We start from the raw sequence: 54112 nt of genomic DNA on the forward strand, positions 1-54112 counted from the left end.
ATTGAAATTACCCAGCCACTCCGTGACGAAGCGCCAGCGCATTTACGGGACCGTCTTTGGGTGTATCGAACAACAAGGGGCGCCGACCGCGGAAGCGTGAGCGCTCTAACTCCGCAGCGCTTAGGCGAGGCTGCGGCGCTTCTTGCTGAGCGTTTCGACCTGAGAGACGCCCATGGCCAACGGCTGCGGGTGACCGTGAGCATGCTACGTCAGACGTTTGTAAATCGCATCAACGAAATCTTGGATGACGACCTCACGGCGACGGCTGCCGCGGCCGGAAACTCTGTCGCAGTGACGGGCATCAACTACTTGAAACCTGGCGAGGCGGCGGAGAAGAACTGGCGGTTTATGGGTCGTGCTCTCACGAATGAGCTTTTGACCAGCACGCTGGGAGCAACCGAGAAGACTCCAGTTGGAGGCTGTTCTGACGTGACCTTCGGGCAATTCGCGCCGAAAGTCGCCGGAGCCTACTGCATGAGCTTCTTGGACTGCCTGCGGTGTCGAAACTATGTCGTCACTGGCGACGATCTGCATCGATTGTTCTCGTTCTACTGGCGGGTCTACCGGGAGCGAAGCCGAATCAACGTCGTTCGGTGGCGCCGGCGCTACGCACATGTCATCCGCCTAATTGATCGAGACGTAATTGCGGCGGGTCTGGCAAGGCGGATTTTCAAACCCATGCAGATCGACCAAGCACGCGAACGTGCACGCCTTGATCCGCATCCTTACTGGCGGGACCTTGAATCTTTTGAGGTGTTTGAGTGATGGAAGCATCGCCGCTCGTAATCGAATCCCAGCCGCGGGACGCTCGCGGCCTATCGCGACAAGACAGCGACGCACTGATAGTGTCGATAGGGAAAGTAGGCAAAAAATGGTTGATCATCAGCCGGTATGGCGACGATTGCTGGTCGTTCAGGGCGAAGCCCACCAACGCGGTTCAATCTAACTGCATTCTGCGCTTCGACCTTGTTCCTGCGCCGTTTCGCGACGTAATGAGAGCCGTGATGTACCGGTATCTCAGGCGTGGTCGCAGTCGCGGCGTGCGGCCTGGCGTTTTGACCATGCGTTTGCTCTTGGAGCGATGCGCACAATTCCTGCGCTTTCTAGAGAAATTGAAGATAGCTCGACTACGTAGGGCGACGCCCGCTGTCTGCAAAATGTACGTCGACATTGCCAAGGCCGAGCTTGACTCTCGAGGAAAGCGGCGTGCCGCGGGAACGCTGGAGGGCCTGTTTCGTGCGGTCGAAGCATTGCATGAACTCAGCCAATACACCGACGACCCGATGCCGAATCATCCGTGGCCCGAGACGTCAGCGGCGCGGCTCGCGGGTCTGCAAACCTCGGCAACCAAGAGCCGCGTTGGTAAGACCCCGCTCATTCCGGATGAGATCTTCGTTGCTCTCTTCCAAGCCTCATGGATGCTGCTTGATCAAGCCGAATATATGTTGGACCTCCGCGATGCGATCGCGCTGCTCGAACAGGAAAAAGAGGGGCTCGCCGAGTCGGCAATGTTCGCTGCAAAGCGAGAGCGATTAGAGGAGCTTGGCTGGACGGAGGGAGTTGCAGCTCTGCGCTCGTTCATGACCGATCTGAGAACCGCTTGCTACGTCGTGATCGCGAGTCTTTCCGGCTGTCGAAACCATGAACTCGCCTTCTTGCAAACTGGCGCCTGCTATCGAACCGAGGATGATGAGGGGACGATCTACTGGTGGATGCGGTCGACGTCAACGAAAACCGGCGAAGGCGCTACAGAGTGGATGATTCCAGATGCGGCGGTTCGAGCGATCTCCATTATGGAGCGATGGGCCTATCCCTATCAGCAAGAAGTTGCCGACGAGATTCAGCATCGAAGAATGAAGAACCCGATGGACCCTGAGATTGCGGAAGCGGAGCGTCACTTACAAGCGCTTTTTTTAGGTTCCGCACTTCATAAGGGTCAAGTGAGAACACTGTCCAACCAGAGCTGGAATTACCTGCTCAGGAAGTTCGCCGTGGACCGCGGGATCGCTTGGAAGCTAACGTCACACCAATTTCGTCGCACATTCGCCAACTATGCCGCGCGAAGCCGATTCGGAGATCTACGATATCTAAAAGAGCACTTTAAGCATTGGTCGATGGATATGACCCTCGGATATGCGCTCAACGACTCGCAGGAGCTAGCATTGTTCTGTGAGATCTATGACGAACTCGACGATATTAAGGTGAATGTGGTTGAAAGTTGGCTGCAGCCAGATCAGCCGCTCGCGGGCGGGTACGGAGCTCGTTTAGCACGCTGGCGTGGAAGCGGGGCGATTACCCTGTTCAGGGATCGTTCAGCGATGATTCGAGCTATCTCAGATAGCACTGCGATCCGGGCCAATGGACATGCATGGTGCACAGCCGATGATGACCTGTGTCCCGGCAACGGAGGGCTTGACAAAGGGAAGTGCGCAGATTGCAGCAGTGCAGTCATCGGACGACAGCACGGGCAGGTCTACCAGCAAATGTATGAACAGCTTGCAGAACTGCGCTCCTGCAACGACATAGGCCCCGGCGGCCGATCACGTGTCGAGCGCGACCAAAACCGCTGCCGAAGTGTCCTCAAATCGCTTGGATACTCACCCGTGGAGGTGTCGTGAGTTCAGTGACTGACGCGCGCCGAAGTCAGCTCCGACTGGCAGTTCGGCAGATTCGAGCCGGCCGGGGCAGGCACAAGGGATTGAAACTGACTTTTGCAGCAGTTGCTCGTGAAGCGGGGGTAAGCACGGCTTTGATCCATAACTGCTACCCAGAAATTGCCGAACTTATTCGAGAACAGCAGGGCCGATCGAGTAGAGCGCAACGCGATGCAAAGAGAGAGCAGCTGAGAGCCGAGCAGGACAAGACTCGCGAACTGCGCAAGCAGCTCAAAGAACTGGAACGCCAGATCGCATCGTTGGCTAGTATCAATGAAGTGCTGCTCATTGAAAACCGAGAGCTAAAGGCCGAGCTAGGCGCTCGGAATGTCGTGCGGCTGACGCGCTGATCCTCCCAGGCTACCATTGTTCCGCTGGGCAGCTCAGACTTCGGCTCGAACATCGAATCCAAGCAGCGGCGCGACCACCCGGCAGTGCCGCGCGGTTCAGTTCGGCCTGAAGGGCTGTTAAATGCAGCGATACGCCCGGCGACGGCTGCCCTTACAGCGACGCACAGAAGTGCATCGTTCGCATGCTCGGAAAAGAAATCCAGTACATCTGCGACACGAACATAGCGAGGCTGAGTCAAGCCGGCGGCGTCATCGCGAATCTCCAGTCGCTCCTAGGCAAAGAACCCGATTCAAGGACCGTCTTCGAGGTGCCATATTGCAGGTGCCTGGCCGGGCATTCCTTTTTAAGGATAGTGAAGATGGAATCGGCTTGTTGGCGCGGCGTTCAGCGCCAGATGATCCTCCAGGCTCCTTCCGATGCCAAAGACGTGATGCTGAAGGCGATCGAAGACTTTGATCGCGAACGGTACGGCCCAACGGACGGGGTACCAACTGCCCTTGTAATCAAAGCCTTGGAACTTCAGCCCGTGCGGCAACTCGTCCTCGACGAAGCTGACCGATATGCTAGGTTCAACCACGCTCCGGTGCTTTGAGACGTTCACTAGTGCTGCGAGGTGCTTCAGCTCGGGGTCGTCCAAAAGTTTCAGACATAGATCCTTCAACGGCCCAGCCGGCAGAAGCGGGTGAACCGAGTGAAACGCAACTTGTGACGGCTTCAGATCGTCAAACTTCATGGCGAAGTAGATGACATGACCCAGTGTGTCCAGGATGGCATGGCCACTCTGCATTAAGGCAATGAGGTGAGCTTCGGCGTGGAACCGACGTTCATCGAACTGTTCCGACTCAAGGTCCGAGTTGGGAAGGATGAACTTCATCAGGACATCATTCGATGACGCCTCTTTCAGGCTTGAATTCACCAGCCGATCCGCCTCTTGGTAGTGATACTTCATGTACCCCAGTCTTTTCACGATCGACTGGCAGCACTTCGACGTGAGATTGGCCTGATCGCCACCGTGGAGCCGCTCCACGTTGTCTCGCAGTGCCTTCAAGTTCCAGCCCTGGTGATTCCTATCTCCGGCGTTCTCTTTCTCCGCATCCTCATTCATAGGGGCGCCTCTTTAGTTTCGCCCCTCATCCTAACTGCCGAGAGCCGGTCGCCGAGAACTAAAGTCACCGAATGAATTTTGTGCGCTGCCTCGCGCGAACCTCCATTCTGGCCAGCCTGTGCAGTTCGTGGAATTCCGCGACGGTCAGATGCGCCGCGACAAGATCGCCATGAGGGACACGCAGGCGACGGTGCTGGGAGAAGGCACCAAGCGCACATGGAAGATTCCCTGCTTAGCAATGCAGGGCTTTGACGGTACGAAATGCTCTACGAGCCGATACCGGAACCGGTCAGCGCGGCAGAGCGAGAGCTAAAACGAAGGCAATTGGGTCGTCAGGTCTTCGTCTGGCGCGTCTGGGTGTACAACCCCGGGTGCGTCGAGAATCAGCAGCGAGATGGACATGTCGTATCGGTCTGAGAGCACGACCATCTCGCGTACGGGCAACTTCATACTCCACACATCTTCGGGGTGCTCTACGCCCATTCGATAGTCTGCGCTTGAAAGCGCTTGATCCGGGTTGACAGCAACCGAGCCCGGAGGCAATTCCATGCCCTCCTGCAGCGTTCCGAATGCGTACTTCTTCGCGCTGCCACTGGCCTTCCACCAATGCAACATCCCTTCCCGTCCCATGACGGCGACGGCTGGCTGCTCGGTGAACTCCAACCATTTGAGCATCGCAGCCGTAAGAGAGACGCCGTAGCGCTGGGCACACTCCCCCAGGAGATCGAGAGTGATCCGCCGCCCACGCACCTGTTGTGTGTAGTCGTCAATAGGCATGAGCAGGTACGAAGCGAACTGGTCTGCCTCTCGCTCGATCCTGGCACCGGTGATGCCCAATGTCGCGCTCTGAGAGCATTGAAACGCCTCTTTCAGCGTGCGATGCAGGACGTAGTGCCCGAACTCATGCGCAACGGTAAAGTTGGACCGTCCCGGTAAGTCGGGATGCGGGTGATACAGCAACGCCCAGACCTTTCTCTCCTTCAGCCAGAACAACCCGCCCTCGAAGCCGTTCAGCTCTCGGGCTTGCAATTCCGCAATGGGTGCCTCGGGCGCGACGTTCCTAGACCATTCCTGCGCCAACGCTCCCGCGTTGATCGGGAAGGTGAGGCCGTGGACGGCGCGCCATAGCTGCGTTAGCTTGATCGCCTCGCGCGCTGGAGAAAGCGCTTGAATCAAGGCCCCGCCTTCTTGTCTAGGACGTTGAGGATCTCCTGCAACTGCTGCTTCACCCCATTGTCCAGCGACTGGTACTTGCGGAAGAAGGCTTCGTCGGCCACATCGATCGAGGGCTCGGCGACATCGTCATTCATCAGGAATTCGGGTGTCACGCCGAGGACCTTCGCAACCTCATTAATCCGATCGGCGGACGGGCGGGCCTTTTCCTTGTTCTCCAGTTCCCATACGGATGACTTGGACGCACCGATCTGCTCGGCGAACTGTTCCAGTGTCAAGCCTGCTTTCTTCCGCAATGTGCGGACCTTCTCGCCCAGTGTTGGCATGCTTGTTCGGATTTCCGATAAAAAAAGTACTTGACTCCGGAAGTTCGGGAGTCCACAATTTTTATTGTGATAGTTCCGAACTTTCTGCGCAACCCCGATTTGGTAACACAGCCACAGGGGAAGAGGGAAGTCGGGATTTCGCAATCCGCCAACTGATCCAGAAAGGGGACGACCATGAGCAAGACGTTGAAGCCCGGTACGCCGGCACCGAAGTCCGGCGAGTACCAGAACCCGGGCACCGGCAACGAAGTGACCGGCGTCAAGGGCGAGCCGCTGCCGCCGACGCCGCGGCCCGGCCAGGGCCACAAGCTGGTGGACCCCGCCAAGCACCAACGCTGAGCTTGGGCGAGTTCCAGGTGAAGCCGGCAATCATCAACAAGAATTTCAAGGAAACCCTGTGATCCGCGAATCTGTGACTTTCCCTCGGCGCTCCCGCATCTCCATGCGCTCGTCAGCGCGCTTCTTCCACCTGGTGGATGTCATCGCCCGTGCCCACGAGCCCACAGCAACCCAGTTGACAGCGCTGGAGCGCTCCTACAACAGCACCGGTGAGTTCCTCTCGGCATGTCCGGAGTTCCAGGGCGACCTCATTCAGATCCACGCCCACGGTTCCCGGCAGTTGGGCACCATCGTGCGGCCGCGTGATGACTCCCGGGAGGGCTTCGACATCGATCTGATCGCGCGCCTGGCGTCAGGGGCGCGTCGCAAATACGAGGGCGAGCACGGGCCGGCCCTGCTGCTCGACCGCCTGCATCGCGCCTTGTCCCGCTACGCCGATGCGCATGGGCTTCGGCTGCACCGCTGGGAGCGTTGTGCGACGTTGGAGTATGCCGAAGGCATGTGCGCCGACATCGCGCCGGTCATTGACTCTCCGCTGCTGGCAGCGCCGTTCGGCGAGACGCACGGTCTCATCCCTGATCGCGAGCTGCGGCTTTTCGACTCCACGAACCCGCGCGGGTACGCGAAGCACTTCGATCTCGCCGCCACGATCTTGCCGAATTTCACGGCCGTGATGAGCTTTTCGGAGGCGATGGATTCAGTGACGCGCGCGGAAGTGGCGCCGTTGCCTGATGCGCAAGAGGTGTTCGACCGGCTGCTGTGCCGGCTGGTGCAACTGCTGAAGCTGCATCGCAATGTGGCCTTCGGCATTGCGCAGGGGAGTCAGGACCTGGCACCTTCCTCTGTTTTCCTGACGACGCTGGCCGCGATGGCGTATGCGGTGGAGGCGCCGCAGCCGCACGAGAGTCCCCTGGAATTGCTGCTCGATATCGTTGAGCGAATGCCGCTGCACTTCGGGCGGCTCCCCGGCCCGACGGTTCCGAAGAATGGGTCTTGCCCAATCCGTCCGCCCCGCGGGACAACCTGGCCGGCGGCATGAATTCTCCGGCTCGACAGGAGGCATTTTTCTCGTGGCATCAACGCCTGATCGGTGATCTGAAGCGCATCCTGCACGCGATCGAGGACCATGAGGGCCTGGATGTCCTGATCAAGGCGCTGGAGGGCGCATTTGGCCCCCGCTGCGCGGGCGCCATCCAGCAGGACCAGACTCAGCGTCGGCAAAGCAACCGCGTCGCGGGCCGGGTGACGTTGATCTCGTCGGTGGCAGCCGCGCCGGTCAGCGTCGCAGCGCGGCCCCATACCTACTTCGGCCGCTGATGACACCGTACCCGGCTCCGCCCGTACCGACCTTGGCCCAACGAGCCATGGAACTGCGTGCCCTGCCTCTCGACGGCGCCCGGCTGATGTTTCTGTCGGGCCGTGCCTTGCGCTATCGATTCCATCTGGTGCCGAGCGACTTCGGTCGCGTCTACGAGTGTGAACTTCGGCTGACACCCGATTCGCGCCCACCGGAAATGTTCGTTCTGAGTCCTGACCTGACCACCCTGGCGGACGAAGCCGCGCTGCCGCACATCTACCCCAACAACGGTCCCGGCACCAAGCTGTGTCTATGGTGGCCGAAGCAGCGCGAGTGGCTGCCGCAGATGAAGCTGGTCGATACCTACATCGCCTGGACTGCGGAGTGGCTGTGGCATTTCGAGGACTGGTTGATCACAGGGGTGTGGGCCGGCGGCGGCGAACATCCGGAGCAACGCAGGAAGCGTTGGGCTTGAGCCAGCGGCGACCTAGACCGCAAGACAACAGCAATGATGTAAGGAGCAGAGAAACGCATGAATGAAATCGACAAGAAGCAGGTGGAGCCGCAAATGCTCAATTTGCTGCGTGCCAGGACATTGATCTACCGGCGAGCCAAGAATGTCCAAGCGGCGGGCCTCGTGATCTCACTCGTTTTCCCGATCGTCGGCCTGATCGTGTCAGCGCTGCTCCTCTCGTCGAAGCCGTTCATCGCGTTCGCCGCCCTGATGTTCAGTTTCTTGGAGGTTCTGCTTCTTGATCGCTGGCACCGTGCGCAGCTCAAGAACGCGGCCAAGCTGCAGGAGGATTTCGACTGCACGGTATTGCAGATGGACTGGAACGCCTTTCTGGTTGGCAATCGGATCGACCCCGAAGACGTTTTTGCCGACGCATGCAAGAAGCTCAGTGACAAGGACGAGCAACGGTTGATCAACTGGTATCCGCTCGCCGTCAAGGAATTGCCACTCCATTTGGCGAGGCTGGTGTGCCAACGCACCAATCTCTGGTACGACAGCGCTTTGCGCAAGCGCTACAGGTTCGTCCTTTTGACGGGCTGCGTGGTGTTGATCGCGGCGACTGGATTCGCCTCGCTGGCGATCGATAACACGATGGCGACCTTTGTGCTCTCGACGTTGGCTCCGATGACGCCGGTGATGATCTGGGCACTCAGAGAATGCAACCGGCAAGCCGCCACCTGCGAGTTGCTGGATCGCCTGAACGATGAAGTCAAGAAGCTCTGGGACCGCTCCCGCAGCGGCGCAACGGAGCAGGAGATCAGCATGCGGTCGCGCGAACTGCAAGACGCCATCTTCAACCACCGCGCTTCCAGTCCGTTGATCTTCGACTGGGTCTACAACCTGCTGCGCAGAAAAATGGAAGAGAGAATGAATGCGGGCGCCGAGCACTGGGTGAGCGAACTGCGCACGGCTGGCAATGCGCGCTGAAGGAGGAGAAAAAAATGAAACTGATCCAAGACTTCAACGCCTTCCTGAGCGACACCGTCAATCTCAACAGCACGCGCTTCGATCAACTCGAAAGCAGCATCGAGGCGATCAAGACGGCGGTGCGAGGGCTGGACTGGAAGCCTTCCATCGTCGGCTTCGCCGCGCAAGGGTCGTGGGCTCACAAGACCATCATCAGGCCTCTGCCTGGAGATCCGTTCGATGCAGACCTGCTGGTTTATGTGAAGCCGGTCGCGGGCTGGGAAGCGAAGGACTACATCAACGGGCTGTATGAGGAGATGGGGAAGCTCGGTCTGTACAAGGACAAGATCAGGCGCTACTCACATTGCATCACCATCGAGTATGCGGGCGAGCGCAAGATCGACGTGGCACCTTGCGTGAAAGAGCGTCTACACACGGGTGTCTGGGAGGTTTGCAATCGTGATACCAATCTCTTCGAAACGTCCAACCCGCTCGACTACACGGATTGGCTGATCGAGCGCAACAGCATCTGCGGGAACAACAACTTCCGCAAGGCCACCCGGTTGCTGAAGTACCTCAGGGACATCAAGACGAACTTCACCTGTCCCTCGTTCCTCCTGACGACCTTGCTTGGCAAGCATGTCTATGCCTCCGACAAGGGAGCTGTCGGGTTCGTGGATGTCCCCACGACGCTCAAGACGCTGGTTGACCGGCTCGATGACTGGCTGCAGGCCAATCCAAGCAAGCCTACGGTGCGAAATCCCGTGCTGTCCGAGGAAATCCAAAGCACTGCTTGGGACGACACCAAGTACTCGAACTTCCGCTCGAAGATCAATCTTTACCGCGGCTGGATCGATGACGCCTACGATGAGCCAGACAAAGAGGAAAGCATCGGAAAGTGGCAGCGTGTGTTCGGCGAGGACTTTGCCATTCGGGAGGCTGCCGAGAAGGCAGGGAAGGTCAGTGAAGCGGCGCTGTCCGTCGTCCGGGGAGCCCGGTGTCGGCTGGCGTGGCCGATCTGGTGGCCTTGGTGAAGAGGATCGGCCGTGCGGCTCTGCCAAGTGGCTTTGATCGTCTGCCGCACATGCGCCGTCCGCGATGGCGCGCAGCTGCAGGTTCGCGGCTGACCGTGAATGTTGGTGCGCAACTGTGGACATCCCGCTATGGGCAGAACGTTCGCTCGCTTGCCTCGCTCGCGCCCACGCAGCCCGGATACTGGGTCCGCTTCAACGCCAGCAACAATCTCGGTCTTCCTTTCCCGCAGACCTACAAAATCGAATGGCGCGTGACGAACACGGATGAAGTCGCGCGGCGTGCCAACGCGCTTCGTGGTGACTACTACCGCTCCGATGAGCCAGGTGTTCGCTGGGAGCAGCTATCCTATCGAGGTGTCCACATGGTTGAGGCTTTCCTCATCCGCAAAGCCGACGACACGCTTTTGGGGAAGAGTGATCCGTTCTACGTGGTCATTGAATGAGAGTGAAGAAGTGCGGTCGATCTCGATGAGTGTCGAAAAATTTGATGAGGTGCAAGTGGGCTCACAGCCGGCGAGCTACCGAGTGGAGGTTTGCGCTCCCGCCGACGCGCCGGCGCTGCTTCGCGAGCAGTTCATGGCACTGGTGCTGAAGGGCGGAGAGGTTCAAAAGAGCACCTTACCCGCCATTGTCAGTGACGCCCTTGTCATTGCATTCGTCTGGCAGGAACAGACGCTGGCTGCGGTGGGGGCGTTAAGCGACCGAACGCTGGCTACCGCGCCGGAGTGTTCGATAAGGCCGGCCTTTCCGACGCGGCACACTACCCGTACGAGCTGGGCTGGATCTTCGTCGAAGAACGCTTCCGCAGAATGGGAATGGCTGGTGCCCTTACGACCTGCTTGGTTCACGGTCTCGAGGAGTGGCCCGTTTACGCCTCCTCCCGCACAAACAACAAGGGAATGCACAAGGCGCTCGTCAATGCAGGATTCCGGCAGGTCGGACAGCATTACCCAGGTCGGCGAACGGGCGAAGAGTTTCAGGTCTTCTTGAAGCCCGCAGGTTGATTTCGATTGCCTGTCCATGAGGTCCGCAAAGAGATTACACGCCGAGCGACTGGATCAACTTCGGTTGCAGATCGCGTTGGGCATTGGGGTCAAGAAGTCCTATGAGGTACCTGCCTTTTGCGTCAAGTTGCGGCTGCAAGAGACAGCCACGCCGGAAGACGAGGCAAGCGCCTTCCGCAGCAAGAAGGCCTATGTCCTGCCAATGCTCCAAGACAAGGGCGAGCCGGAACTCCTGGACCTGACTCAGCGTGTGCTCAATGAGGTCGACTACGAGCCGCTGGACATGCTGTTCGAGGAAATGACTCAACACAGCCAATATCGGGTCAGCAAATTGGTGCGCAAGGACGTTCTTCAGGCGTTAAACGCCGTGGAGTCTCTGTTCGGCGATCAGCCCCTTCTCGAAACGCTGGAACGCGTCCTGGGTGCGCAGGTAATCGCCGGCGAGCGATTCGGTCAGCTACTCGGCGCCCGATCTGCCGGGCCGATCACCCAGCATTACCTGCTCAATAACGCCTGGTCGCACCAGCAGATGCTGGAGCATTGCGGCGTTCTGGATTGTTCTCAGACCACGTTCTTTCGACTGATCGACGCGGTCCTCGATCCGCTGGCCCGTCGTGACCAGGAGCAGGCTGAACTGGTCGAGGCCATTTCGCGCCACCTCCAACGCGACGGCTTCGCCGTAAGGGCGATTTCGTCCCAATCAGGCTATCCAATCTATGGGGTGGTACGTGCGGCGCCGGGTGTGGAAGGCGCCATGAAGAACTTGATCTTCGCGTCGATCGGGCCGAAGCCAGAGCTCATCATCCGCGATGCCGTCAGCAACGATGTGGAGATCGTGAAGAATGCGGACAAGGTCTTGGTTTTCGACCAGGCGCTTCCGTCCGGCCTGCTGTCTTGGGCTCAACTGCAGACCTGGTGGGCGGGCCGCACCAAAACTCCCGACGAACTCGCCGCCAAACGCACGTTGTTCATGCGGCTCCAGGAGTCCGTGAAACAAACTGGCTCGCCAGGTGAACTAATGCTCTTCAGGACCTACTACGAGCACTTTGGGAGGTTGGACCCGGGTCAATGCCCAGCCCTTCTTCCGCAGGTTTACCTCCACTACGATCCCTATACGAAGCGGGAAAGGGGGCAGGAAAAGGTTCTAGAGCGGCAGCGCATGGACTTTCTCATGCTGCTCGCTACCGGCGTCCGGGTCGTGCTGGAGGTAGATGGTCAGCACCACTACGGGGACGTGGAGCCAAGTGGACGCTACCGCGCGAATGCTTCAAAGTATGCGGACATGGCCGCGGAGGATCGGAGACTGCGACTCTCCGGCTATGAGGTCTATCGCTTCGGCGCGCGAGAATTTTTCTCAGAAGAGCCAGCGAATGCGCAGAAGGCTACAGCGATGATCATCGAGTTCTTCAATGGCTTGCTCCAGCGACATGGGCTCGTACGGCTCCATTGATGCGGCCGCGTCAAGTATCTCTACGAAAGCGTGTTGTTGGTTGCTATCAGAGTTGACCCTCTCAGCTCACAACTCGATGATGGCTGGTAGCCGCGACCCAGGAACAAGGATTGACGAATGCGCAAAAGGAACTCCGACGATCTGCCGATCGAAGCGACCACTCGACTATTCGAAGTGCGTGGTCTTAATCCGTGGGAAAACAGGAAGGCCGTGTACGAGGTAGTGCTCAGGTCGGGGAGGAGTGTCTATATGCGGATGGACAGCACGAACTACAGCAATACAGGCCGAATGGTCGTTCTTGTCGATTCGCAGCGCTTCCTACTGCATTGGCGGGCCGATCGCGCGGGTCTGCATGCACACGAGGCCAATGGCGACCCGACCACTTGGATCCATGACTACAAGTTCGGTCTCGCGGCCAAAGGATTTGCATTGGGCGTCGAAAACCCGGTACCCCTCGCCACCGTTGGATGCCGGTTCAACACCAACGAGCATTTTTTGGCAGATCTGCTTTCGAGGATCGATCCCCGGCGGCAGCCTGCATCGCCCGTCGTGACCTTTACCAACGGCATTACGCGTACTTTGTGGCTGCTGACAAACGGCGCATCCAGCTTCCCAGTTGAATGCTCGCGCGACGATTCACAGTTGCTTGCGAACTGTTGTGGTTTACCTGGTGCGCCCCCCAAAGCGCCTTTGAGATCACCCACGGCGGGGACAAATCGAACTGACGACGAGCTTGAATCCTTATGGCCTTGGCGCGGGAGCGACATGTCCCAGTCGCATAGCTACAGCACGCTGAGCGGGACTGAGGGCTGGCCAGATAAGGTGAACCTTCGACGTTTCCATTGTTGCTAGGTCCGCCTTGTGACGGTCTTTCTGTAGGCTTACCTTGAAAAAGCCCGGGTTGTGGTCTATGCGGTGTGCCTGCAGTCGCCAGAGGACCACAAAGGCAAATTTTGGTGTCAAGCTCTTGTTTGTACGGAAGTAGGTCAGAGCGTTCGAGAGAATCGGGTTGCTCTCAGACACGGTGAGCCGCTCAAGCGCTTTGATGCACGACTCCAAGTGCATCTGCTGCATGAGCCGGCTGAGCTTCTTCTTTGCATCCGCGGCAGAAAGCCTCATGCCTTGCTCAAAGACAGACACATCGAATCTCAAGATGCACTGCGAACCGACCCAAAGTCGATGGGCCGTCAATTGGTTCTGAATGCGGAAGTGATACCGGAGTTCTTCTTGCTCGCACAGCTCGCAGGTCTCGGTAGCGTGGCCGTGATCAACAGTTTCTTCTGTAAAGCTCCATTCTTCAAATGCTTCCGGCAGTGTGGCGCCGATTGACAAAGGAAGAATGTTGTCGCGAATTCGTTGCGGATAGGTTGACATGGCCGAGGGACAAGCGTCACACGTGCATTCCACGTACAGAAACCTTAGCCTCTTCCGCAGGCAGGCGAAAGGAGGAAAACCAAGGGAGTAGAGCTATCAGATCTGGCCAACCGGCACTGCTAACCCTGGTCGGGCGACAGATGCTATGAACAGCTTCTTGGGTTGGTCAAGGTCCCAATCTCGAGAACCATCCAGCGTCGAAGTTGCTGTTCTCGAACTCTCCCGCCGATTGTCCATGTACCCTTCGGGTTCCACATCAACCACCTTGTAGTCGAAGCTGTCATGTATGCCCATGCACTCACAGCTCGAACACTTGGAAGAACTCTGGCGGCATAGCTGACGAAGCGCCTTCGGGCACTGTAAGGACTTGGCGGGACCTCCTCAGCGTCTTGACGCCCGCCGCGTACCAACATACCAAATCATTGGAATGCGGTGGCGTGAAGCGTTTCCATGGGGCTGTTTTGCACTCACGAGGGTAGCCATCATTCTTTTCGCTCTTGCACCCTCCTGAGAACGGGCACTCAATCGCTCTGCGGCTTAGGTCTTCCGTATGCGTCCAGCCAAGTCATCTTGACCGGTTGCACCCAAGCTAAATGGCCTGCTCCTGGAGCCATCGTTGAAGATGCTCGCTCGCGAGCACTCTGGCATCCTCGACCAACTCGAAGTCTCTTGGTTCAGGTGCAGGCCCATAACCGCGGAAGTAAGCGAGCAGCTTCAGGTGCAAGTGCCACTCAGCCTCACGAGTGAGGCTCTCCATCTGTTCCCACAACTGCAGCGATGGCGGTGTGAGAGGCACAGCGCGACTCCGCGTGAAGCCCGGCAATCAGCCCGCTTCCCCGCCGTCCCCTCGCGAACCCGCTTTCGGCAGTTCGATAGTGAACCGCACCCGCCCCGCCGCGCAGGTGCCAACCGTCTCCCCGCCGTGCGCCCTGGCGATCTGCCTGGCGATGAACAGCCCCAGACCCAGGTGCGTTCGTTCGGCCGCCGCGGAGGGCATGTCGCGCTGGCGCAGCGGCTCGAACAACATCTCGATGTCTTCCGAGGGGATCTCGCCCGCGTTCTCCACCGAGATGCGAACGGAGGAGTCGCCTCCTTCGATCCTCACCATGGCCTGCCCCGAAGGTTCCCCATGCTTGACCGCGTTCGACACGAGGTTCCCGAGCGCTTCGCGCACGCGGGACGCGTCGAAGGCCCCTTCGGTGTCCCCATGCACCTCGAAGGCGATCTCGGCCCCGGGGTGGCCAACCCGGAGCAGTTCCAGTTCTTCGGCACAGGCCGCGGCGAGGTCGACCGGAGCCCGCCGCAGCACCATGCCGGCGCCGAAGCTGGCCCGGCTGTACTCCAGCAGCGAGTCCAGCAGGGATGCAAGGCGCTTCACGCCGCGAGAGAGCAGCGCCGTCTGCGCCGCGGGCGCGACCGCTTCCGCGCGCATCAACTCGACCGTCAGCGCGACCGAATTGAGCGGACCGCGAAGGTCGTGCCCGAGGATCCCGAGGAAGATCTGCCGCCAGCGCTCGCGCTCCTGCGCATAGAACTGCACCGACTCGGCCACGGCCTGGTCGATCGCTTCGTTGAAGCGGTTGGTCTCATCAATGGCACCGGGCCCGGGCGGGTGTGCGTCGCCCCAGAGGCGAAGGATCGAGGAGCGCAGCGCCCGGAACTCAGCCACAAGCTGCTCAATCGAGATGCCCCTGCGCGCGCGCAACAGCCCATGCGTCTGGGCCGAGGTCTGCGACGACGGCGTTGGTGCTTCGCCATGGGACCTCGCAATCGACTCCGTCCTACTTTGGGGATCCCGCAAGTCCGCTGAAATCGCCTCCAGCAGTTGCGGCAGGTGATCCCTCAGCGCCGGCTCGTCCATCTCGCGCAGCGCCGGAATGGTGCGGGCGAAGGCGATGGCCGCCTCGAGGATGGGTTCTCTGGCGGACTCAAGGAACGTGGCAAGTTGCATGTCGGTGGGTGAAGGAAGGCGAATGGAAACCTTACAGCAAAGTCATCAGGAAGCAAGAGTCCTATGACACAGCCGGTGATCTTGATCGCCGACGACGAAGCCGAGGCCGCGGACCTGCTGGGCTTGCTGCTCGGGCTTCATCTTCCCCAGGCCGCGGTGCGCGTGGCCCATGGGGGTCAGGCCGGGCTCGATCTGGCGATCCGGGAGCGGCCGGACGCGGCCGTTCTCGACCTGGAAATGCCGGGCCTGGACGGCGAAGCGCTCGCGTTCGCTCTGCGCGCGGCCTATCCTGAGGCTGCGCCGCTGCTGATCGCGTTGTCGGGCAACGTGGTGCGGCTCGCCCAGATCGAAGGCAACGGCGCGTTCGACCACCACTTCGGCAAACCTGCCGACCTGGACGGCCTTGTCGGCTTGCTGAAGGCGCTTTCCTGAGCAGGGGGCCATCGACCGCACGGCCGCGATTCAGTTTGCAGCCAATGGCTGCCAGCGATGAGGCAATAGTTCTGCGACGCGACTGGCCGGCTGCGTGGGTAGCCGCTCGATAACGTCCTTGAAGTACGCGTGCGGCTCGTGACCATTGAGCCGCGCGGAGTGCACCAGGCTCATGACGGCTGCGGCCCGCTGGCCGGCGCGTAGCGATCCGGCGAAGAGCCAGTTTGATCGACCCAGCGCGATCGGTCGGATCTGGTTCTCCACCCGATTGTTGTCGGCGGGCAGATCGCCGTCGTCGATGTAGCGCGTCAGCGCCACCCAGCGCTTCAGGCTGTAGTCGATGGCTTTGGCTGTGGCCGAGCCCTCTGGCACCCGCTGTCGCTGCGAAGTGAGCCATTGATGCAGTGCATCGGCTACCTTACGCGATCGCTCCTGGCGGACGCGCTTGCGGTCCGCGGTTGCCAGTTCGGCGACGGCTCGCTCGATGTCGTAGAGCTCACCGAAGAACTTCAGCGCCTGCTCGCCAACCTGGCTGGCGTGGGCGATCCACAGCTCATGGAACTTGCGCCGTGCGTGCGCCAGGCAGCCGGCTTCGGTGACGCCCAGCTCGAAACAGGCTTTGTAGCCCGAGAAGTCGTCGCACACCAGCGTGCCGCGCCAGCCGTGCTCACCCGTGAGCCCGAGGAAGGCGCGGGCATGCTGCCCGCCCCGGCTGTCGGCAAAGTCGAACACCACAGCGCGAAGCGTGTCGTAGGCAGTCGTGCAATAGCTCCAGAGGTACGCCCGATGCGTCTTGCCGTTGCCGGGTTTGAGCATTGCCACCGGCGTCTCGTCCGCATGCAGTACGCGGCTTTGAAGCATCTCACGCTTGAGCGCATCGACCAGCGGCTGCAGCTGCAGGCCGCACTGTCCGACCCAGCTGGCCAGTGTCGAGCGCGGGATGGCGAGGCCCGCGCGACCGAAGATGGCTTCCTGCCTGTACAGCGGCAAGTGGTCCAGATACTTGCCCACCAGCACCTGCGAGAGCAGCCCAGCCGTCGGGATGCCCTTGTCGATGATGTGCGGGGCGACAGGCGCCTGCACCAGCGTCTCGCACTTCGTGCAGACCCACTTGCCGCGCACGTGGCGCTCGACGCTGAACACCCCAGGGCGGTAGTCGAGCTTCTCGGCCACGTCCTCGCCGATGCGTTGGAGGGTGCAGCCGCAGGCACAGGTGGTGCTCTCCGGCTCGTGGCGGATCTCCCGGCGCGGCAAGTGCGCGGGCAGTGCCTGGCGCTTGGGCTGTTGCTTCTCACGCTGCGCAGACGGCGCGGTCGCGAGTTCCTCCAGCTCACGCTCCATTGCCGCCAAGTCGGCGTCGATGGTCTCTTCCAGCAGGCTCTTCTGCTCGGCGTTGAAGGCTTCCGACTTGGCGGCGAACTTCAACCGCTTGAGCACGGCCATCTCGTGCGTGAGCTTGTCGATGGCGGCCTGCTTGAACGCGATCTCGTGTTCGCGACGTGCGATCTCAAGCTTGTCGGCTGCAGCCCCTCTCCTCAGGGAGAGGACCATCTCGCGCAGCTGCTGCGCGTCCAGGTGGTCAAGGTCGGCCGTGTCGATCACGGAAGGTGATGGTGCCCCAGCGTGCGCGCCCACGCATCAGCACATTCGGCAATTGCACTACAGCACGCAGATCACTCCAGCTTCGCCGATACGCTGCCACGGCAGTCCGAGCACCAGCGCATCGAACTGGGGAGGGGTCAGGCTGAGCGTGGTGCCGCTGTCCTTGGGCCAGACGAACTTGCCCTGGTGCAGGCGTCGTGCCGACAGCCAGATGCCGATGCCATCGTGCACCAGGACCTTCATGCGATTCGCACGCCGGTTGGCGAACAGGTAGGCGTGGTGCGGGCGCGCGGCGCCGAAGACACGCACCACGCGCGCCAGCGCCGCTTCGGTGCCTGCACGCATGTCCAACGGCTCGATGGCCAGCCACAGCGCGTCGACGCGGATCACCTGAGGATCTCGCGCAGCCAGGCGGCGCATTGGCTTGATGCGCTCAGCGGCCATGTCACGTTCACCGCGATTGCGCCCCGGCGAAGCTCAAGGTGGATGTCACCTACGACTGCAGGGCCTGGCGCCAGCGTGAGCGAGACGAACTCGGCTTGCGGGTCACCGGCCTTCGAGGCGGTGCCTCTCGCGTCAACCATGCGGCGCCACTTGTGAACGAGGTTGGCGTTGAGGCCATGGGCTAGCGCCACTTGCGCCACAGACGCCCCGGGCTCTGCGCACGCCGCCAACACTTGCCGCTTCAGATCGGCCGCGTGGCGCCGCCGGCTCACGCGCTTGGAGTCTTCCATAGGTGTCCACCTAAATCCTTGGTGGACACCATCGTCATAGACACTGGGGCCAAGCTCAAGACGGGATCACCGCGCGCTTACGGTCTTCCGTCGCATACGCACCTCCACCAGATTTAAGATGAAGCTGGCTGAAGTGAAGTAAGCGCGCGGTGATCCCGTGTTGACGACGGTCCTTTGATCAGCGACCTGCTGGTCGCTGCCAGTGATGCGGCAACAGCTCCGTGACGCGACTGGCCGGCTGCGTGGGCAGCCGCTCGAGGACGTCGCTGAGGTACGCGTGCGGCTCATGTCCATTGAGCTTCGCTGACTGGATCAAGCTCATGATGGCCGCGGCGCGCTGGCCTGCCCGTAGCGATCCCGCGAACAGCCAATTCGATCGCCCGATGGCGATCGGGCGGATATGGTTCTCCACCCAGTTGTTGTCCGCCGGCAGATCGCCGTCGTCGATGTAGCGCGTGAGCGCCTGCCAGCGCTTGAGGCTGTAGTCGATGGCCCTGGCCGTGGCCGAACCATCCGGCACCCGCTGCCGTTGCCCGGCGAGCCATTGCTGCAGGGCATCAGCCACCTTGCGCGACCTCTCTTGTCGTATTCGCCTTCGATCCTCAGGCTCAAGCTTGGCGACCTCGCGTTCGACGCCGTAGAGCTCGCCGAAGAACTTCAGCGCCTGCTCGCCGACCGGGCTGCCGTGATTGGCCCAGAGTTCGTGGAACTTGCGCCTTGCATGGGCCAGGCAACCCGCCTCGGTGATGCCCAGCTCGAAGCACGCCTTGTAGCCACTGAAGTCGTCGCACACCAGTGTGCCGCGCCAGCCATGCTCGCCCGGCAGCCCGAGGAAGGCGCGCGCATGCTGGCCGCCGCGGCTGTCGGCGAAGTCGAACACCACCGCGCGCAGCGCGCTGTAGCTGGTCGTGCAGTAGCTCCAGAGGTAAGCCCGGTGTGTCTTGCCGTTGCCGGGCTTGAGCATCGCTACGGGGGTCTCGTCGGCATGCAGCACGCGGTCTTCGAGCATCTCGCGCTTGAGCGCATCGACCAGAGGCTGTAGCTGCACGCCGCACTGCCCGACCCAGCTGGCCAGTGTCGAGCGCGATATGGCGAGGCCAGCGCGACCGAAGATGGCCTCTTGCCTGTACAGCGGCAAGTGGTCCATGTACTTGCCCACCAGCACCTGCGAGAGCAGCCCAGCCGTCGGGATGCCCTTGTCGATGATGTGCGGGGCGACGGGCGCCTGCACCAGCGTCTCGCACTTCGCGCAGACCCATTTGCCGCGCACGTGACGCTCGACGCTGAACACGCCTGGCTGGTAGTCGAGCTTCTCTGCCACATCCTCGCCGATGCGCTGGAGGGTGAAGCCGCAGGCACAGGTGGTGCTCTCGGGCTCGTGGCGGATCTCCCGGCGCGGCAAGTGCGCGGGCAGTGGCTGGCGCTTGGGTTGCTGCTTCTCGCGCTGCGCGGACGGCACGGTCGCGAGTTCCTCCATCTCACGCTCCATCGCCGCCAAGTCGGCGTCGATGGTCTCTTCCAGCAGGCTCTTCTGCTCGGCATTGAAGGCTTCCGACTTGGCGGCGAACTTCAACCGCTTGAGCACGGCCATCTCGTGCGTGAGCTTGTCGATGGCCGCTTGCTTGAACGCGATCTCGTGGTCGCGACGTGCGATCTCAAGCTTGTCGGCCGCGGCCCCTCTTCTGAGCAAGAGGACCATCTCGCGCAGTTGCTGCGCGTCCAGGTGGTCAAGGTCTGCCGTGTCGATCACGGAAGGTGATGGTGCCCCGGTGTGCGTGCCCACGCATCAGCACATTCGGCAATTGCACTACAGCACGCAGATCACCCCAGCTTCGCCAATCCGCTGCCACGGCAGACCGAGCACCAGCGCATCGAACTGGGGATGGGTCAGACAGAGGGTGGTGCCGCTGTCCTTGGGCCAGACGAACTTGCCTTGGTGCAGGCGTCGTGCCGACAGCCAGATTCCGATGCCGTCATGCACCAGGACCTTCATGCGGTTGGCGCGGCGGTTAGCGAACAGGTAGGCGTGGTGCGGGCGCGCGGCGCCGAAGACACGCACCACACGCGCCAGTGCCGCTTCTGTGCCTGCCCGCATGTCCAACGGCTCGACGGCAAGCCACAGCGCGTCGACCCGGATCACCTGAGGATCTCGCGCAACCAGGCGGCACATTGGCCTGACGCGCTTAACGGCCAGGTCACGCTCACCGCGATCGCGCCTCGGCGAAGTTCAAGGTGGATGTCATCCACGACCGCAGCGCCTGGCGCCAACGTGAGCGAGACGAACTCGGCTTGCGAGTCGCCGGCCTTCGAGGCGGTGCCTCTCGTGTCAACCATGCGGCGCCACTTGTGAACGAGGTTGGCGTTGAGGCCATGGGCCAGCGCCACTTGAGCCACAGACGCCCCGGGCTCTGCGCACGCCGCCAACACTTGCCGCTTCAGATCGGCCGCGTGGCGCCGTCGGCTCACGCGCTTGGAGTCTTCCATAGGTGTCCACCTAAATCCTTGGTGGACACCATCGTCATAGACACAAGCCCGCAACTCAAGACGGGATCACCGCGCGCTTACGAAGTGAAGCGCCGATTGGAAGGACCCGAGGTACTGGGCGGCTGTCTCGCTTACGACCGCTGTGCCAGGACCAATCCAGTACAGCTCCAATTCTTTCTCCGGCTTCTCTTGTATGACAAGGCAGTCGAGCATGGCGCCCATGCGACCTCTGAACCTCTCTGGCGTGAGGCCTCCCTCAAGAAACACAAGCTCGGGGGCCCAGAACTTCTTGCGCATCTCGACTCCGGCTTCGGCCAGCGCAAGGTACTCGCCCATGGCAGTCGACGTTGCTTCTCCGATGCTTAGGTCACGGCGCTGATCTCGCAACGCGGCCATGACGTGTTCCGAATCGACTTTAGATTTAGCGAGAGCCTCCTCGAGAACCTCCATCACCGACAAGGTAGTCGGCGGCCGCGCACGCACCCGCAATCCAGGCTTCCATTTCGCTAGAGTGCGCCGTTTGATGGGACACGAACGGCCGAAAGCTCAGCAGCCCGTTCGGACCGCTGACCGGGCGCTTTGACGGTGCACTTCGGAACGCGGATTAGTTTGGTTCCCTCGACTCTGTGAGACTGGCGACTTTCGCGATCGCATCCCTGTATTCCCGGCCGAGCCGCGCCACGTACTCAGCGGTGGTGACCACGCTCTTCACCGCTCCGATACCTTGGCCGCAGCCCCAGATGTCCTTCCAGACCTTGATGTCTGCAGCCTGGCTGAAATTCATCGCAGAAGGATCGCTGGCGGGGAGATTGTTCGGGTCGAGCCCCGCCCTGACGATCGATGGGCGCAGATAGTTGCCATGCACGCCGGTGAACCAATTGGAGTACAGGATGTCCGCGCTGTCGCACTCGGTGACCATCCTCTTGTATCTCTCGTCTGCGCGCGCTTCCTCGGTCGCGATGAAGGCCGACCCGATGTAGGCGAAATCGGCACCCATTGCCTGCGCGGCGAGCACGGCGTGACCCGTTGCTATCGAGCCTGAAAGTGCGAGTGGTCCGTAGAACCATGTGCGGAGGTCCTGGATCAGGGCAAATGGGCTTGTCGTTCCGGCGTGTCCGCCGGCGCCCGCCGCCACCGCGATCAAACCATCTGCCCCTTTTTCAACGGCCTTGCGCGCGAATTGATTGTCGATGATGTCGCACAGGACAACGCCTCCCCAGTTGTGAACGGCATCATTGACCTCGGTGCGGGCGCCGAGGGACGTGATGACGATAGGCACTTTGTACTTCTCGCACAAACCCATGTCCTGCTCTAGCCGATCATTGCTCCTGTGCACGATCTGGTTGATGGCGAACGGCGCTGCCGGCCGATCAGGATGGGCCCGGTCGTGGGCGGCGAGAGACTCGGTGATCTCCGACAGCCATTCATCAAGCTGCGAGGCAGGACGCGCGTTGAGCGCTGGCATCGAACCGACGACGCCTGCCTTGCACTGCTCAATCACCAGTTTTGGGTTGCTGATGATGAACAGCGGCGACGCGATGATGGGCAATGGAAGTCTGGAAAGAGATAGGGGAAGGGGCATGGCAACTTTCAATGAGCTCGCGAGCCGGGTGGCGTCGTGTTGCAAAAAAAGGGGGCGTCAGTCGAGCACCGTGCTGTAGTCGATTAGTGCCACGAACGGCGAAGAGCTGGCGCGAAGTGCTCGTAGCGTAAAAAGCAGAATGAACACTTCACCTCGGCTGCAGTCGGCGCTACCCACGATTCATAGGCGAGACTGGCGCCGCGCAGGCTCAACGTTGATCGCCGTCTCACATCTTGGAGAAATCCGGCTTGCGTCTGGCAAGGAATGCGCCAATGGCCTCCTTCGCCGCCGGTTCTCCAAGCATCCGCCTGAAGCTCGTGATCTCGTCATCGATCCGTCGCAGAACGTCGGCCTCTTCGCTGCACTTCATCAGGCGCTTGGTTTCCAGCAGGCTGGCCATGGGCTTGGAAGCGGCCTTGCGCGCCTGCTGCTGCGCAAAGGGGCTCACCTCCCCGCCGGCAGGATCTTGTTGACAAGACCTGCTTCGAGCGCGGCTTGAGCATTCAGCGGCTCTCCCAGGAGTAGCGCGGCGGCAGCTCTGTGATGGCCGAACATCCGCGGCACGAGGAGGCTCGACGCCGCTTCCGGGCACAGTCCGAGGTCAACGAACGGCATCGAGAACAGCGCGTTGTCGCCCGCATAAACCAAGTCGCAATGCAGCAGCATAGTCATGCCGATGCCAATTGCTGGGCCGCATACCGCTGCGATCAGTGGTTTCGGGAAGTTCGCGAGTGCACGCATGAACGCGAATGCGGGGGAATGCTCGCCATCGCCCGGTTCCTTCAGGAAATCTCCCAGGTCGTTGCCCGCGGTGAAAACCGATTCGTGGCCCTCCAGCACGACGGCTCGCACAGCGAGGTCGCCGTCGGCCCTGGCCAATGCGGCGGTGAGTTCGCGGTACATCCCGGCCGTGATGGAGTTCTTGCGCTCTAGTCGGCTGAAGATGAGCGTAAGAACGCCGCCTTCGATGCGCATTTGAATTTCTTGGTTCATGTATCTCCGATGACAGAGAGATCGTTTACTGAACGAATGCTATGTTAAGGTCGGGAGTCTGTCAAACCGCAGGAGTTGAGGCCATGCGCATCTGGAAGAGATCCATCTCGGTCGAAGAAATTACCGCCAGCAACCAGGACACGGCGGCCAGCCACCTCGGGATCGAGTTTCTTGAAGTGGGCGGCGACTTCATACGAGGCCGTGTGCCGGTGGACGCGCGCACCAGGCAGCCCTATGGCCTGCTTCATGGTGGGGTCTCTGTGGTGTTGGCCGAAACGCTGGGCTCTATCGCGGCGCACTTTTGCTGCGGTGACGGCCAGCGCGCGGTCGGCTTGGACATCAACGCCAACCACTTGCGCGGCGTGACGCGGGGTTGGGTCACAGGCACGGTTCGGCCGGTTCACATCGGACGCACGACGCAGGTCTGGCAGATCGATCTGGCCAACGACGAGGGCCAGCTTACCTGTGTGTCGCGCATCACCATGGCCGTCGTTGAGGCGAAGTAAAGAGGTTCGCAAATGCGCCGTCGCAATCCGCAGGACGAAGACCAACCCGGATCGAACGCGGTGACTGCATCTGCGCAAGTCACTCGCGACGGACTTCTCAGCGACGCATTCATGGCCGGGGTACATGCGCAGCTTCCCCCAGGCGCACGACTGCGCACCGCTGAGGAGCTGGAAGCGTCGATCGAAGCCATTCTGTCTCGGCACACTCGCGACACCGCTGTCCATGTGTTCGGATACGGCTCGCTAATGTGGAACCCTGCGGTGGAGTACGCGGGCGTGCGCCCGGCGAAGGTCCACGGCTGGCACCGCAGCTTCTGTCTGCGCTCGATCGTCGGGCGCGGCTCACAGGGGCACCCCGGGCTGATGCTCGCTCTTGACAGAGGTGGCGCCTGCCAGGGATTGTTGCTCGAGATCGAGCCGCGTAAAGTGCGCGATGAAATGCGCGTACTCTGGCGCCGGGAGATGCTGACGGAGGTGTATCAAGCGCGATGGGTCGTCGCCGTAGCAGACGGCGCGCCCGTACGGGCGATCACCTTTACGGTCGATCGCTCACATCCGCGCTACACGAAGAATCTCCCCTGACCGAAATGGCACGGATGATCAACACAGGAGCGGGCTCTCTCGGCACCTGCCGTGAATACTTCGATGCCACGCTTCAGAAGCTCGCGTCGCTGGGCATGCACGATGTCGGGATGGAGCGCCTGCGAACGGCGGCAGGCTGAAGCTCCATTGCGAGGCCGCTAAACCGCTGACACGGGTGCCCGCAGTTCCTTTCGCAGGATCTTGCCCACGGCCGACTTTGGCAGAGCCTCCAGAAAGGTGATGTGGCGCGGCACTTTGTAGGCCGCAAGAAACTCGCGGCAATGCACTTCGAGCTCTTCCGGGCGCAGCTCCGGTAAGCGGCGTACGACGAACAGGTGCGGGACCTCGCCGGAGCGTTCGTCGCGCACGCCGATACACGCGCACTCCAGCACGTCGGGGTGCATCGCGACCACGCCCTCGATTTCGTTCGGGTAGACGTTGAACCCCGACACCAGGATCATGTCCTTCTTGCGATCCACGATGGAAATCAGACCTTGCGCATCCATAGTGACGACGTCTCCGGTCTTGAACCAGCCATCCGACGTGAATGCTTTTCGCGTTTCGTCTTCGCGGTTCCAATAGCCGGCGAATACCTGTGGGCCCTTGATCAGCAACTCACCGGGCGTGCCGAGCGGCACTGGCTCGCCCGCATCGTCGACGATCAGAACGTCGGTGGACGGCACCGGCGCACCGATCGCGCCGTTGCGACCGGGCGCATTGAAGGTGGCGCTGGGTGATGTTTCGGTGAGCCCGTAGGCCTCGGTGATCGGCGGTCCACCGGCTTTGACCCACTTCGCGGCAACCGCTTCCTGGATCGAGGCGCCGGCGCCAATGACCACGTTGCATCGGGAGAAGTCGATGCCGGCCAGCTCGGGCAGCATCACCATGGCATTGAACATTGTGTTGACGCCGATCAGCATGTCGAAGGGTGCCCGCTTGAGTTCGCCCCAAAGTGCCGTGGCATCGCGAGGGTTGACGACCAGGCGGTTGTGGGCGCCGCTGGCAAGGGCCGTCAAAGTCGTCCCGAGCGGAAAGATGTGATACAGCGGCAGCGGCGTCACGATTTCAAAGTTGTCGATGTCGAGGGCGAGGCCTAGCCAAGAGCGCATCTGCAGCGAGCTGGCAACCACGCTGCGGTGTGTCAGACACGCACCCTTCGAAACGCCTGTCGTGCCGCCGGTGTACTGCAGAAACGCAAGATCGGACGGCGCGACCTTCTCGTTGGCGAAGTCGACGTCGGGCAACACGGACATCGCGTCGCGCAGACTCACGACTTGGGCGCGGCCGTTCAGGGCCGGCGCATCGGCGTCACCGGCCGTGGCGAACAATGACTGTTTCACCTCGCGCATCGGCACAGTCAGGACGTATCGGAGTTGCGTCTGGCCCAGGATTTCGTTCAACAGGCCCATGAAGGGCTCGGCCGCTATCAGCGCGCTAGCCCCGGAATCGGCCAACTGATAAACCAGCTCGCGCGCCGTGTAGAGCGGATTCATGGTCACGCCCACCATGCCCGCACGCAGGATCGCCGCCAGTGCCACCGGATAGATGAGATTGTTATGCAGCAGCAGGGCCACCCTGTCGCCCCGTTTGAGACCGGCCGCCTGCAGCGAGCGCGCAAGCAGCGCGGACGCATGCTCGACCTGTGCGAAGGTCAGCGATTCACCCGCGCAGGTCACGGCCGCCCTGGCGGCGTGCTTCGTGAATGCGCGATCCAGCAGCGTGATGAGGGTTTCACTTTCGTCGAGGTTGATTTCTTGGGAAAGCCCTGCCGGATAGGAGGCATGCCAGAGTCGTTGTTCCATGTGATTCACTTCGCGCGGTTGCCGGCAGTCAGGACAAGGCCTCGCGAACGAAGTCCATCCGGTCCTGCCCGAAAAACATGTGATCGCCGACGAACAGCGTGGGCGCGCCAAATACGCCGCGCTCCACCGCTTCTTGCGTCGTGGCCTTCAGCGCAGCTTTTGTCTCCGGATCCTGCGCTAAACGCTCGATGTCGCCAGGATCGAATCCGCCAGCGATCAGGGCGTTGGCGGTGAGTTGCGCGTCGTTCAGATCCAGGGCGTCGACCCACAGCGCCTTGAACACGCAACCGAGCAGCTGCTGCAGCTGCTCGGGACGGCGCAACTGGACCCCAGTAACCGCGCGCATGAGAAACAACGTGATGATGGGGAAGTGCGGATTTCCCTTGAGCGGGACACCATACCGGCGAGCGTGACGTTCGTAGTCCATTTGGGTATAGCGTCCTTTGACAGGGACGGCTGTCGGCGAGGCGTTGCCAGTGGCCTGGTAAACGCCGCCGAGCAGCATCGGGCGGTAGACGAGATCAGCGCCATGGCTAGCGCACAAACCTGGCAACTGCGTCCAGGCCAGGTATGAGGCTGGGCTGCCGACATCGAAGAAAAAATCAACTGACTTGCGCATCGAAGCTCCTTTTAACTTAACGTTCGTTTGATTAACGTAAGCTATGTTATTCGCAGGCGCCTGTCAACGGGGTTTTGCTGGACTACATCACCGATTGACAAACGATCGTTCATTGACTAACGTGCAATGAATCAACGAACGTTTTCCAAAGGAGACTGTATGGACCCATTGACCAGCCACAGCGGTGTGGCTCTCGTCGTCGGCGCGGGCGACGCCACCGGCAGCGCAATCGGCGCACGCTTCGCCCGCGGTGGCTATGTCGCGTGCCTCACGCGGCGCTCGGCCGACAAGCTGGAGCCAGCCGTCCAGCGTATCCGTGCGGCTGGCGGCCAAGCCTTCGGCTATGGGAGCGATGCGCGCAAGGAGGACGACGTTGTCGCCCTCATCGACCAAATCGAGAAGGAGCGCGGCCCGATCGAAGTGATGGTCTTCAACATTGGCGCCAACGTGCCCAGCAGCATCCTGGAGGAGACAGGGCGCAAGTACATGAAGATCTGGGAAATGGCGGCCTTCAGCGCTTTCCTGAACGCACGCGAGGTCGCCCGCAGGATGGTTCAGCGCGGGCACGGCACGATTCTTTTACCGGCGCGACAGCCGGCATTCGCGGCTCGGCAAATTTCGCGGCCTTTGCGGGAGCCAAGCATTCGCTGCGTGCTCTGGCCCAGAGCATGGCGCGCGAGCTCGGTCCACGTGGCATTCACGTGGCCCATGTCGTGGTCGACGGCGCGATCGACACAGAGTTCATCCGCAGCAACTTCCCCGAACGCTATGCGCTGAAGGAACAGGACGGCATCCTGAACCCCGAGCACATCGCGGAGAACTACTGGTACCTGCACACCCAGCCTCGCGACGCGTGGACGTTCGAGATGGACCTTCGTCCCTACATGGAAACCTGGTGAAAGACACACATGAAAACACGCATCACTGAACTCTTCGGCATCCGCCACCCGATCATCCAAGGCGGCATGCATTACGTCGGCTTCGCCGAACTGGCTGCGGCCGTGTCCAATGCCGGCGGGCTTGGCCTCATCACCGGTCTGACGCAGAAGACGCCCGAGCTCCTGGCTAGGGAGATTCGCCGCTGCCGCGAGATGACGGACCAACCTTTTGGCGTGAACCTCACGTTCCTCCCGACTTTGTCATCCCCTCCGTACCCGGAATACATCGCAGCGATCGCCGAGGGCGGCGTTCGCATCGTCGAGACAGCCGGGCGCAGCCCTGAGGCCTATATGCCCGCGCTCAAGAAAGCCGGCATCAAGGTGATCCACAAGTGCACCTCAGTACGACATTCCTTGAAGGCCGAAGCGATCGGATGTGACGCGGTCAGCGTGGACGGGTTTGAGTGCGGCGGCCACCCAGGCGAGGACGACATGCCAAACATGATCCTTTTGCCACGGGCCGCCGAGGAATTGAAGATTCCGTTCGTGGCCTCCGGCGGCATGGCAGACGCTCGCAGCCTGGTGGCAGCGCTTGCGATGGGCGCAGAGGGCATGAACATGGGCACACGCTTTGTGGCGACGCAAGAGGCACCGGTGCACCAGAATGTTAAGGATGCGATAGTGGCTGCCACCGAGCTCGACACTCGGCTCGTGATGCGCAGCCTGCGCAATACCGAGCGCGTCCTCACAAACTCCGCCGTCGAGCAACTGATCCGGACCGAGAAGGAAAAAGGAGCGGATCTCAAGTTCGAAGACATCATGGACCAGGTCGCAGGCGTCTATCCGCGGGTGATGCTTGAAGGCGAAATGGATGCAGGGGCCTGGAGCTGCGGCATGGTCGTCGGGCTGATCAACGACATTCCCACGGTGCAGGAACTGATCGACCGCATCATGGAGGAGGCGGAGCGGTTGATCACACGAAGGCTCGCTGGATTCTTGGAGCCTGAACTGGCGTAGCCTATCAGCCGGCTCACTCCTCCGAGTGAGCCGGATCCTCGGGAGACATCTTGAGATCGCAGGCCAACGGCAAGAGCCTCCTGTCGGAACTATCAGTTCACCCCACCAGCGACGCGGAAAGCCTCATGAACACGAACGAGTTCGGCTGGCACTGCTACTAGGAATGATCGCGTCTGTGAGTCGAGGAAGACACATGGAAGATCCGTTGAATCCCGCATTGCTGCCCGAAGTGAATTTCGGGGGCAATCAGCACTGGTACACGCGCCGATACCAGCCTTCCTCTGAAGCCGAGGTCCTCGAGATCCTGGCGCGTCATTCCAGGCAGACCATCCGCGTGGTCGGCTCGAAACACTCATGGAGCGATATTGCCGCCGGCGCCGGGGTATCGATCGACATGGGGCGGCTGGATGGCGTGGAACTGATTGAGCGGAACGGCGAGCCCGTCGCCCGCGTCGGAGCCGGGTGCCGCCTGCAAGATCTGCTCGACTGGCTCCATAAACGGTCCGATCGGACGCTTCCAACGCTCGGCGCGATCAAGAAGCAGACCGTTTCGGGCGCGATCTCAACTGGGACCCACGGATCGGGCCGGCAGAGTCTTTCGCACTATGTCGGACGGATCCGTGCTGCTGTGTTCGATGCCGAGTCCGGGACGCCCGTGATCCGCGAATTCTCGGAGGGACCGGCGCTCGAGGCCGCGCGCTGCGGCCTCGGCTGCATGGGCGTGATTCTCACGGTGGAACTGCCTACGGTTTCGAAATACAAGATCGCTGAGACGGTCCGCATCCGGCAAAGCCTGGAAGAAGTCTTCGGCCTGTACGCGGACCAGCCGCTCACCCAATTTTTCTGCGTACCCTACAGCTGGGTATGGCTAACTTTCGAGCGGCGTGCTGTCGGCGAGTCGGGCACGTCTGCGTGGGCTCGCGTCAAGGCCCGTATCTTCCGCGTTTTTAATCTGGTTGCCGTGGACGTCATCTTTCACCTGCTCGTCCGCGTCAGTCGGAAGGCGGGCCTGGTCGGCGTCAGGACGTTCTTCAAAGTCGTGCCACACCTCATGCTGAAGAACCACGAGCGGATCGATGACGCAGAGCACGTCCTCACCATGAAGCACGACTTGTTTTGCCACGAGGAAATGGAGCTCTTCGTGCCCGAGGCCGCGCTCCGCGCGCCATGGGAGTGATTCAAGCCGCGATCGAGGTCTGCGCCGGGACCCGGAGTCGGGTTCAACCTGATGTCGAAAAGCAGCTGCGCGAGACGGGCACCTACGACGCTCTTGTCGCGCTGCGTGGCAGCTACGTTCACCATTACCTGGTGTTCTGCCGGCGCGTCATGCCCGAGGCAACGCTGGTCTCGATGGCGGCTTCGGCGGATCAAGCCTATTACTCGGTCTCTATCTTCACCTATGACTCGCCGAAGCGGCGACAACCCTATTACGAGCTCTGTGCCTGGATCGCCCGCACGCTGCTGCGGCTCGTCGACGCGCGCTTGCACTGGGGCAAGCATTTTCCGCTGGACTACTGGGACATCGCGCGTCTCTACCCGCGGCTCGCGGAGTTCCGCGCGCTGTGTCGTACGGTCGATCCGGCCGGCGTCTTGCGCAACGGCTACACGGCGCGCGTGCTGGGTCTTCCGCCCGGCGCCGGCATGAGCGCCGGCACTGATCCCAATCGCGCTCAGCAGAAACTCGAGAACGGCAGAATATGACCACCGACACACCGTTGCCACTGCGCGGCGCCTGCGAATGCGGCGCTTGCTCGTTCGAGGTGCATGCGTCGCCGAAAGCCAGATTCCGGTGCCATTGTCTGATCTGCCAGGCGTTCAATGGCAAACCGTTCGCGGACGTGGTCGCCGTTCGCGCCAACGACGTCGTGCTGAAGGGCGCCGGCAATATTTCATTCAAGAAATACCGTCCGCCGCCGAACTTCAATCGCGGGGTCTGCAGGACCTGCGGCAAGCCTGCGGTGGAGGTTGCGGGTGCCGGACCGTTGAAGGTAATGTTCATCCCGGCCAGCAATTTCGAGCCCGAGGCACGGCTGCCGCCGGTTCGGATGGACATCTTCTATCACCGCCGAATGCTGGACATGCCCGATAGCGCGCCCAAGTACTGCGGCTACTTCCGGAGCCAGTTGGCGGTCGGGAGAATGATCATGAGTGGCTTGTGAACCTGCGCCGCTCGTGGAATGTCGACATGTTCTCTCCGGGTTTCTTGGATCCGCGAATGCCGCAAGGCTGAGCTGATAGTGGGCATGAGGCTTCTTCAGCCATGGCGTTCCGCCTCCGCCGACAGATGTGCGGTTCTGCCGGCCAAGCTTTGATCTCAGGCCGACGGCATCCCGGCAGCTTGGTGGATGGCCGCACGGATCCGCGGGTAGGTGCCGCAGCGGCAGATGTTGCCGGCCATGGCCGTGTCGATATCCGCATCGGTCGGCTTGGGGGTTTGCCTCAGCAAGGCGGCGGCCGCCATCAGCTGGCCGCTCTGGCAGTAGCCGCACTGCACCACGTCGACATCGACCCACGCCGCCTTCAGCACGGCCACCTGGGGTCCGGAGAGCCCCTCGATGGTGGTCACCTCGCGGCTTCCCACCGCCGAGATCGGCGTGACGCAGGAGCGCGTCGGCTGGCCGTCGACGTGCACCGTGCAGGCGCCGCACAGCGCCATTCCGCATCCGAATTTGGTGCCGGTCATCTGCAGCTCTCCACGCAACACCCACAGCAGGGGCGTGTCAGGCTCGGCCTGCACTTCAACAGACTTGCGATTGATCGTCAATGTGGTCATTGGGCTTCTCCGGATCAGGTGAGCTTCAGCGGCAGGCTGCGCAGCCGCTGGCCAGTGAGGGTGAATAGGGCATTCGCCACTGCGGGGGCGATCGGCGGCGTGCCGGGTTCGCCGACGCCTTCAGGGCTCGCGTCGCTGGCGATGATGTCCGTCTCGATCACCGGGCATTCATCGAGCCGCAACACCGGGTGGTTGTGGAAGTTGGTCTGCTGGACCTGGCCCTTCTCGATACGCACTTCGTCGTTCAGCGCAGCCGACAAACCGTAGACGATGGCGCTTTCCATCTGCTGGCGGATGAGGTTCGGGTTGATGGCGAGGCCGCAATCGATCACGCAGGTGACGCGGTGCACGCGAATGCGCTTGTCGGCGGACACCGACACTTCGGCCACTTGCGCCACGATGGACCCGAAGGACTGGTGCAGCGCCACGCCGCGCGCGCGCTGGGTGCCGTCGGCCGCTGCAGGCAAGGGCTTGTTCCAGCCCGACAACTCCGCGGCGCGCCGCAGCACCTTCAGCTGCCGAGGGTGTTTCGCCAGGAGTGCGGCGCGGAAGGCCACCGGATCACGGCCGGCGGCGCCGGCCACCTCATCGAGAAAGCTTTCCTTGAAGAAGGCATTGTGCGAATGCCCTACCGAACGCCAAAAACCGACGGGCACGGGCAGTTCAAATACCTCGTGACCGATGCGCGCCGACGGCCATTCGTAAGGCTGGTCGAAGGCGCCTTCCGAGGTCGTCCTGTCGGGTCCGGCGCCCGGGAGTCCGAGCATGCGCTTCATGACCTGCGGCACGATGGCTTGGCCGGCCGAAGCGTTCACCCAGCCCACCAACTGGCCCGAGGCGTCGAGCCCCGCCTGGAAGCGCGATACGCACGCCGGGCGGTAGAAGTCGTGGGTCATGTCCTGCTCTCGCGACCACATCGTCTGCACCGGTACGCCGCCGGCCTCGCGGGCGATGGCGGCAGCTTGGGCGATCACATCGACCTCGCAGCGCCGGCCGAAGCCGCCGCCGAGCAACTGCATCTGCAGGTCGACCTGTTCGGGCTCAAGGCCCAGCACCTTGGCCGCGGCGCTGCGTGCCATGTCGGGCACCTGCGTAGCTGCCCACACGGTGGCCGCACCATCCTTGACCTGCACGGTGCAGTTCATCGGTTCCATGGTTGCATGAGCCAGGTACGGCGCGCGGTACTCGGCCTGAATGGTTTTCGCGGCGCGCTGAAGTGCGGTATCGACGTCACCATGCTTGTAGAAGCTGAAGCCATCGTGTGTATTCAGCGATTGCGACAGCCGCCGATAGATCTCCTCGGTGGAAACGTGGGCAGTCATGCCATGGTCCCATTCGACGCGCACCGCCTTGACCGCGCGCATCGCGTGGTACGGCGTGTCGGCGATCACCGCGACGCCCCCGGTGCCGCCGTTGAAACCGGGCACTGCGAATACCTTCCTCACGCCAGGCAGCTTCTGTGCATCCGCCGCATCGAAGCTGGCGACGCGGCCACCGAGCGTCGGGCACATCTCGACACTGGCGTACTGCATGCCTGGCTGCAGCACGTCAATGCCGAAGCGCGCGCTGCCGTCCATCTTCGATGCGGCTTCGAGGCGCCGCCGCGGCTGGCCGATCAGCTTGAACGCCTTGGGCGACTTCAGCACCACGGAATCAGGCAACGGCTGACCTGCCGCCGCCCCGGCCAGTTCGCCGAACGAAGCGCTCTTGCCCGACGCGTGCAGCACGCGGCCCGCCTCGGCGCGGCATTCGGCGGCCGGCACCTTCCACTGCTGCGCCGCCGCCGACACCAGCATCGCACGCGCCGAAGCACCGGCTTGGCGCATTGGCAACCACAGATCCCTCATGCTGGAGGATGAGCCGGTGAGCATCAGGCCGAACTCACGCATCGCCTTGCCAGTGATTCGCCCGGCGATGGCCTTCAGTGTCCCGTCGTCGTCGGGGTGAAAGGGCAGGCCCTCGATGATCCCGGCGATGTTCTGGTAGATCTTGTCGATAGGCGCACGCTCGACACGGACCTGCGCCCAGTCAGCGTCCAGCTCTTCGGCCAGTACCATCGCCAGGCCGGTGTGAATGCCCTGGCCCATCTCGGCCTTGCACATCACGATGCCCACCGTGTTGTCCACTCCGATCTTGACCCAGCCATTCAGCGCCGACTGGCCCGGACCGACGGGCAGCGGGTGGGTCGTGACCAGGCGTGGCTTGGGCGGTGACGCCGTCCAGCCGACCATCAGAGCGCCGAGCGCACCCGCAACGCCGGCACTGCTGAGCAATACTGTTCTTCGAGTAACCATGGCCGTACTCCTGTGGTGCCTGCGATCGTGGAAATAAGAGCCCGTCGGTCCCTAATATAGCAGACCGATAGTCTCTTGTGTGTTTTTTATTCCTCGAATGAATCGCTTCGCTCATCAAAGCGTGCGCGCTTTACCGGCGCAGCAGGAGGAGCCTCGCCAAGACGCAGCATTGCTGAGGTCAGGGTTCCAACGCACTGGCAGCCCTGGTCCGAGATCCGGTTCTTGCAGCTTGAGGAACGCCGTTGACCCCGGCGTTGCCCCAACACTCGGGGAAAATGAGCGAGGAAAACAGAAACCGACGCCTTCGATCACATGAAGCTTTGATCATTTGGTGCCATGACTGGACGGGCTGCTGGCGCCGGCCAGCCGGTTGATCTGGAAGACCGTTTCGGGGGTCACTTGGACATAGTCATTCAAGCCGCCGGAACGCATGATCGGATACGCATTGGCGGTCTGGTAGACGCCATTCTTGAGGAGCAGCTTATCGATGTAGACGGCCACTACCTCGCCCAGGACCAGCCAGCCCTCCACTTTTTCACCTGCCGTATTTCGAAACTGAACGATGTCGATGACCTTGCACTCCATGGCAGCTCGGCTTTCCGCCACGCGCGGGACATTGACCATCCGACCCGGCACCGCCGTGAGGCCGGCCAGCGGAAACTCGTCCACGCCATGCGGATGCGGGGCCGAGGTCTCGTTCATCTTTTCGCCCAGTTCACGAGTGACCAAGTTCCAAACGAACTCGCGCGTTTCGGACGCGTTCTGCACGCTGTCTTTCCAGGCGATCGAGGAGAACCCGATGATCGGCGGGTCGTAGTTGAAGGCGTTGAAAAAACTGTAAGGCGCGAGATTGACTCGTCCCTGAGCATCTCGCGACGAGATCCAACCTATCGGGCGCGGGGCGATAAGGGCATTGAGCGGGTTGTGGCTCAGACCGTGGCCCTTGGCCGGCTCGTAGTAGTAATAGTCGATGGCGGTCATGGTGTTCGCTTCCAATGGTCTGGGCGTCGCTTACTCGGGCTGGAGCTTGACCTGCCGCGCGATGTCCGTCAGGCGCTTGGTTTCAGTCTTGAAATAGCGATCGGCCTGCGACGTGGTCATCGGTTCGAGAAGGCGAGCAGCTTGCTCCTCGGTGAATCTGGCGAACTCCGGCGATGCGACGACCGCATTGATCGCCTGAGCCAGTTTTTCCACCTCTGCGCTGCCAACCCCACGATCGACAAAGACGCCGGTCCAGATCTGGTGCTCGAAACCCTTGAGCACCTTGCCCTCGTTGAGGGTCGGCACATCTGGCAAGCCAGCAACGCGCCGGGCGGCTGCCACGCCGATGGCGTTTACCTTGCCGCTTCTGATCAGGCCCACCGTGGGTCCGCCGATGGGCATGAAGCTCAGGTTCACTTGCCCGCCAATCAGGTCGGGAACGATCGGGGAACGCCCTTGTACGGAACCTCGAGGAAACGTACCTTCGTGCGATTCTGGAAGTCGGCGCCTACGATATGAGCCGTCGAGCCACGGCCCCAATGGGCGATTGAGAGTTCCTTGTTGCCCGGTTGCCGCACATGGGCCAGCAGTTCGTCTACATCTTTGAAGGGCAAGCTTGGAGAGCTGACGAGCACAAAGTCCGCGGCCGTCACTGGCGCCACCAGCCGCAGTTGGTCCGGTTCGTACTTCGCGGTACCGACGGCCAACGGTGCCAGGATCAGATCCGACGCCGTATGGCCCAGGAGCGTGTACCCGTCCGCGGGCGAACTCAGCACCCTCATCACGCCTATGGAACCGCCAGCGCCTGGCAGGTTGTCGATGACGACAGGTTGACCGAGTCGCGTCTGCAGGGCCGGCTGCATCTGCCGGAAGCCTGCATCCGCGGACCCGCCAGCCGGAAACGGTACGCGGATGGTGACAGCCCTGCTGGGATAGGTCTGAGCCGATGCGCCGAGTGCGGGCACGAATAGCGCGAGCGCGCACGCCAACTGATGAAGCACTTTATTCACGGTTGTCTCCTGTTTAAGAATGTCGGTGCCTCAGCACCGATGGATTGCTTTGCTAGGGCGCAACGGACTGGACGAGAGACAGTCAGGCAGTCGGCAGGACATAGTCCTTGAGCATGTCGCGCAGCTTCGTCTTGAGCATCTTCCCCGTCGCGCCGATGGGAATCGATTCGACGAAAACCACGTCGTCCGGAACCTGCCATTTCGCAGCGGTGCCCTTGTAGAACTCCAGCAGCTCTTCGCGTGAGACGTCCGAGCCCGGTCGTCTCGTCACGATGATGATCGGCCGCTCGTCCCACTTCGGGTGCGGCATGCCGATGCAGGCAGCCATCTGCACGCCCGGGTGGGACATTGCGATGTTTTCCACCTCGATCGAACTGATCCATTCGCCGCCCGACTTGATGACGTCCTTGCTGCGATCGGTGATCTGCATGAAGCCATCCGGATCGATCGTTGCGACGTCGCCAGTCCGGAACCAGTCGCCGTCCAGGGGATTGCCTCCTTCGCCCTTGAAATACTCGCGCAAGACCCAGTAACCCTTGACTTGAAGGTCACCGAACGTCTTACCGTCCCAGGGCGCTTCTTCGCCGTCCGCACCGATGATGCGCATATCGATACCGAATCCCACCCGGCCTTGCTTCAGGCGCAGGGCGCGCTGCTCTTCGTGGCCGAGCTTCGTGTGCTTGATCTTGGGTGCATAGGCCGTTCCCATTGGACTGGTTTCGGTCATGCCCCAAACTTGCATGACTTCCGCACCCCGTTCTTCGAATCCTTTGATCATGGCTGAATTGACGGCGGCTCCCCGATCACCAGCTTGCGCAAAGTCGAGAAGCGCAGATCCTGCGATTGCACGTGCGCAAGCAGCATCTGCCAGACAGTTGGTACGCCTGCTGCGCAGGTGACGCCTTCGCCTTCGATGAGTTCGTAGATCGACTTGCCGTCCATTGCCGGGCCGGGCAATACCAGCTTGCAACCAGTGAGCATTGCGGCATACGGGATCCCCATGCATTTACATGAAACATGGGAACCACGGGCAGTACGGCGCCGCATGCTGAAAGATCCAACCCATCGGGCACCGGAACTGCGAATGCATGCAAAAGCGTGGAGCGATGGCTATAGAGCACACCCTTGGGATTGCCGGTCGTCCCGCTCGTGTAGCACATGCTCGACGCCGTGTTCTCGTCGAACGTCGGCCACTGGTAGTCGCCCGAATGCTCTCCGATCCATGTCTCATAGCAAACGAGACCAGGGATGCCGGAATCCGCTGGCAGCCGATCCTCGTCGCACAGCGCCACGTATTTCCTGATGGTCTTGCAGTTGGCGTGGATCGCTTTGACAAGTGGCAGGAATGTCAGGTCGAAGCAGAGGATCTGGTCTTCCGCATGATTGGCGATCCATGCGATTTGATCCGGCGGCAGGCGCGGGTTGATCGTGTGCAGTACACGACCCGATCCCGATACGCCGGCGTACAGCTCAAGATGGCGGTAGCCGTTCCATGCCAGAGTCGCGACGCGACCGGAAAATTCGAGGTCCGTTGCGTCGAGCGCCTGCGCCAGTTGTCTGGAACGCCGTGCGACGTCGCGCCAGGTGTACCTATGAATATCGCCTTCCACGCGGCGCGATACGATCTCGCTGTCGGCGTGGTGTCTCTCGGCGGACAAGATAAGTGACGAAATCAGCAGCGGATGCGTTTGCATCAGTCCCAGCATGGTTGTCTCCTGAATTGTTTTGTCTTGCCGGCCGTTCATGAGGGCCGTTCTTCTTTAACGAGATAAAGGTCATTCGAAGAACGTTTCTCATCGCCAGGCCAGCGATGGCGTTGTCTTTGCCGTTTCATCGAAACAGGTGACCTGTTTCGCGCGGGGAGGAGGTGACGACTTCTTTGTTTATGGGGCTTTCAGCGCAAGTACCGATCGCGCAGCAATCTCTTGTAGAGCTTGCCGGTGGCATGGCGAGGAAATTCGGATTCGAAATCTATGCTCCGGGGCACCTTGATGGGCCCGAGCAGCGCGAGGCAGCGGGCCCTGAGCGCCTCGGCAACCGACGGCTCCGCAAAGTCCGGGTGCGCTGGCTGGATGACGGCCTTGACTTCCTCGCCGTATTCCTCGTTCGGCACCCCGAAGACCGCGGCATCCGCCACGCGCAGGTCCTGCAGCAGCACGTCCTCGATCTCTTGCGGGTAGATGTTGACGCCGCCGGAGATGATGACGAAGTCCTTGCGGTCGGTCAGGTAGAGGTAGCCTTCGCGGTCGAGATGGCCGATGTCGCCGAAGGACCGCCAGCCCTGCGGGCTCGTCGCCACGCGGGTCTTGGCGGGATCGTTCCAGTACTCGAACTGCGCGTCGCTCTCGAAGTAGACGTTCCCGGTTTCGCCCGGCGGCAATTCCCGGCCCGCGTCGTCCAGGATGTGCAGGATGCCGTCGGTCGCGCGGCCGACCGAGCCCTTGTGCTCGAGCCATTCGCGCGACGTGATGGCCGTGGAGCCGATGCCCTCGGTGCCGGAGTAGTACTCCTGAAGGATCGGCCCCCACCAGTCGATCATCGCCTGCTTGACGTGCACGGGGCAGGGCGCCGCGCCGTGGACCGCCTGCACCATGGAGGCCATGCTGTAGCGGCCGCGTACGCCCGCATCCAGCCGCAGCAGGCGGTGGAACATGGTCGGCACCCAGAGCGAATGCGTGCATCCGAATTGCGCGATGGCGGCGAGCGCGCGCTCGGCATCGAACTTTGCCATCACGATGCTGGTGGCACCGGCATGGACGGCCGCCGAGAGGAATCGGTTGGGCGCGCTGTGATAGAGGGGCGACGTCGACAGGTAGACCGTGGCGCTGCCGAGTGCGAACGACCGGGCCACCGCGGCGTTGCGGTTGTCAACGGCATCGAAGTCGCCTTCGAAGGGCGGCTTGCGCACGCCCTTGGGCCGGCCGGTCGTGCCCGACGAATACAGCATCTCGCGTCCTGGCGCGAGCACGGGCGGCAGCCCGCTCGGCGCCGCCAGAAAATGCGCCTCCCAGGATTCAATGGCCGGATCCGCAAAGCCGATGCCGACGCGCCGTGCGCCGCCGACGTCCAGCGACGACGCCGTTTCGGCGTTCATGCAGGCCGACGACACGACGGCGACCGATGCCGCCGAGTCCTTCACGATGTACTCGAAATCCGCAGTCGACAGCCGCGTCGAGGTAAGCACGTAGTACAACCCGATGCGCTGCGCGCCGAGCGCAAGAAAAAGCAGTGCGGGCGCGTTCTCGATGCACAGCACGACGCAGTCTCCCCGCTTCAGGCCGAGCGACAGCAAGGCGTTGGCCGCGCGATTCGCCTCGCGCTCCAACTGCGAGAAGCTGAACGCCTCACCCGATTCGAGAAAGTGCACCGCGACCTTGTCGGGCGTGGCAGCTGCGAAGCGGCTCAGGTGGTACATGCCGCGCGGTCAGAAAAGATCGATGGCCGGCTCCATCAGCGCGGCCGACCCCGCCTGGATCTCACCGCACAGCGCCGCCGTCTGCGGCAGCAGCCGCTGGAAGTAGAAGCGGGCCGTGGCAATCTTCGATGCATAGATCGGGTCGCTCGATCCAGCGTTCCTGAATGCCACCTCGGCCATGCGCGCCCAGGTCCACGCAAGTGCCAGATGCCCGACCAGCCGCAGATAGGGCACCGCGGCAGCACCTGCCGCGTTCGGATCTTGAGCCGACGTAGCGACCAGCTCGCCTGTGAGCTGCCTGATGTCGGTGACCAGTTTGGTGAGCGGCTCAGTGAACTCGCGCATCGCCTCGCGCGGGCGGCAGGTTTCGGCGAATGCGCCGGCCATGTCCAGGAAGACACCCATCTGCCGGCCCTGGTCGGCCAGCACCTTGCGCCCAAGCAGGTCCATGGCCTGCACGCCGTTCGTGCCCTCGTACAGCCCCACGATGCGTACGTCTCGCAGGTGCTGCTCGACGCCGTTCTCGCGGATGTAGCCGTGCCCGCCGAACACCTGCATGGCAAGCAGTGTGCCTTCCACCGCGAGGTCGCTGGACAGCGCCTTCACGAGCGGGGTGAGGAGGCCCAGCAGTTCGGCCGTCTCATTGCGTTTGGCGGGGTCGGGATGGAGGCGCTGCACATCGCTCAGTTGCGACGTCCACAGCGCCAGTGCGCGCGCGCCCTCGATGTTCGCCTTCTGCGTGAGCAGCATTCGGCGCACGTCGGCATGCCCGATGATCGGGTCGGCGGCTTCGCCGGACGACCTTGTCCCGCTCGCGCGGCCCTGCAGGCGCTCCTTCGCATAGGCCAAGGCCTTCTGATAGGCCGCTTCCATCAGGCCGATGGCGATCGTGCCGACGAGCACGCGCATGTGGTTCATCTGCACGAACATGCCCGCCAGCCCTTTGTTGGGTGCGCCCAGAAGCCAGCCGGTCGCGCCGTCGAAGTTGATGGTGCAGGTCGAGTTTCCGTGGATGCCCAGCTTGTGCTCGATGGAGCCGCAGACCACCCCGTTGCGTGCGCCCGCCGCGCCGTTCGCATCGGGAATGAACTTGGGCACGATGAAAGAGAGATGCCCTTCACGCCGGGCGGCGCGTCGGAGATGCGCGCGAGCACCAGATGCATGATGTTGTCGGTCAGGTCCTGCTCGCCGCCCGAGATGAAGATCTTGCTGCCAGTGATGCAGTAGCTGCCATCGGGCTGCGCCACGGCGCGGGTGCGCATCAGCCCCAGGTCGGTGCCCGCGTTGGGCTCGGTCAGGCACATGGTCCCGGCCCACTGGCCCGACGCGATCTTCGGCAGATAGAGTGCCTTCTGTTCTTCCGAACCGTTGGCGGCCACGTTCACGTACGTGGCATGCGACATGCCGGGATACGACGACCATGCCATGTTCGCGCCGCCGAAGACTTCATAGACCGCATTGGCCACGACCGACGGAAAGCCCTGCCCCCGAACTCGGGGCTGCACGCGAGGCCGGCCCAGCCGTTCTTCGTGAACTCGTCATAGGCTTTTTTAAAGCCAGGAGGTGTTTGCACCACGCCCGGCGAGGGCATGCTGCATCCGTGCTCGTCGCCGGGCCCGTTGAGCGGCGCAATCACCTCGGAGGCGAACTGGCCGGCCGCGGTGAGCACCTGGTCGATGGTTTCGGCGTCGAACTCCGGCTGGCCGCAATCCTCCAGCATGACCGGCACCCGGAGCAACTCGTGCAATATGAACTGAATATCTCGCAGTGGGATCTGGTAGCTCATGGCGATGCTCCTTGCGTCAGACCACTTCGAACAGGCCCGCGGCACCCATGCCGCCGCCGATGCACATCGTCACGACGACGAAGCGCGCGCCGCGCCGCTTGCCCTCGATGAGCGCATGCCCCACCAGCCGCGAGCCGGTCATGCCGTAGGGGTGACCGATCGTGATGCCGCCGCCGTTGACGTTCAGCTTCTCGGGGTCGATGCCCAGACGATCGCGTGAGTACAGCACCTGGCAGGCGAAGGCCTCGTTCAGTTCCCACAGGCCGATGTCGTTCACTGTGAGCCCGTGCGTCTTCAGCAGCTTGGGCACCGCCAGCACCGGGCCGATGCCCATCTCCTCGGGCGCGAGGCCGGCGACCGCGATGCCGCGGTACATGCCCAGCGGCTTGAGCCCGCGGCGCTCGGCAACCGCACGCTCCACCAGCACGCAGGCCGATGCGCCATCCGACAGTTGGCTCGAATTGCCCGCGGTGATCACGCCGCCTTCGATGACCGGCTTGAGGCTGGCAAGGCCTTCGAGCGTGGTGTCGGGGCGGTTGCCTTCATCGCGGTCCAGCGTGACGTCGCGATAGCTGATCGCGCCCGTCTGCTTGTCGGCCACGGCCATGCGCGCGGTGATCGGCACGATCTCGTCGTCGAACAGGTGGCGCTCCTGCGCCAGCGCGGTGCGGCGTTGCGCTTCCGCGGAATACGCGTCTTGCGCTTCCCGTGAGATGCCGTACTTCTTTGCCACGATCTCGGCCGTGTTGAGCATCGGGATGTAGGCATGCTGCACGCGCGAGATGAGCAGCGGGTCGGCCTCTTCACCCACCCACTTGACGAAGGGGTTCTGCACAGCGGAGATGTTCTCCTGCCCGCCACCCACGGTCACGTCCATGCCGTCGACGATGATCTGCTTGGCCGCCGTCGCGATGGCCATCAGGCCCGAGGCGCATTGCCGATCCATTGTTTGGCCCGGCACCGACTGCGGCAGTCCCGCCGCCAGCGCAGAAAGGCGGCCGATGTTCATGCCCGCGGTGCCGGCGGCCATCGCGCTGCCGATGACCACATCCTCCACCTCGCCGGGATTGATGCCCGCCCGTCGCACGGCGTGCTGGATTACATGGCCCATCAGGGTGGGCGACTTGATGTTGTTCAATGCGCCGCGAAACGCGCGGCCGATGCCCGTGCGTGCGGTGGAAACGATGACGGCTTCTCTCATGATTCAGACTCCCGGGGTTGGGTAAAAGGTTGGCGCAGCGGCTCGCCACGACCGCGCGGTTCAGGCGCAGCGCAGGGGTGAGTTCTTCGTCGCACTGGCGCAGCGAACGGGGGATGACGCGGACGGCGGACACGCGCGGGTCCTCTGGCAGGCCGAGATGCGCAGCACGATGACGAATCCCCTGCCGAGCGACGCGGAGGCCACCAGCGCCACGCCTTGTTCGAAATTGAGGATCTCGGTTGCCTCCTTGCTGAGGACGAGCCCGTAGATCTTGGGTCAGTCGCGTCATCACATCATCCGGTTAAGAGTGAAATTAACGTTCGTTTAGTAAACGATTGCTAAACTATAGGTCGACAGCGAGGCACCGTCAACGGACGTGGGATGGGTTGTCGCAGGGACAAACCCTGATTCAGGGGCGCTTCTTTTCAATAAGAGTGAGCTCGTTTAGCAAACGATCGGCATGTTATGATGGGGTCCTTACGACCTGCTGAGATTCATCCATGCGCTATCCATCAACGCACAAAGAGGAAACCCGCAAGAAGCTGCTTGCGAACGCCCGCGCGATCGCCAAAAAAGGCGGCTTCGAGTCGACTGGCGTCGACGAACTGATGGCAAGCATCGGTCTGACTGGAGGTGCCTTTTATGGCCATTTCCCCTCCAAGGACGCCCTGTTTGCCGAGCTCCTGGAGCAAGAAATCTTGAACAGCGGAGAGATGCTGGGCGCGGACGAGGAATCACCGCCCGACCACGTTGCGAAGAGACTGCGCAGTTATCTGAGTTCGTATCACGCCCTGCATCCGGAAACCGGCTGCGTCTTGCCGGCACTGGGGCCCGAGATCGCACGGGCAGGGCCCGAGGTGCGTGAGGTCGTCGAGAGAGGCTTGAAGCAGTTGCAAAAGAGCTGGAGTTCTCGCATGGGAGACCCGGATGCAGCGTGGGCGCTTATTGCCCAATGTGTGGGCGCGCTGGTCCTGTCTCGGGCGGTCGAGTCGGAGCGCACCCGCAAGGACATCCTCGCCTCCAGCCGCCGGTTCATTGACCAAACTCACGCGGTTGAGCAGACCTCGGTAAAGCCCTCGAAGGCCTCCTGACAGCGACGGTAGATGAATCAAAGGCGCGTCGCTCGTACACGTGCGCCAATGCATCCGTTTTTCGCACCGGAGACACAGGCTGTTGCTCCAGAGGCAGCGAGGGCGGGACCGAAGCCATCGGCCTGTACTGACACAAAGCTTCACCAGCTCGCGCGGCTCGTGAGGCGTCGTTATGAGGCCGAACTTGGGAAGGTGGGTTTACGAACCACGCAATATGGGCTGTTGACGCAGGTAGCTGCCAACGGGCCGATGCGTCCCTCGGACCTAGCGGATGCGATGGCGCTCTCTCCGTCGACACTGACCCGCAATCTCAAACCCCTCATCTCGTCGGGTTTGCTGAAACTGGGCGCCGGTACCGACGGACGCACGCGAAGCGTGCACATCACCGCTTCGGGTAAAAGTAAGTGCGCGGAAGGCTTGCCTCATTGGACCGCGGCACAAGCCAGAGTGCATCAGCTGATAGGGAGCAGGAACGTTCGCGAGTTGCATGCACTCGTTGAGGACTGCTTGGCGAGCATCTCGGCATCATGAACTGCCGCTGCTGTAGACGCTCTTGGACCGGTGCATCCGGCGAACCGGAATGTTCGCAATGACAGTCGCAATCGGAACGAAGGCTTCGTCGTCCCGGGCTTGGCGCTCAAACTTGCCTTACAAGGCGGCGAGCCGCCTGCCGATCGGTACCCAATGGAGAATGAAGATGAAATACTTTCTTGCCAGATTCCTGCCACCCCGCGCCGATTTTCTAGCAACCATGTCTCCCGACGAAGTCAACCTGATGAAGGAACACGGGGCCTTCCTGAACGACCTTCTGCAAAAGGGGGTGGTCGTGGCACACGGCCCGGTGGCCGACCCGGCCGGCGGATGGGGCCTCTCGCTCTATCAGGTCGAGGATGGTCAAGATGTCAGGGCATTGGCGCAGGAGGATCCCATGGTGAGATCGGGTGGCGCGTGCTACGAGATCTTCTCGATGCCGCACCTGCAGGTGCGGGTCTGAGATTTCCCAAGGGGCGCCCGCATGAGGTTTCGGAGGGACGCGCGCCGACGCCAGTTGAGGATGCTCACGGCCATGGATGGAGTCCTTGGTTCCTAGTCACAGATTCTGGCGCAACTTGAACCGACGCTGTTGCGATGCGAGCAATAGCCGCACAGCTCACGTGACGGAGAGGGATAGGGGGCCGCCGCATTTGTTCTCAGCTAAAATTGGAGACTGGTGGTCTGCAATCGGGCGGGCCGTTAAATGAAGTGTGATCCCGCATGAATTCGCCCACCTCATACGTACGCGCCCGATCCGCCGAGCAGAAGGAAGAGCGGCGCCGCCACTTGCTGGCCACCGCCCGGGAAATGCTGAGCCAGAACCCGGCTGCCCTCGAGTTGGGAATCAACGAACTGGCGCGACAGGCTGCGATGACCAAGTCGAACGTGTACCGGTATTTCGAGAGCAGCGAAGCAGTGCTGATGGACCTGCTCGTCGAAGAATTTGCAGCCTGGCATGCCGAACTGAGCACGGCACTGGCGCGCGGCGGCAAGGCGGGCGCCAGCTTTGAGCACATTGCCCGCGTCTTCGCCTCGACGGTCTCTGCCCGACCTTTGCTTTGCCGGCTGACCAGCGTCCTGCCGTCCTTCCTGGAGCGCAAGGTGTCGTTCGAGCGCATGGTCGAGTTCAAAGGCAACCTGCTGGCCGTTCGGCAGGGCGCAGCGCAGGCCTTTCACGCCCGCGTGCCCGGCATGCCGGTGCAAGCCTTCGAGCAGGTGATGAAGCACACGGTGCCGCTCATCATCGGGCTATGGCCGCTCAGCAACCCGGCGGAGATGGCCGCGCAAGTCGTCGAGCTGCCCGAGTTGGCGGGTTTGCGATACGACTTCGAGCAAGACCTTGCGCATGCCCTGCTGACGTTGATGCGGGGGATGGCGAAAGTGTAGAAGGCGTCTTGCCACACAGAAGTCTTTCAGCTCATCTTCGAGCATTGATCGAAATTGAGCGGCCACTGTAAGCACGTCGATAAATGCGGATGGGCTCGAATTTGCAGCCACTCAATGCGGATCTTCCGAAGAGCAATCGCCACTGGGTTCGACTCGCGGCCCCTAATCTTGTTGCGGCGCAGAACTACGCGGCGCAGCCGTTCTGGATTGGCGTAAGCCGCACAGTCGCGCCGACACCTCCGGGCTCCGCGGGAGTTTTGCGCGGATGCCCCGGGCGCAAACCAACACCGAGCTCAGTTGCATCGCAATTGAAGGCGACCGTGTCCGTTGGGACGCAGTTTAATGACCACGATGCTGCTGGTTGACGACCAGGAGAGTTGAGTGACCCCCACTCCAAAGGACGGCGCCTGACCTCAGACGCGCGCGCTTGCGCCTGAATGCTGCGCATGTGGCGCTCTGTTCGGACGGACAGCAGAGTCCGTCGAAATTTTGCACGGGCCGCTTCACTCTCCAAGCGGAGCGCGCGGCTTCCTTCCAGAAGATGGTCCATGCCTGTCTCCGGCAATCGACGTGCCTGCCGCATTTTGCAAGCCCGACAACCTGCCCGCACACTCTATTCGAGTGCCCCGAAGTCCGTGACGCCGCTATGCGGCCGCGACAGGTACTCGTCGATCCAGAAGCGAGCTTTGACAGCCAACAGGCGATGAGCCTCTTCTTCCGACCATGTCCCGGTGATGGTCAGGCGACAGACCGGCGCGCCTGCGCGTTGTATGTCCGCGAAATAGCTGGGCATCTCACCGAGGCCTTCTTGGGTGACGGCCATTGTCCAATCGGCGGGCGCTAAGGGCCCGCCGGGGTCGTCGCCCGAAAGATAGAGATTCATCGCCTTCCTCGCTCACGCGTTGTTTTCCGCATCCGCCGTTGGATACGCTTGTTAGGGAATGTAGTGCGCCAGCTCCTGGGGCGGTAGCTTTTCGCTCGCCCGCGGAGACAGTAGCGGACACGACCAATCGACTAATTCTGACGCTGTTGCCTTCATTGATGTGAAAAATTCACATCAACACCAAACCCGGCCTCCGAGTCGTTTACTTGGGCCGGCGTCGGAGAACTGAATGCCGATCCTTCTTCTCTTGAGGCTGCAACGTGTGCAGTTGCCTGTCCGAGTCACCGATCCGGAGGAAGTGCGGCAGGTCTCGATGCTTGTGGCCACAGGCTTGATCGAGGCTGAGTTCGAATCCATCAGGACGCGGGCCCGGCACGCTGTCTGGCATGTGGCAACCGTGACTCGCATCACGGAAGAGGGCATTACCGAACTCGCGGCAGCGAGCAACGTGCCTCAACCGAAGCGAACCTTCATCCGGTTCCCCGGTGGCTTGCGAGTGCTGTGATTCGCGAATGCGCGGGCCGACCCGTGCCGAAAGGTCAGTGGACCAACGGCCCCGGGGGTTGAACGAGCGGGAGTTTGCTGATCCCTAGCCCCCGCCGAGAGCCAGCTCAGATGCCGACACCGGGAACAGACTTCAGCGCCAGGGAATGCCAGATCTGCTCCGCCCCGCTCGCGCGGGCAAGCCGCTTGAGAAACTGCAGCGGCAGTGGTTCGCCAGGTGCATGGGAGCAGCGCAGCCCTTCTGGCGCAGTATGGGCACACAATGCCGGCGCCGCGTCCAGCGAGTTCATCGAATGCTTCAGCGGCAAATTGCGGCATTTCTGACTGGGTCACTTCAAGCCAGATGGTGACGTTCTCGTCAAGCGATCAGCCGCGTCGATGGCGGCGGCCAACAACTTGGCTGCTCGGTGCGTGCAGACTGCGGTCGCACATGCGTCTGCATCGAGATTCAGACGCACCACCGGGCCATCCGGAAATGGCGCATAGCTCCAGAGTTCAATATCGAAGAGACCAACTACCTGGCTCAACGCGAGAGCATCTGCTTCGGTAAATCCAACCATGCGGTCCGCATGAAAAGGATCTCCGCGCATTCGGTCAGTCCTTCATCGTTAGGAGATCATCCTGCGCCCTGGCCTGTTCTTTTGCTGACCCTCCGAGCACGAGGTCATCTGAATCGCCGCTCGAGCGATAGACGCGAAGCGCCATGCAATTCAAGGAGCCGTGCTCCGCCTCATGCAGAAGCTCTCGCAGCGTTGCCAAAGCCGCTTCCTTGCCGAGAACAGCACTGGTTCGAATCATTTCTAGATCTCCAAGAGAATGAACTCAACGTGTCTGCCCAGTGCTGTCCGCATGTCAGACACGGTCGGTCTTGACGACTCTGGAAACTACTAAGCAAACCAAAACGTAACCAAGCGTACGATTAATGTAAAAGTAACACATTTGAGCCAGATGATGAATGCGTTAATCCCCTCGAAGGCGCCCTCCGATCTGGGGCACAGGATCGCCGCGCTCGACGTGCTCATGAGGCGGCTCTCCGAAAACGCCGAGGCTTCGGGAGGAAGCAAAGCGCCTCCGGACCGAGCACGCCAGGATTCATTTGGGGACTCGGATGCCGCTCGGGTTTTTGCTGCAACTGCAGTACGAAGAGTTGCCTGTTCGGGTCTGCGAGCCTGGAGACGTCCGGTAAGTCTCGGTGCTTAGAGCGACCGGTCTGGTGGAGGCCGGGATTGGCTCCCTGGACGCGACGGCCCGCTACGCCGCGTCACAGGCTGCCACCGTGACGCGCATCACAGAACATGGGCACGCCGAAATTGCACGAAGCGAGGACCTGCCAGATCAGGCGCCAGCTTCAACGCTCCCTGCGCACGGGCTTCGCGTGGGATGACTCCCCTCCAGCGGCGCTCTGTCAGAGGTTCCCTTGGCGTGCGGCGCCAACGAGCGCGGAGGGGCATCAGCAGGTGCTGGCTGCTCTATGGACCTTCTGGGGCGACCTGCTGTTCAAGCGCCTCGTTCACGGTCCTCAACTTTTCGTGGGCCGCCTCGAGCTTGTCTTTAAGCAGGTCCGTTTGCTCGATGGCCTGCCCGACATCGGGGGCAGCGTCTCTTTTGGCACTTCGCTGTCCAGCACCGCGTGGATCACCGAGAGATCCTCGGCAACTTCCTGGACCGTTTCAGCGGCTCGTTTGTTCGTTTCGAGCACCGTGGCCAGATTGGGGGAGTCTTCGCCGGAAGGAGCAGCGGAGGATGAGCGGGTCATGGCACACCTTTCAGTTGGGGGCGATGTTAGCCGGGCCCATCCAAACGGTTCACCCGCTTCTGTGAGATCAAGCTTTTAGCCTACAAAGTCAGCCGAGCCGACACGTATAACCATTCACAGTCGGCAACCTGCCGCAACGAATCGAACCGCAGCACCGCTGCAACGCCATGTCGCTCCAGACAGTTCTCATCGAGGACAGCAATACCATCAGAGAGGCTCTGGTCCCGGCACTGGCCGACCTTGCCGCTGCAGAAGTTGTCGCCGTCGCCGAGACGGCAAGCGAGGGCGTCGCCCTCCTTGAAAAGCTCGGGGATACCTGGGACTTGGCCGTGGTGGATCTCTTTCTGCGCGAGGGCTCAGGCCTTACGGTATTGCGAACACGCAAGCAGCGTGCATCGCACCAGAAGATTGTCGTCTTGACGAACTATCCAACCGACGAAATGCGTCGGCGTAGTCTGGAATTGGGCGCCGATGCTCTGTTCGACAAATCGAATGAGCTCGACCAATTCTTCGAGTGGTGCCTTCAGAGCGGCATTCCGCGCTCGGCTGGCTCTTTCCCGCCCCGGGTATAATCCGACCTGCCCGAACTAAGTTTTGGGTTTTGACTGGCCAGTCAAGCCGAATTTCACACCGGCGCGTCGAAGTCACTACGACGAGAAAAACAACAGGTGGCTTCCGCAAGTGAACATTTGCCGTAACCGTGGACCGCGTGAGAGTTCACGACCACATCCCCAAAGCCCGCCTTTTGCGGGCTTTTTCATGCGCGCGCCACCTGAGCTTGAGTAGCTGCGTCGACCGATCTTTGGAAAAAATACATCGGCCACTCACCTAAGGAGCGTGCAGGTGCTCTGTGGGATCGTTGTCCTCCGATGCCGTGCTGGCGTTGTATCTATGGCAACTATCTAGAGAGCAAGCCATTCACGAATCCATCGAAGCAACGATCACGCTGACGCCTACTGTTTCGCCGGATCGCGAAGAAAGTTGCTGTTGGCACGCCGGCTCGTCCAAGGTGCTTCGCCCGTACACCCGAATGTTCCCAATACCTGGTCCGATGGAGGCGCCGCCGCCTTCAAGGCGGGTGCAGCGGAAGCTGCCGTGGATCAATGACGGCGGAGGCAAATTAGGTTAAAAGCAGGATCGCACTGGCAAGTCTTGGCAAGTGCGGAGCTGTCTTACTGCCCGTGGCGCTGCCAAGGCCCTGCAATGCCGACTCTTGGGATGTAGTTGCGCCCACTGGTCCGCTGTGCCGTGGAAGATCTCACGTCGAATCTAGGCTCAAAGACCGCCGGCATCTTTGGGCACAGCAAGCGCCGGCACGGAGATGCGAATGCCGCTTTCGTTCTTGCAAAGGCTGCAACACGTGCAGCTTCCAGTCCGGGTTGCCGAACCAGAGGAAATCCGGCACGTTTCGGTGCTGTTGGCCACGGGTCTGATCGAGGCCGAGATCACCACGCTCAAGACAACGACGTCCTACGCTTCGCCGCGCTTGGCAACTGTGGTGCGGATCACGAAAGAAGGCCGTGCTGAGCTTGAGAAGATGGAAGAGGTTCCCGCGCCGAGGGCAACCTCGATGCAATTCACCCGAGATTTCCGGCTGATGTGACCTAGGCAGTTCACCCTTCGGCATAGGCGGAGGATAAATCGCGCTACTCGAATTCACCCGTTCCCAAAAGCATCGGGTTAGCGTCCGTGTACACGTCGCCAGTTGGCGCAAGTTCCAACACCTTGGCGTTGATCGCGCTCGATGAACCAGGTATGCGTGAGCGAGATCCTTCTCGCCCTGTCCCGCTGCAAAGTGGGCTTCAAGCGCGCGTAATGACCACCGGTACCGATCCTTCGCCGTCAATTCGTTTAACGCGCACGAACAACGTGCCGCCCCTGTCTTCGAGATGCGCAAAGTCCTTGCTTGCATCAGCGCTCTCGACCCCCTCGCCTGCCTGAGTTTTCACGCTCGTCATCTGGCACTCCGTTCTTGCAAGCTTCTGCAAAATAGTGATCCGCATGCGGCGCCGTGGATGAGCCAGACGGCGGGGCGTCCATGTGCAGGACAAGACCTTCGGCGGTAGCGGCTCAAGCATGGCTATGAAGATCAAGAGGACAAAGCCGGGCATTGCCTCGCCCAGAGCTCAGCGTCTAACGACACTCATGTGGCGACGTCAAGGGCGGTCGCGACGAGGCTTTCGCGCTAGCGCCGGGGACGAGCGCCTATGGAGTGGGATCGAAGCGGTAGGCGAATCGGCGCCTTGCCTCGATGACTCAAGCTGTGTGCCCGAGCCATGCAGGGCCGCCAGGGCGCATGCCGCTTAAACAGGCGCAGCGTCGCGACGCAGGCGTGGCAACGCCCTCAGGCGATGCGGGACATGCTTATCCACCGCGTTATCCACCGGAACGGTGGATAACTCGTTCACGCCGGCCGCGCCGGGCGGGTAAAACAAGGCCCATCGCGTTTGGCCGTCGTAGATCTACCTTTATCCAATCACGGGGCCGAGGGTCGATCAGCAGGCTCGTGATGCTTTTGTGCGGAAAGACGCCTTGTGCGGGCAGAACTTGTTGCTGCATCGATGTTGCTTTAAAACTGTTCTGTGGATTTATGTCTCAGCGACGAACCATGACCTACCAAGCATCACATCTTCCTACAAGGAAGCTGTCAGAAAGATGCGCCAATTGCCTGCACGCCGCCACCGAGCTGCAGTTAGAAATCAAATCAGCAGCTGGAGCCGCACGAGCGGCCTCTGACGGTACGTATTCGCAGATCAACCAGGGAGAACGAAGCATGGCAGATGAGAAGGCCATCGCAGGCGAGGTGCTGAAATCAGTGGCACCCAACGGCAGGCAAGCTCTGCTGGCAGGTCACGATTGAATCGCTTCTCGACAAACGTGTTGTCGTGGGTCAAAAGGCGTAGGCTGCAGTTCGAAATTGGGTTCGCTTTCGGCGGTGTCATCACCTTAGTGTGCGTGTTGGGGGAGCTTTCCATTTCAGCATGCAGCGCTCCGCGGCGGCCGTCGACAAGTTGTTGATCAGCCAGAACATGACCAATCTGAGTATGCGAGGCTCGTTGGAGATGTACAAGGCTTGGGCTATTGAAAGCGAACTCCTGCGATCCGTCGATCAGCCCGGGATTGGAGCTGCGACCAAGCGCTTGCTGCCGAAAATGCAATCCCATCTGCGGAGCATGCGAGGACACCTCTCCAGCCTCCATTCGACCTCAGTCGATCCGACCGTTCGACATCAAGCGCGAGAGATCGAAGTTCGGCTTCAGCGATACGAGGACGGGCTTCTTGCGTTCGTCGGGTTGCATGACCAAGATCTCCAATCCAGCGCCGTATACAGCGCGCGCCAAGATTACTTGGACGCGGGCGTTGCGATCGGGCTCGGTTTGGAGAATCTGCACGCTACCACGAGCAAGCTCGAGTTAGACGCGCGAGCCGACGTCGAACGCGCAACCAGCTTTGCACAATGGTTCGCCATCGCCATCGTTGCGCTGGTCACTGTTCTGGGCATCGTGGTCGCTGGCACCGTCGCGCGGCGCATCGCAGGTGCTGTCGCGCCGCTCATCGTGCTTTCCCGGCAGATCGCATCAGGAAACTTCAGCGCACGCGCGGCGGAAGGCCGCTCTGACGAATTCGGCGTGCTGGCCCGCAGCATGAACCAGATGGCCGAATCCATCGAGAAGTCCAACGTGCTTCTGGAGAGCAGCGCCGACACCCTAAAGCACCAAACGAGCCACGATGCGTTGACTCGGCTACCGAACCGCGCATTGCTGGAGGATCGCCTCGAGCAAGCCATTTCCTATGCGGATCGATATTGTCGGCTGATGACGGTCGTATTCGTCGACCTCGATGGCTTTCAGCTCATCAACGACAGTCTGGGCCACAAGGCTGGAGACGAATTGCTGAAGATCATGGCCGAGCGCCTGAGCGGCTGCCTGCGCAGTGTCGACACGCTGGCGCGGACAGGCGGCGACGAATTCGTGATCGTTCTGTACGACCAGCCGGGGGACGGAGCAGAGATCGAACCGACCCTGCAACGACTGCTCGAGACCATTGCGCTGCCTGTGCAGATCGGCAGCCAAGCGGTCCAGCTCACGGGCAGCATGGGCGTGGCCACCTATCCTGCGGACGGAATCGACGCCGACGCATTGCTCATGAATGCCGATGCCGCGATGTTTCGCGCCAAGGCGGCGGGCCGCAACAACTTCCAGTTCTATGCCGCCGAGATGAATGGAGCGATCCTGGCCAAGCTCGCCATGCGCGAAGAGTTACGTAATGGCATTGCGCATGGCGAGTTCTATCTCTTGTACCAGCCGCAGATAGACATGGAATCAGACCAGGTGGTCGGCGTGGAGGCGCTGATCCGTTGGCAGCATCCCGAGCGCGGATTGATACCGCCCGCGGAGTTCATTCCCCTTGCGGAAGAGACAGGGCTCATCGTTCCTATTGGCGAATGGGTCCTGCGCACCGCCTGCTTCCAAAACAAGGCTTGGCAGGACGCAGGTTTGCCCGCCTTCAGCGTTTCAGTCAATGTGTCCGCCCGGCAGTTCAAGGAACGGAGCTTGATTGAACGGGTTGCGCAGGCGCTGCAAGAGAGCGGACTCGAAGCCCGCTTTCTTGAATTGGAACTCACTGAAAGCTTGGTCATGGAGAATCTCGAGGAAGCGCTTTTGTCGATGAGGGCCCTGCAGGCGATGGGCGTTCAGCTCTCCATCGACGACTTCGGAACGGGCTACTCGAGCCTCAGCGCCCTCAAGCGCTTTCCCATCGCCAGGCTGAAGATCGATCGGTCCTTCGTGCGCGACATTCCGGGTGACGAAGAGGACCAGGCGATTGCCAAGGCCATCATTTCCCTGGGACGCGAACTCAACCTCAGGGTCATCGCAGAAGGCGTCGAAACTGAAGAACAGCTGGAATTCCTCCGGGCCCACGGGTGCAACGAAATGCAGGGCCATCTTTTCAGCCCTCCTGTCTCGTCGACTGAGATCGAATCACTGTTGGAGCGGCACTCCGCCAGCGCGTCGAAGGGTACCGCCTTGCGGAAGCAACCGGCGGCCATACCGGGATCTGAATCGGGAGGCGAGGTGAATTGAGAATTCGCGGCACCGCTAATCGTTCAATTGTGAGCTTGTGCGTTCCGCCGAGCGTCGAATCGCGGCACACGCTGCCGCGATTCGGTCATCAGGGCAGCCTAGCCGCGCGCGGTGCACACTGCGAGCGACGATCAACCCCAAGGTGCTTGAACTTGCGCCGGCGGTGACGTGTACACGGACGCCAACCCGATGCTCTTGGGTGTGGGCGACTTCGAACAGCCGGGGCACTGCCGAACGCGCTACCGTTTATCTGGCCCACGGCCTACGGAAGAGCATGCAGCGGAAGGCTGATGGTGAAAACGCAGCCCGAGGCCGGCACGTCCAGCACCATCAACGTTCCATAGTCCGCTTCGATAGACTGGCGGGCGATGGAGAGTCCCAATCCCACCCCGGCTCTACTGTCGCTGTTGGGTGTGAAGGGGATGAACTTTCCAGGCGTCGGCTAGACAGGCTGCCCGCCGTGGCAGTTGTCGCCCAATCGATGGCCCAGGAAAAATCGAAGCATCTCGCGGCTCGCGTCGACACCGTCGGGCTGCGTGTAGCTGCCATGCGCGCTACCGCCCGACCACGCGTGGCCCGCCCCGTGAAGGCGCCAATGCTCGGAATCTCCGCAGGCTTCTGACGCGGGGTAGAGAGTCCGCGTGAAGCGCCGGCCCGATGGCGATTGACCTTCCCTGGCCTCGCCCGGCGACGCCCCCGTGAGGA

Annotated in this window: 60 protein-coding genes and 4 pseudogenes (2 of these 64 running past the window's edge); 31 read left to right on the plus strand and 33 right to left on the minus strand. The window is 61.6% G+C overall.

The genetic code is table 11. The features are described from left to right. The 3 genes from M0765_RS13695 to M0765_RS13705 all read left to right on the plus strand — a co-directional run. Window positions 1–765 carry the 3' portion of a hypothetical protein gene (locus M0765_RS13695; protein WP_258504155.1) on the plus strand. Its footprint begins 36 nt before the window's first position, so 765 of the gene's 801 nt are visible here — the last part of the coding sequence; its start codon lies off the left edge, out of view; it ends in the stop codon at window positions 763–765. Next, the gene (locus tag M0765_RS13700; RefSeq protein WP_258504156.1) at window positions 765–2618 is read left to right on the plus strand and encodes a hypothetical protein; all 1854 of its coding nucleotides are present in this window, start codon (window positions 765–767) and stop codon (window positions 2616–2618) included. Before M0765_RS13695 ends, M0765_RS13700 begins: the two co-directional genes overlap by 1 nt. An 80-nt stretch (window positions 2619–2698) precedes the next feature. Further along, the gene (locus tag M0765_RS13705) at window positions 2699–3004 is read left to right on the plus strand and encodes a TetR family transcriptional regulator (RefSeq protein ID WP_258504157.1); all 306 of its coding nucleotides are present in this window, start codon (window positions 2699–2701) and stop codon (window positions 3002–3004) included. A 344-nt stretch (window positions 3005–3348) separates the two neighbouring features. Here the strand turns inward: M0765_RS13705 and M0765_RS13710 are convergent, their stop codons facing one another. The 3 genes from M0765_RS13710 to M0765_RS13720 form a co-directional block, all read right to left on the minus strand. Beyond that, on the minus strand, window positions 3349–4110 hold the full coding sequence (locus tag M0765_RS13710) for a hypothetical protein (RefSeq protein WP_258504158.1): 762 nt from the start codon (window positions 4108–4110) through the stop codon (window positions 3349–3351). Window positions 4111–4419: 309 nt separating this feature from the next. Next, window positions 4420–5286 (minus strand): ImmA/IrrE family metallo-endopeptidase, encoded by an 867-nt coding sequence (locus M0765_RS13715; RefSeq protein WP_258504159.1) that lies wholly within the window; start codon window positions 5284–5286, stop codon window positions 4420–4422. Next, window positions 5283–5609, minus strand: a complete 327-nt coding sequence (locus M0765_RS13720) for a helix-turn-helix domain-containing protein (RefSeq protein WP_258504160.1) — start codon at window positions 5607–5609, stop codon at window positions 5283–5285. The genes M0765_RS13715 and M0765_RS13720 overlap by 4 nt, the downstream gene beginning before the upstream one ends. 174 nt (window positions 5610–5783) lie before the next feature. Here M0765_RS13720 and M0765_RS13725 point away from each other — a divergent pair, with 174 nt between their 5' ends. The 10 genes from M0765_RS13725 to M0765_RS29435 all read left to right on the plus strand — a co-directional run bounded on the left by M0765_RS13725 (window position 5784) and on the right by M0765_RS29435 (window position 13005). After that, window positions 5784–5948: a hypothetical protein gene (locus M0765_RS13725; protein ID WP_258504161.1), complete on the plus strand. Its 165-nt coding sequence runs from the start codon at window positions 5784–5786 to the stop codon at window positions 5946–5948. Between the two features lie 103 nt (window positions 5949–6051). Continuing rightward, on the plus strand, window positions 6052–6987 hold the full coding sequence (locus M0765_RS13730; protein WP_258504162.1) for a nucleotidyltransferase domain-containing protein: 936 nt from the start codon (window positions 6052–6054) through the stop codon (window positions 6985–6987). Further along, complete coding sequence (locus M0765_RS13735; RefSeq protein ID WP_258504163.1) at window positions 6984–7265, plus strand: putative manganese transporter; 282 nt, start codon at window positions 6984–6986, stop codon at window positions 7263–7265. Before M0765_RS13730 ends, M0765_RS13735 begins: the two co-directional genes overlap by 4 nt. Before the next feature lie 47 nt (window positions 7266–7312). Next, the gene (locus M0765_RS13740) at window positions 7313–7720 is read left to right on the plus strand and encodes a hypothetical protein (RefSeq protein ID WP_258504164.1); all 408 of its coding nucleotides are present in this window, start codon (window positions 7313–7315) and stop codon (window positions 7718–7720) included. Window positions 7721–7777: 57 nt separating this feature from the next. Next, window positions 7778–8686 carry an S-4TM family putative pore-forming effector gene (locus tag M0765_RS13745; protein WP_258504165.1) on the plus strand — a complete coding sequence of 303 codons (909 nt, stop codon included), beginning with the start codon at window positions 7778–7780 and terminating at the stop codon, window positions 8684–8686. A gap of 14 nt (window positions 8687–8700) precedes the next feature. After that, a complete protein-coding gene (locus tag M0765_RS13750) occupies window positions 8701–9699 on the plus strand; it encodes an SMODS domain-containing nucleotidyltransferase (protein WP_258504166.1) in 999 nt (332 codons plus the stop codon). Then, on the plus strand, window positions 9675–10142 hold the full coding sequence (locus M0765_RS13755) for a nucleotide-binding domain-containing protein (protein WP_258504167.1): 468 nt from the start codon (window positions 9675–9677) through the stop codon (window positions 10140–10142). Before M0765_RS13750 ends, M0765_RS13755 begins: the two co-directional genes overlap by 25 nt. Before the next feature lie 282 nt (window positions 10143–10424). After that, window positions 10425–10703, plus strand: coding sequence for a hypothetical protein (locus tag M0765_RS13760; protein ID WP_258504168.1), 279 nt, complete (start codon window positions 10425–10427; stop codon window positions 10701–10703). A gap of 64 nt (window positions 10704–10767) precedes the next feature. Then, the gene (locus M0765_RS13765) at window positions 10768–12153 is read left to right on the plus strand and encodes an AbiJ-related protein (RefSeq protein WP_258504169.1); all 1386 of its coding nucleotides are present in this window, start codon (window positions 10768–10770) and stop codon (window positions 12151–12153) included. A gap of 288 nt (window positions 12154–12441) precedes the next feature. After that, window positions 12442–13005, plus strand: a complete 564-nt coding sequence (locus tag M0765_RS29435; RefSeq protein WP_446751597.1) for a plasmid fertility inhibition factor family protein — start codon at window positions 12442–12444, stop codon at window positions 13003–13005. Here the strand turns inward: M0765_RS29435 and M0765_RS13770 are convergent. Continuing rightward, the gene (locus M0765_RS13770; RefSeq protein WP_258504170.1) at window positions 12895–13527 is read right to left on the minus strand and encodes a hypothetical protein; all 633 of its coding nucleotides are present in this window, start codon (window positions 13525–13527) and stop codon (window positions 12895–12897) included. The genes M0765_RS29435 and M0765_RS13770 overlap by 111 nt on opposite strands. Before the next feature lie 823 nt (window positions 13528–14350). After that, window positions 14351–15478, minus strand: coding sequence for a sensor histidine kinase (locus M0765_RS13775; RefSeq protein WP_258504171.1), 1128 nt, complete (start codon window positions 15476–15478; stop codon window positions 14351–14353). Window positions 15479–15559: 81 nt separating this feature from the next. Here M0765_RS13775 and M0765_RS13780 point away from each other — a divergent pair, with 81 nt between their 5' ends. Continuing rightward, the gene (locus M0765_RS13780; protein ID WP_258504172.1) at window positions 15560–15910 is read left to right on the plus strand and encodes a response regulator; all 351 of its coding nucleotides are present in this window, start codon (window positions 15560–15562) and stop codon (window positions 15908–15910) included. Window positions 15911–15940: 30 nt separating this feature from the next. Here the strand turns inward: M0765_RS13780 and tnpC (M0765_RS13785) are convergent, their stop codons facing one another. The 9 genes and pseudogenes from tnpC (M0765_RS13785) to M0765_RS13820 all read right to left on the minus strand — a co-directional run bounded on the left by tnpC (M0765_RS13785) (window position 15941) and on the right by M0765_RS13820 (window position 23305). After that, complete coding sequence (tnpC, locus tag M0765_RS13785) at window positions 15941–17512, minus strand: IS66 family transposase (protein WP_446751551.1); 1572 nt, start codon at window positions 17510–17512, stop codon at window positions 15941–15943. Window positions 17513–17569: 57 nt separating this feature from the next. Next, on the minus strand, window positions 17570–17956 hold the full coding sequence (tnpB, locus tag M0765_RS13790) for an IS66 family insertion sequence element accessory protein TnpB (RefSeq protein ID WP_258504173.1): 387 nt from the start codon (window positions 17954–17956) through the stop codon (window positions 17570–17572). Continuing rightward, on the minus strand, window positions 17899–18246 hold the full coding sequence (tnpA, locus tag M0765_RS29440) for an IS66-like element accessory protein TnpA (protein WP_429610583.1): 348 nt from the start codon (window positions 18244–18246) through the stop codon (window positions 17899–17901). The genes tnpB (M0765_RS13790) and tnpA (M0765_RS29440) overlap by 58 nt, the downstream gene beginning before the upstream one ends. A gap of 178 nt (window positions 18247–18424) precedes the next feature. Next, the gene (gene tnpC / locus M0765_RS13795; RefSeq protein ID WP_274708963.1) at window positions 18425–19945 is read right to left on the minus strand and encodes an IS66 family transposase; all 1521 of its coding nucleotides are present in this window, start codon (window positions 19943–19945) and stop codon (window positions 18425–18427) included. Between the two features lie 108 nt (window positions 19946–20053). Continuing rightward, the gene (gene tnpB, locus M0765_RS13800) at window positions 20054–20386 is read right to left on the minus strand and encodes an IS66 family insertion sequence element accessory protein TnpB (RefSeq protein ID WP_258504174.1); all 333 of its coding nucleotides are present in this window, start codon (window positions 20384–20386) and stop codon (window positions 20054–20056) included. After that, on the minus strand, window positions 20383–20730 hold the full coding sequence (gene tnpA / locus M0765_RS13805) for an IS66-like element accessory protein TnpA (RefSeq protein ID WP_258504175.1): 348 nt from the start codon (window positions 20728–20730) through the stop codon (window positions 20383–20385). The genes tnpB (M0765_RS13800) and tnpA (M0765_RS13805) overlap by 4 nt, the downstream gene beginning before the upstream one ends. 66 nt (window positions 20731–20796) lie before the next feature. Next, on the minus strand, window positions 20797–21066 hold the full coding sequence (locus M0765_RS13810) for a hypothetical protein (protein ID WP_258504176.1): 270 nt from the start codon (window positions 21064–21066) through the stop codon (window positions 20797–20799). Window positions 21067–21334: 268 nt separating this feature from the next. Further along, window positions 21335–22312, minus strand: coding sequence for an NAD(P)H-dependent flavin oxidoreductase (locus M0765_RS13815; RefSeq protein ID WP_258504177.1), 978 nt, complete (start codon window positions 22310–22312; stop codon window positions 21335–21337). 226 nt (window positions 22313–22538) lie between these two features. Further along, a pseudogene (locus M0765_RS13820) lies at window positions 22539–23305 on the minus strand (enoyl-CoA hydratase). An 83-nt stretch (window positions 23306–23388) separates the two neighbouring features. On the opposite strand from M0765_RS13820, the gene M0765_RS13825 reads away from it, so the two are divergent. Genes M0765_RS13825 through M0765_RS13835 form a run of 3 tightly spaced genes read left to right on the plus strand, consistent with a single transcriptional unit; the run spans window position 23389 to window position 24533 of the window. Then, window positions 23389–23811, plus strand: coding sequence for a hotdog fold thioesterase (locus tag M0765_RS13825; RefSeq protein WP_258504178.1), 423 nt, complete (start codon window positions 23389–23391; stop codon window positions 23809–23811). 12 nt (window positions 23812–23823) lie between these two features. Continuing rightward, window positions 23824–24393 carry a gamma-glutamylcyclotransferase gene (locus M0765_RS13830; protein ID WP_258504179.1) on the plus strand — a complete coding sequence of 190 codons (570 nt, stop codon included), beginning with the start codon at window positions 23824–23826 and terminating at the stop codon, window positions 24391–24393. Between the two features lie 14 nt (window positions 24394–24407). After that, the gene (locus M0765_RS13835; RefSeq protein WP_258504180.1) at window positions 24408–24533 is read left to right on the plus strand and encodes a hypothetical protein; all 126 of its coding nucleotides are present in this window, start codon (window positions 24408–24410) and stop codon (window positions 24531–24533) included. Window positions 24534–24551: 18 nt separating this feature from the next. Here M0765_RS13835 and M0765_RS13840 read toward each other — a convergent pair whose 3' ends face one another. Then, window positions 24552–26195, minus strand: a complete 1644-nt coding sequence (locus M0765_RS13840; protein ID WP_258504181.1) for an AMP-binding protein — start codon at window positions 26193–26195, stop codon at window positions 24552–24554. A gap of 28 nt (window positions 26196–26223) precedes the next feature. After that, complete coding sequence (locus tag M0765_RS13845) at window positions 26224–26814, minus strand: 2-hydroxychromene-2-carboxylate isomerase (protein WP_258504182.1); 591 nt, start codon at window positions 26812–26814, stop codon at window positions 26224–26226. A gap of 159 nt (window positions 26815–26973) precedes the next feature. On the opposite strand from M0765_RS13845, the pseudogene M0765_RS13850 reads away from it, so the two are divergent. The 5 genes and pseudogenes from M0765_RS13850 (at window position 26974) to M0765_RS13870 (ending at window position 30868) form a co-directional block, all read left to right on the plus strand. Next, window positions 26974–27713: pseudogene (locus M0765_RS13850) on the plus strand (SDR family oxidoreductase). 9 nt (window positions 27714–27722) lie between these two features. Beyond that, window positions 27723–28709, plus strand: a complete 987-nt coding sequence (locus M0765_RS13855) for an NAD(P)H-dependent flavin oxidoreductase (RefSeq protein ID WP_258504183.1) — start codon at window positions 27723–27725, stop codon at window positions 28707–28709. Between the two features lie 193 nt (window positions 28710–28902). Beyond that, complete coding sequence (locus tag M0765_RS13860; RefSeq protein ID WP_258504184.1) at window positions 28903–29886, plus strand: FAD-binding protein; 984 nt, start codon at window positions 28903–28905, stop codon at window positions 29884–29886. After that, complete coding sequence (locus tag M0765_RS13865) at window positions 29877–30410, plus strand: D-arabinono-1,4-lactone oxidase (RefSeq protein ID WP_258504185.1); 534 nt, start codon at window positions 29877–29879, stop codon at window positions 30408–30410. The genes M0765_RS13860 and M0765_RS13865 overlap by 10 nt, the downstream gene beginning before the upstream one ends. Further along, complete coding sequence (locus tag M0765_RS13870) at window positions 30407–30868, plus strand: GFA family protein (RefSeq protein ID WP_258504186.1); 462 nt, start codon at window positions 30407–30409, stop codon at window positions 30866–30868. Before M0765_RS13865 ends, M0765_RS13870 begins: the two co-directional genes overlap by 4 nt. A gap of 155 nt (window positions 30869–31023) precedes the next feature. On the opposite strand, the gene M0765_RS13875 is transcribed toward M0765_RS13870, so the two are convergent. The 10 genes and pseudogenes from M0765_RS13875 to M0765_RS13915 form a co-directional block, all read right to left on the minus strand. Next, window positions 31024–31482, minus strand: a complete 459-nt coding sequence (locus M0765_RS13875) for a (2Fe-2S)-binding protein (RefSeq protein ID WP_258504187.1) — start codon at window positions 31480–31482, stop codon at window positions 31024–31026. 14 nt (window positions 31483–31496) lie between these two features. Further along, the gene (locus M0765_RS13880; RefSeq protein ID WP_258504188.1) at window positions 31497–33776 is read right to left on the minus strand and encodes a xanthine dehydrogenase family protein molybdopterin-binding subunit; all 2280 of its coding nucleotides are present in this window, start codon (window positions 33774–33776) and stop codon (window positions 31497–31499) included. Between the two features lie 324 nt (window positions 33777–34100). Then, window positions 34101–34757 (minus strand): flavin reductase family protein, encoded by a 657-nt coding sequence (locus M0765_RS13885; protein ID WP_258504189.1) that lies wholly within the window; start codon window positions 34755–34757, stop codon window positions 34101–34103. Between the two features lie 30 nt (window positions 34758–34787). Continuing rightward, window positions 34788–35620: pseudogene (locus M0765_RS29445) on the minus strand (tripartite tricarboxylate transporter substrate binding protein). 229 nt (window positions 35621–35849) lie between these two features. Further along, a pseudogene (locus M0765_RS13900) lies at window positions 35850–37473 on the minus strand (3-(methylthio)propionyl-CoA ligase). A 188-nt stretch (window positions 37474–37661) separates the two neighbouring features. Then, window positions 37662–39182 (minus strand): AMP-binding protein, encoded by a 1521-nt coding sequence (locus M0765_RS13905; RefSeq protein ID WP_258504192.1) that lies wholly within the window; start codon window positions 39180–39182, stop codon window positions 37662–37664. A gap of 9 nt (window positions 39183–39191) precedes the next feature. Continuing rightward, a complete protein-coding gene (locus M0765_RS29450) occupies window positions 39192–40112 on the minus strand; it encodes an acyl-CoA dehydrogenase C-terminal domain-containing protein (RefSeq protein WP_446751598.1) in 921 nt (306 codons plus the stop codon). Beyond that, window positions 40097–40648, minus strand: a complete 552-nt coding sequence (locus M0765_RS29455) for an acyl-CoA dehydrogenase family protein (protein ID WP_446751552.1) — start codon at window positions 40646–40648, stop codon at window positions 40097–40099. Before M0765_RS29455 ends, M0765_RS29450 begins: the two co-directional genes overlap by 16 nt. Further along, window positions 40564–40968: a hypothetical protein gene (locus tag M0765_RS29460; protein WP_446751553.1), complete on the minus strand. Its 405-nt coding sequence runs from the start codon at window positions 40966–40968 to the stop codon at window positions 40564–40566. The genes M0765_RS29455 and M0765_RS29460 overlap by 85 nt, the downstream gene beginning before the upstream one ends. Window positions 40969–40984: 16 nt before the next feature. Then, window positions 40985–42169 (minus strand): acetyl-CoA C-acyltransferase, encoded by a 1185-nt coding sequence (locus M0765_RS13915; RefSeq protein ID WP_258504193.1) that lies wholly within the window; start codon window positions 42167–42169, stop codon window positions 40985–40987. Window positions 42170–42669: 500 nt separating this feature from the next. Here M0765_RS13915 and M0765_RS13920 point away from each other — a divergent pair, with 500 nt between their 5' ends. The 4 genes from M0765_RS13920 to M0765_RS13935 all read left to right on the plus strand — a co-directional run bounded on the left by M0765_RS13920 (window position 42670) and on the right by M0765_RS13935 (window position 45180). Further along, a complete protein-coding gene (locus M0765_RS13920) occupies window positions 42670–43260 on the plus strand; it encodes a TetR/AcrR family transcriptional regulator (protein WP_258504194.1) in 591 nt (196 codons plus the stop codon). 48 nt (window positions 43261–43308) lie between these two features. Beyond that, window positions 43309–43791: a MarR family winged helix-turn-helix transcriptional regulator gene (locus M0765_RS13925; protein ID WP_258504195.1), complete on the plus strand. Its 483-nt coding sequence runs from the start codon at window positions 43309–43311 to the stop codon at window positions 43789–43791. Between the two features lie 58 nt (window positions 43792–43849). Continuing rightward, window positions 43850–44254: a YciI family protein gene (locus M0765_RS13930; RefSeq protein ID WP_258504196.1), complete on the plus strand. Its 405-nt coding sequence runs from the start codon at window positions 43850–43852 to the stop codon at window positions 44252–44254. A gap of 260 nt (window positions 44255–44514) precedes the next feature. Beyond that, window positions 44515–45180 carry a TetR/AcrR family transcriptional regulator gene (locus M0765_RS13935; protein WP_258504197.1) on the plus strand — a complete coding sequence of 222 codons (666 nt, stop codon included), beginning with the start codon at window positions 44515–44517 and terminating at the stop codon, window positions 45178–45180. Between the two features lie 613 nt (window positions 45181–45793). Here the strand turns inward: M0765_RS13935 and M0765_RS13940 are convergent. Next, a complete protein-coding gene (locus tag M0765_RS13940; RefSeq protein ID WP_258504198.1) occupies window positions 45794–46063 on the minus strand; it encodes a hypothetical protein in 270 nt (89 codons plus the stop codon). A 229-nt stretch (window positions 46064–46292) separates the two neighbouring features. On the opposite strand from M0765_RS13940, the gene M0765_RS13945 reads away from it, so the two are divergent. Continuing rightward, window positions 46293–46568: a hypothetical protein gene (locus M0765_RS13945; RefSeq protein WP_258504199.1), complete on the plus strand. Its 276-nt coding sequence runs from the start codon at window positions 46293–46295 to the stop codon at window positions 46566–46568. 106 nt (window positions 46569–46674) lie between these two features. On the opposite strand, the gene M0765_RS13950 is transcribed toward M0765_RS13945, so the two are convergent. The 4 genes from M0765_RS13950 to M0765_RS13965 form a co-directional block, all read right to left on the minus strand. After that, a complete protein-coding gene (locus M0765_RS13950) occupies window positions 46675–46857 on the minus strand; it encodes a hypothetical protein (RefSeq protein ID WP_258504200.1) in 183 nt (60 codons plus the stop codon). Between the two features lie 39 nt (window positions 46858–46896). Then, window positions 46897–47157, minus strand: a complete 261-nt coding sequence (locus M0765_RS13955; protein WP_258504201.1) for a hypothetical protein — start codon at window positions 47155–47157, stop codon at window positions 46897–46899. Window positions 47158–47161: 4 nt separating this feature from the next. Next, window positions 47162–47365, minus strand: coding sequence for a hypothetical protein (locus M0765_RS13960; RefSeq protein WP_258504202.1), 204 nt, complete (start codon window positions 47363–47365; stop codon window positions 47162–47164). A gap of 721 nt (window positions 47366–48086) precedes the next feature. Then, entirely contained in the window at window positions 48087–48323 is a 237-nt protein-coding gene (locus M0765_RS13965; protein ID WP_258504203.1) for a hypothetical protein, read from the minus strand. A 167-nt stretch (window positions 48324–48490) separates the two neighbouring features. Between M0765_RS13965 and M0765_RS13970 the strand changes: the two genes are divergently transcribed. Both M0765_RS13970 and M0765_RS13975 read left to right on the plus strand, forming a co-directional pair. Then, window positions 48491–48895, plus strand: coding sequence for a response regulator (locus M0765_RS13970; RefSeq protein WP_258504204.1), 405 nt, complete (start codon window positions 48491–48493; stop codon window positions 48893–48895). Between the two features lie 755 nt (window positions 48896–49650). Next, window positions 49651–49926: a hypothetical protein gene (locus M0765_RS13975; protein ID WP_258504205.1), complete on the plus strand. Its 276-nt coding sequence runs from the start codon at window positions 49651–49653 to the stop codon at window positions 49924–49926. A 199-nt stretch (window positions 49927–50125) separates the two neighbouring features. On the opposite strand, the gene M0765_RS13980 is transcribed toward M0765_RS13975, so the two are convergent. Beyond that, entirely contained in the window at window positions 50126–50281 is a 156-nt protein-coding gene (locus tag M0765_RS13980) for a hypothetical protein (RefSeq protein WP_258504206.1), read from the minus strand. Between the two features lie 650 nt (window positions 50282–50931). On the opposite strand from M0765_RS13980, the gene M0765_RS13985 reads away from it, so the two are divergent. Continuing rightward, on the plus strand, window positions 50932–51183 hold the full coding sequence (locus M0765_RS13985; RefSeq protein ID WP_258504207.1) for a hypothetical protein: 252 nt from the start codon (window positions 50932–50934) through the stop codon (window positions 51181–51183). 121 nt (window positions 51184–51304) lie between these two features. Continuing rightward, window positions 51305–53407, plus strand: coding sequence for a putative bifunctional diguanylate cyclase/phosphodiesterase (locus M0765_RS13990; protein WP_258504208.1), 2103 nt, complete (start codon window positions 51305–51307; stop codon window positions 53405–53407). A 442-nt stretch (window positions 53408–53849) separates the two neighbouring features. On the opposite strand, the gene M0765_RS13995 is transcribed toward M0765_RS13990, so the two are convergent. After that, on the minus strand, window positions 53850–54112 hold the final stretch of the coding sequence (locus tag M0765_RS13995) for an extracellular catalytic domain type 1 short-chain-length polyhydroxyalkanoate depolymerase (RefSeq protein ID WP_258504209.1). The gene runs 835 nt beyond the window's last position; 263 of the gene's 1098 nt are visible here — the last part of the coding sequence; its start codon lies beyond the right edge, outside the window; the stop codon is at window positions 53850–53852.

Source organism: Variovorax sp. S12S4 (genome assembly GCF_023195515.1).
In the GTDB taxonomy this organism is placed as follows: Bacteria; Pseudomonadota; Gammaproteobacteria; order Burkholderiales; family Burkholderiaceae_C; genus Variovorax.

Excerpts from the sequence above, each read along its gene's own strand:
- M0765_RS13700 (WP_258504156.1), top strand. The coding sequence starts at position 765 with ATGGAAGCATCGCCGCTCGTAATCGAATCCCAGCCGCGGGACGCTCGC.
- M0765_RS13710 (WP_258504158.1), bottom strand. The coding sequence starts at position 4,110 with ATGAATGAGGATGCGGAGAAAGAGAACGCCGGAGATAGGAATCACCAG.
- M0765_RS13720 (WP_258504160.1), bottom strand. The coding sequence starts at position 5,609 with ATGCCAACACTGGGCGAGAAGGTCCGCACATTGCGGAAGAAAGCAGGC.
- M0765_RS13725 (WP_258504161.1), top strand. The coding sequence starts at position 5,784 with ATGAGCAAGACGTTGAAGCCCGGTACGCCGGCACCGAAGTCCGGCGAG.
- M0765_RS13730 (WP_258504162.1), top strand. The coding sequence starts at position 6,052 with ATGCGCTCGTCAGCGCGCTTCTTCCACCTGGTGGATGTCATCGCCCGT.
- M0765_RS13735 (WP_258504163.1), top strand. The coding sequence starts at position 6,984 with ATGAATTCTCCGGCTCGACAGGAGGCATTTTTCTCGTGGCATCAACGC.
- M0765_RS13740 (WP_258504164.1), top strand. The coding sequence starts at position 7,313 with ATGGAACTGCGTGCCCTGCCTCTCGACGGCGCCCGGCTGATGTTTCTG.
- M0765_RS13745 (WP_258504165.1), top strand. The coding sequence starts at position 7,778 with ATGAATGAAATCGACAAGAAGCAGGTGGAGCCGCAAATGCTCAATTTG.
- M0765_RS13750 (WP_258504166.1), top strand. The coding sequence starts at position 8,701 with ATGAAACTGATCCAAGACTTCAACGCCTTCCTGAGCGACACCGTCAAT.
- M0765_RS29435 (WP_446751597.1), top strand. The coding sequence starts at position 12,442 with ATGGTCGTTCTTGTCGATTCGCAGCGCTTCCTACTGCATTGGCGGGCC.
- M0765_RS13770 (WP_258504170.1), bottom strand. The coding sequence starts at position 13,527 with ATGTCAACCTATCCGCAACGAATTCGCGACAACATTCTTCCTTTGTCA.
- M0765_RS13775 (WP_258504171.1), bottom strand. The coding sequence starts at position 15,478 with ATGCAACTTGCCACGTTCCTTGAGTCCGCCAGAGAACCCATCCTCGAG.
- tnpB (WP_258504173.1), bottom strand. The coding sequence starts at position 17,956 with ATGGCCGCTGAGCGCATCAAGCCAATGCGCCGCCTGGCTGCGCGAGAT.
- tnpA (WP_429610583.1), bottom strand. The coding sequence starts at position 18,246 with ATGGAAGACTCCAAGCGCGTGAGCCGGCGGCGCCACGCGGCCGATCTG.
- tnpC (WP_274708963.1), bottom strand. The coding sequence starts at position 19,945 with ATGGTCCTCTTGCTCAGAAGAGGGGCCGCGGCCGACAAGCTTGAGATC.
- tnpA (WP_258504175.1), bottom strand. The coding sequence starts at position 20,730 with ATGGAAGACTCCAAGCGCGTGAGCCGACGGCGCCACGCGGCCGATCTG.
- M0765_RS13810 (WP_258504176.1), bottom strand. The coding sequence starts at position 21,066 with ATGGGCGAGTACCTTGCGCTGGCCGAAGCCGGAGTCGAGATGCGCAAG.
- M0765_RS13815 (WP_258504177.1), bottom strand. The coding sequence starts at position 22,312 with ATGCCCCTTCCCCTATCTCTTTCCAGACTTCCATTGCCCATCATCGCG.
- M0765_RS13825 (WP_258504178.1), top strand. The coding sequence starts at position 23,389 with ATGCGCATCTGGAAGAGATCCATCTCGGTCGAAGAAATTACCGCCAGC.
- M0765_RS13830 (WP_258504179.1), top strand. The coding sequence starts at position 23,824 with ATGCGCCGTCGCAATCCGCAGGACGAAGACCAACCCGGATCGAACGCG.
- M0765_RS13835 (WP_258504180.1), top strand. The coding sequence starts at position 24,408 with ATGATCAACACAGGAGCGGGCTCTCTCGGCACCTGCCGTGAATACTTC.
- M0765_RS13840 (WP_258504181.1), bottom strand. The coding sequence starts at position 26,195 with ATGGAACAACGACTCTGGCATGCCTCCTATCCGGCAGGGCTTTCCCAA.
- M0765_RS13845 (WP_258504182.1), bottom strand. The coding sequence starts at position 26,814 with ATGCGCAAGTCAGTTGATTTTTTCTTCGATGTCGGCAGCCCAGCCTCA.
- M0765_RS13855 (WP_258504183.1), top strand. The coding sequence starts at position 27,723 with ATGAAAACACGCATCACTGAACTCTTCGGCATCCGCCACCCGATCATC.
- M0765_RS13860 (WP_258504184.1), top strand. The coding sequence starts at position 28,903 with ATGGAAGATCCGTTGAATCCCGCATTGCTGCCCGAAGTGAATTTCGGG.
- M0765_RS13865 (WP_258504185.1), top strand. The coding sequence starts at position 29,877 with ATGGGAGTGATTCAAGCCGCGATCGAGGTCTGCGCCGGGACCCGGAGT.
- M0765_RS13870 (WP_258504186.1), top strand. The coding sequence starts at position 30,407 with ATGACCACCGACACACCGTTGCCACTGCGCGGCGCCTGCGAATGCGGC.
- M0765_RS13875 (WP_258504187.1), bottom strand. The coding sequence starts at position 31,482 with ATGACCACATTGACGATCAATCGCAAGTCTGTTGAAGTGCAGGCCGAG.
- M0765_RS13880 (WP_258504188.1), bottom strand. The coding sequence starts at position 33,776 with ATGGTTACTCGAAGAACAGTATTGCTCAGCAGTGCCGGCGTTGCGGGT.
- M0765_RS13885 (WP_258504189.1), bottom strand. The coding sequence starts at position 34,757 with ATGACCGCCATCGACTATTACTACTACGAGCCGGCCAAGGGCCACGGT.
- M0765_RS13905 (WP_258504192.1), bottom strand. The coding sequence starts at position 39,182 with ATGTACCACCTGAGCCGCTTCGCAGCTGCCACGCCCGACAAGGTCGCG.
- M0765_RS29450 (WP_446751598.1), bottom strand. The coding sequence starts at position 40,112 with ATGTTCGTGCAGATGAACCACATGCGCGTGCTCGTCGGCACGATCGCC.
- M0765_RS29460 (WP_446751553.1), bottom strand. The coding sequence starts at position 40,968 with ATGAGCTACCAGATCCCACTGCGAGATATTCAGTTCATATTGCACGAG.
- M0765_RS13915 (WP_258504193.1), bottom strand. The coding sequence starts at position 42,169 with ATGAGAGAAGCCGTCATCGTTTCCACCGCACGCACGGGCATCGGCCGC.
- M0765_RS13920 (WP_258504194.1), top strand. The coding sequence starts at position 42,670 with ATGCGCTATCCATCAACGCACAAAGAGGAAACCCGCAAGAAGCTGCTT.
- M0765_RS13925 (WP_258504195.1), top strand. The coding sequence starts at position 43,309 with ATGCATCCGTTTTTCGCACCGGAGACACAGGCTGTTGCTCCAGAGGCA.
- M0765_RS13930 (WP_258504196.1), top strand. The coding sequence starts at position 43,850 with ATGACAGTCGCAATCGGAACGAAGGCTTCGTCGTCCCGGGCTTGGCGC.
- M0765_RS13935 (WP_258504197.1), top strand. The coding sequence starts at position 44,515 with ATGAATTCGCCCACCTCATACGTACGCGCCCGATCCGCCGAGCAGAAG.
- M0765_RS13940 (WP_258504198.1), bottom strand. The coding sequence starts at position 46,063 with ATGAATCTCTATCTTTCGGGCGACGACCCCGGCGGGCCCTTAGCGCCC.
- M0765_RS13945 (WP_258504199.1), top strand. The coding sequence starts at position 46,293 with ATGCCGATCCTTCTTCTCTTGAGGCTGCAACGTGTGCAGTTGCCTGTC.
- M0765_RS13950 (WP_258504200.1), bottom strand. The coding sequence starts at position 46,857 with ATGAACTCGCTGGACGCGGCGCCGGCATTGTGTGCCCATACTGCGCCA.
- M0765_RS13955 (WP_258504201.1), bottom strand. The coding sequence starts at position 47,157 with ATGCGCGGAGATCCTTTTCATGCGGACCGCATGGTTGGATTTACCGAA.
- M0765_RS13960 (WP_258504202.1), bottom strand. The coding sequence starts at position 47,365 with ATGATTCGAACCAGTGCTGTTCTCGGCAAGGAAGCGGCTTTGGCAACG.
- M0765_RS13965 (WP_258504203.1), bottom strand. The coding sequence starts at position 48,323 with ATGACCCGCTCATCCTCCGCTGCTCCTTCCGGCGAAGACTCCCCCAAT.
- M0765_RS13970 (WP_258504204.1), top strand. The coding sequence starts at position 48,491 with ATGTCGCTCCAGACAGTTCTCATCGAGGACAGCAATACCATCAGAGAG.
- M0765_RS13975 (WP_258504205.1), top strand. The coding sequence starts at position 49,651 with ATGCCGCTTTCGTTCTTGCAAAGGCTGCAACACGTGCAGCTTCCAGTC.
- M0765_RS13980 (WP_258504206.1), bottom strand. The coding sequence starts at position 50,281 with ATGACGAGCGTGAAAACTCAGGCAGGCGAGGGGGTCGAGAGCGCTGAT.
- M0765_RS13985 (WP_258504207.1), top strand. The coding sequence starts at position 50,932 with ATGACCTACCAAGCATCACATCTTCCTACAAGGAAGCTGTCAGAAAGA.
- M0765_RS13990 (WP_258504208.1), top strand. The coding sequence starts at position 51,305 with ATGCAGCGCTCCGCGGCGGCCGTCGACAAGTTGTTGATCAGCCAGAAC.